Source organism: Arsukibacterium sp. (assembly GCF_036735525.1).
In the GTDB taxonomy this organism is placed as follows: domain Bacteria; phylum Pseudomonadota; class Gammaproteobacteria; order Enterobacterales; family Alteromonadaceae; genus Alishewanella.
The window spans coordinates 1-57,671 of record NZ_DAINOE010000008.1; the positions used below are offsets into that span (position 1 = coordinate 1).

The following is a 57,671-nucleotide window of genomic DNA, read 5'->3' on the forward strand; positions in this document are numbered from 1 at the left end:
ATCAAAAAGGCTGATAGCTGATTGTATAAATGGAAATTTTGTGGGGATCCCTCAGGACCGCCGCTTTATCACGGGCATTTGCGGCTAAGCCGTACACGGTTTCAGTTGGTACTGCGACCAACTTTCCTTGCTTTAACAATTGCATAGCCGTCTTGATATCATCGGCAATATCAGAGTTTAGCATTAAGGTATTTAGCACAGGGGCTCTCCGGCAAAAAGTAAAATAAACAGCGGCTTTAAGGGTTGCAAAACGGACAATAAGTTGGGTCAGCAAAGGGTTCAGCAGAGGCCTCATACTCGGTGTGACCACAGCAACTTCGCTAAGCCTATCAGAAGAGAGCAATAAACCATGTTGCTCTAAGGCGTCATACACAGCCGCAAAGCCCACTAATCCCTTCACCATTGCACTGCTGAAACTACAAATCCAGCCTTGGCCTTTGTCTTGCTTTTCAAGGTGAGCACGCAGTTGAGCTATTTGATCTGTTTCCAGGTGAAACAAGGGCACAAGGCCTGAGGCCCTGGCAATAATAAAGCGTTGCTTTACGCTATCATACAAACAGAGCAGCTCGTCATCCCAATTAAGTAATCCTGGTACTGGACCGCCGCCAAAACTTCCTTCACTGCCAATTCCCAAAGATAAACCGGTTAATTCACACGCCATTTTTTGCTTTGGTTTTAACACAAGCCAATGGACTTAAGGTTCGCGGGATCTCGCCTGAAAAGCTACCCAGGCTGTCTGTATCGAATAAATCTGTCAGCTGAACCATGATACCCACTTCAGCTAAAGCGGGCGCAACCAAAGGCACTTTATGATGTTTTGTTAAAAAAGCAGCATACTGCAAAGGTTTTGCCTCTTTTTCAGTATCAACTGACGTCAGTGCTGCGGCATTCATAATATTACCCTTGGTTTCATATCTGACAAGGTTAAGGCGCTATGACATCTTTCATTACAACCGTGCTTTGATTAGCTTAACCCCAGCACAGCGGCGCAATTGAAAAAAGTAGTCTCAGACTATTCCGTTTTATCTTTAAATTCACATAAATCTTCAATCAGACAAGAGCCACATTTGGGTTTACGGGCAACACAGGTATAGCGGCCATGTAAAATCAGCCAGTGGTGCACATCCAGTTTAAATTCGGCTGGTACTACTTTTAATAATTTTTGTTCTACCAGATCCACATTAGCACCCACTGCCAGCTTAGTCCGGTTGGATACCCGAAAGATATGAGTATCAACGGCGATAGTCGGCCAGCCAAAGGCGGTATTCAGTACCACGTTAGCGGTTTTACGGCCTACGCCGGGCAGGGCTTCAAGTGCTTCGCGATTTTCCGGCACTTCACCGCCGTGTTGCTCGACTAAGATGCGACAGGTTTTAATGACATTTTCCGCTTTGGTATTAAACAAGCCAATAGTTTTAATATAGTGCTTTACGCCGTCTACGCCTAAATCCAGCATGGCTTGTGGCGTGCGCGCGGCCGCAAACAGCAAGCGGGTGGCTTTATTGACACCCACATCGGTGGCTTGTGCCGATAACAATACGGCAATCAGCAGCTCAAATGGCGAGCTGTATTCCAGCTCAGTGGTCGGCTTAGGGTTTGCATCCCGCAAGCGGCTTAATATGGCGATACGTTTATGTTTATTCATAAATTCAATCTGTTACTGGGCGGCGCCGGTGACTCTGGCGCGGGTAATGCTGCCCGCTGCTACGGCTTCACGTTTTTTAATGGCCAGGTCAATGGCGTTTTTCAGGGCAATCAGTATCCCCATTCCAATAAAGGCGCCTGGCGGCAGCAAGGCTAGCAGAAAATGGCTGTCGACACTAAATAACTCGATACGCAACACACTGGCCCAACTGCCCAGCAGTAAATCGGCACCGTCAAATAGCGTACCCTGACCGAGGATTTCTCGCATAGCACCGAGCGCCATTAGTACCAGTAAAAAACCCAGCCCCATCATAAAGGCATCTATGGCAGAAGGTATAACCGGGTTTTTTGAGGCAAATGCCTCTGCGCGGCCGATAATGGCGCAGTTAGTGACGATTAACGGAATAAAAATGCCCAGTGATTGGTATAAACCAAAGGTAAAGGCGTGCATCAGTAATTGAATAACGGTAACGAAGCTGGCGATGATCATCACAAAAATCGGGATGCGAATTTCTGAGGGTACATGATTGCGGATCAATGACACTACTATATTTGAGCCCATTAACACTATTAAGGTGGCTACACCCAGGCCAATGGCATTGGTCAGCGTAGCCGTGACCGCTAATAATGGGCATAAGCCCAGTAACTGCACCAGCCCAGGGTTATTCTTCCATAGCCCCTGCAGCGTCAGCTCTTTTATTGAGTTCACAGTATATCTCCACAATTTGCCTTTGCATCAGCTAGCTCTGGCTGCAGCTGCACCAATCTGGCCGCACGATAAATGGCATTTATCACCGCCCGGGGTGTAATAGTGGCGCCGGTAAACTGGTCAAACTGACCGCCTTCTTTTTTTACTGCCCAGGCCGCTTTATTAGTTTCAGCTACCGCTTTACCACTAAAACCAAATATCCAGTTATCGCGGCGGCTGTCAATTTTATCACCCAGCCCGGGCGTTTCCTGGTGATTCAGCACCCTGCTGCCCAACACGGTGCCATCCGGGCTTACCGCAACGATAAGATCGATATTGCCACTATAGCCATCCGGGGCGGTGGTTTCGATGATATAGGCGCCAATCACACCCTGCTGACGCCAACGGTAAATCGCCTGTGGGCTGTTGCGGCCTAAAAATTCCGGGGCAGTGATTAAAATACAATCTTGCAGCAGCTCACGCTCAGCTGAGGCATCAGGCAGCACTTCATGCAAAATGGCCAGTTTATTGGCCAGAATTTGCTCAGCAATACGGGGTTGCGTCAGTTGTTGCACCGTGCCAAGAATAGCGACACAGAGCAGGGCGACAGCCGACAGTATCACGGCGTTTTTACTGACAAGTTTTACAAGCATGCATGTTACTCTGTTAGTCGCTGTTAGTCGTTATAAGTAGCAAATAGTTGCTAGGCTCTTTTACCTGAGCTGGCTTTATGGCCATAGGTTCGGGGCCGGGTATAGTAGTCAATTAACGGTACCGCCATATTAGCCAGCAAGATGGCAAAGGCAAAGGCATCAGGATAACCGCCGTATTTACGGATAACAAACACCAGCAGGCCAATCATCATGCCAAAATACAAACGGCCACGATTAGTCGTTGAGGCCGACACCGGATCGGTGGCAATAAAAAACGCCGCTAGCATAGTGGCGCCACTGAATAATTGAAACAGCGGGCTGACATTAGTGTCCGGTGCTGCCAGCCAGCTTACTGCACTGAGTAAAAACAAGCTGCCAATCACCGCAGCCGGGATACGCCAGCTAATCACTTTAAGCTTGATAAGCAAGAGCCCACCCAGTAAATAGGCGAGGTTTACCCACAACCAGCCGGCACCGGCAATGCCATAAAATATCGGCTTTTGCAGACTTTCACCTACCGTTAGTTTTGCCGTTAAATCGGTGCGTACGGTATCCAGTGGTGTCGCCATGCTAATGCCATCGACACCCATTTGTAACTGCGTCAGGCTAAAGCCACTGCAGCTGTACTGGGTGAATACCGCGCAGATGGCATCCAGCGGCGTTAAGCTGACACTTTGCAGTGACAGCGGGGGCAACCATTGCGTCATTTGCACCGGAAAAGAAATAAGCAGCACCACATAGGCAGCCATGGCCGGGTTAAACAGATTATGGCCAAGGCCGCCGTACAGTTGCTTCACAATTACAATAGCAAAGACGCTGCCGACAACCACCAGCCACCAGGGGGCGTAGGGCGGAATAGATATTGCCAGCAGTAAGCCGGTTACCAGAGCACTGTGATCCTGCAAGCGTGGTAAGACCGCTTTACCGCGCAGCCACAACACCGCCGCTTCGGCTAACCAGGCACTGCTAATGGCTAATACGAGTTGTAGCAAAACGCCATAGCCAAATAGCACGGCTTGTACTGCTATGCCGGGCAGGCAGGCCAGTACCACTAACCCCATTAGCTGTGCTGTAGTGCGTTGGTTATGATGATGCGGCGAGCTGGCAATTTTAAAACTCATTATGACGGGGTATCCGATTGTTTTTTAGCTTTAGCTCTGGCGATTGCCGCCAGCACGGCCGCTTTGCGCGGATCAACAGCTGCCGGTGCGGCAATATCCGTTGGTGTATCATCCGTTTGTGTATCATCCGTTGTCTCAGCGCTTGCTGCCGCCTGAGCTTTCGCCGCCGCTTTAGCACGCTGATAGGCCAGTGCTTGTTGTTTTTTGGCTTCGCGTTGTGCCTGAATGTCTGCCTGACTGGCCTCAGTTTGCACCGCCACCGCTAGCGGCTCAGCTGTGCTTTGCTCTGCCAGCTTAGCGGCTTCAGCGACCTTAGCCGGCTGCTCTGCTGCAGCCTGCTTCGCTTTAATTCTGGCCAGCGCCGCTGCTACAGCATCACTGGCGCCAGCTGCTTGCTGCTGTTGTTGGCGCGCCGCAGCCAATTGCTGATTACGTTCGGCTCTCAGTTGCTTTTCCTGCTCTAAGCGGGCATTACGTGCTTCAAAGCGCGCCTTGGCTTGCTCAGCTTTAATGGCATCATGTTGCTGCTCGCGGATCTCGGCTTTGGCTACCCGGTAATATTGTACCAATGGAATTTCACTGGGGCAGACATAAGCGCAGGCACCGCATTCTATACAATCAAACAGGTTATAGTCCTGTAGTTTTTCGCTATCCTTCGCTTTGCTGTACCACAACAGTTGTTGTGGTAATAAGCTGGCCGGACAGGCATCAGCACAAGCGCTACAGCGGATACAGTCCATCTCAGGCTTAGCCGCCGGTAGCTCGGCCGCGGTTGGCGCTAAAATACAGTTTGTGGTTTTCACTACTGGCACCCGTAAATCGGGCAGAGCGAAACCCATCATAGGCCCGCCCATGATTACCCGTTGTGCCGGTTCCGGGCTAAATCCGCAAGCGGCTAATAAATCTGCTACTGGGGTGCCTAATAAAGCCAGGACATTCTGGCTTTGCTGCAAGGTATCACCAGTGACAGTCACTACCCGTGAGATCAGTGGTTGATCATCCAGCACCGCCTGAGCGATCGCAAAAACGGTGCCGATATTTTGCATTACTATACCAATATCTATCGGCCGCCGCCCGGTGGGCACTTCTTTGTTTGTGAGCAGCTGAATAAGTTGTTTTTCGCCACCTGACGGATATTTAGTCGGTACCTGGCGTACCAGATAATCCTCACGTTGGCTGCAGGCTGCGATCAGTGCTGCAGTCGCCGCGGCTTTATCATCTTCAATACCAATCAAAACAGCTTTTGGATTCAGTAACCTGAATAAAATATCAATGCCTTTGACGATAGTCGTCGCGGCTTCCTGGATCAGCACATCATCGGCGCTGATATAAGGTTCGCACTCTACGGCATTAATGATCAGATAATCAATGGGCTGAGTCAGGCCCGCTTTCAAATGTGTAGGGAAACCAGCGCCACCCATACCAGCAATACCACTATCCTGAATACGCTCTAACAGCGTGTGCGGCTCAGTAGTGGCCAGATTGAGCGGATGGCGTTCACGCCATTGCTCGAGACCATCAGGTTGCAATATCAGCATAGGCTCTGCTATGGCAGAAGGATGCGGGCTGACATGCTCGGTTATAGCAGTGATAGTGCCAGACGTAGGGGCATGGACGGGCACGGCCATTGAATTATCTGCACTGGTCAGTGCCTGGCCTTTTAATACCTGCTGGCCAACGCTGACTAATAAGGTGCCCGGCACGCCTATGTGTTGGCGCAGCGGAATATACAACCGCTCTGGAAGCGGTAGCACGGCAATAGGCCGCGAGCTGGTGTGTTTTTTGTGGGTAGGAGGGTGAATACCGCCATGAAAGTCCCACAGCGTACCGGCTTTAATTTGCTGAAATAAACTGGGCACTGCCTTTACTCCACTATCTTAACGGCGATGGTATTAAGATCCCATTTCCAGCGCTCAGGGGTGGGCGCTAACGGAACCATATCAATACAATCTACCGGGCAGGGTTCAACGCACAGATCACAGCCGGTGCATTCATCAATGATCACCGTATGCATTAATTTTGATGCGCCGACAATGGCGTCCACCGGACAAGCCTGAATACATTTAGTACAGCCAATACATTCGTCTTCACGGATATAGGCCACTCTTTTAATTGCTACCTGTTGTGCTTCATTCAGCGGCTTGGCTTCTACCCCCATTAAATCGGCTAGTTTACGAATAGTGGCATCGCCCCCCGGCGGGCATTTATTGATATCATCGCCATCAGCAATGGCTTGTGCATAAGGTCGGCAGCCGGGATAGCCGCATTGTCCACACTGAGTTTGCGGCAGTATATCGTCAATCTGCTCGACCAGCGGATCCGATTCAACCTTAAAGCGAATCGCTGCATAGCCCAGTAAACCACCAAAGATCAACGCCAGTACGCCTAACGCCAGCAATGCCGTCAGTAAGCTCATAACTGGGTTACCAAGCCACTAAAGCCCATAAAGGCTAATGACATCAGGCCTGCGGTGATCATGGCAATGGCAGCACCTTTAAAAGGCAAAGGCACATCGGCAGCGGCCAGTCGTTCACGCATAGCGGCAAAAAGCACCAGCACTAACGAAAACCCTGCTGCAGCGCCAAAGCCATAGACCAAGGAGGAGATAAAATTATGACTGGCATTGACGTTAAGTAGGGCCACACCTAATACTGCACAGTTTGTGGTTATTAAAGGTAAGAAAATACCCAGTAACCGGTAGAGTGTTGGGCTGGTTTTGTGTACCACCATTTCAGTAAATTGTACCACGACCGCTATCACTAAAATAAAGCTTAAGGTTCTCAGATAGCTTAGCGCCATTGGCGCCAGAATATAGTTGTCGACCAGATAGCTCAGTACAGACGCCAATGTCAGTACAAAGGTGGTGGCCAGTGACATGCCAATAGCAGTCTCCAGTTTGGAAGACACGCCCATAAAGGGGCAGAGGCCAAGGAATTTTACTAATACAAAATTATTGACCAGCACAGTGCTAATCAATAACAACAAAAATTCGGTCATAGAGTCACTTTAACTAAAGTAGGGCCTTAACCAGCGCAAGGCCTCTATTATGCAGCCATGTAAAGTTGGATACAACCAAACAAAAAGTAAGGGTTTTTTAGCACAACCGCAGCCTGGGCTGCGGTTGTCATGCTTAGATTACACGGCCAGAGGCCTTGCTAATTAAATAGGTGTGGGTTTACCTATATAGTAACCCTGATTACCGTCAATAAATAATGATTCAAGCATATGCTTTTCTTCTTGCGTTTCAACGCTTTCGGCAAATACACCTACACCAATACGGTGTGCTAAATCTATCATTAGACGCATAAAGTATTGGTTGTTTTTATCATCATCAATATGGCGGGTATAGCTGCCATCCATCTTCACAAAGTCAGGTTTAAGTTCACGGAAGAATTTGAAGGAGGTAATACCGACACCAAATTTTTCAACGGTAATACGAGAGCCGGCACGGTGAACCATATCAATAAAACGTTTAGAGGTTTTAAGGTTTTGTTGTAAGCCGAATTCACTCACTTCAAAAATTAAACGCGACGCAATATGCGCATCTTTTAACAAACGTCTTTCCAGCCAGATAATAAACTGATCATCATGCACACAACGGGCTGATATGTTCAGACCAAAATATTGATCCTGTAAATTTTTGTTTTTTATGGTAGTCAATGCCGTTTCAATTATTAGCCTGTCAACAGCAATAATTTTATCCAGTTTTTCTGCCATAGCTAAAAAGGACGCAGTAGGCAGCACCTGATTCTCAACGGTTTTAAAACGCACTAATACTTCGGAGTAGGCTTTAGCTGAGCGGTTTGAAGGCTGGATAAGTTGTACTAATAAACTAATACGGTTATTGGTCAACACATCTTCAATCACATTGCGCCAGTTTTGGTTGCCATAGCTGCTGCTGGACATATCAAGGCCAGCGGATTCTTTTTGAATATGCCAGGCATTACTTTGTTTAGTTTGCGCTAAACTGATCGACGTATCGGCGATGGCTAATAATTCACCCAGTGCTTTGCCACTCTCATAGGTGGCTAGACCGGTATAGGCTACAGAATCAAGCTCAGATAATTTTTGATATTCGTTAAAGCGACTTTGCAGTTGCAGGGCAAAGTTTTCTGCTTCTTTTGACGTAATACGGGGTAACAGAATAGCAAAATCAGAACTATTTAACCTGAACACCCGGCTGGCGTTGTAGGTATCAGCCACTTTATTAATGATGGTCGATACTTCTTTAATATATTCGTCACCTTCCTGATAGCCACGGGTCTGATTCAGGCCTTGTAACTCAGTGCAGCGGGTAATAGCAAAAACCCCAAATTCATTTTGCTCTGACAATTTAAATTGTTCTTCATAAAACTGTACAAAACGATTGCGGTTAGGTAAGCCAGTGACAGGATCTTTGTAAGCTTCTTCAGCAATTTGTTGAGCACTGGAGGTCATGTCTTTAAATTGCTTTTGACTGAAACTGGCCAGTTTTTGCAGCGCCAGATTAATATCAGCAAACTCATCGGGCAGAGATTGCCAGTCAGGCTGCGTTTTTAAAGGATCTTTGATAAAGCTGTCAATCAATGAGTTGATTGATTCAGTTGTGCGGCGGTAACTACGACTAAGGCTACCACGGGCAAATAAAATAGGAATCCACCCAAGTAAAAAAGGCAGTAACACTAATACCAGTGCAAATTGTTGCAACAAGACTAAAGAAGATTGATGATTTAATTGGTAACTCAGTAGGATGTCTTGCTCAGTATTACGAATTGTCTCGGGTCTGAAACTACTACCCGCTTTTTCAAGTAGCCAGAACATTAGGGCAGCTTGACGTGGCGGGCTGTTTTGTTCATGTAACACAGTGCCATCAAGTTGACTTATACGAAGATTACTAAACTGAAAACTGCGGTCCAGTTGCCGGCTCAATATTTTCGGGTCTCCACTTAAGTGATGACTTATCACTTGCTCAATTGCAACTCGACTGTCCCGCTCACGATTATCGAGCAGTTTTTGCGTGTAAAACACCAGAGTGATAAGCAAAGTAATAACCAGAATTACTGCAGCGAGTAATTGGGCAAGAAGCAGGGATCGAAATATTCTCATAAGCGCTGACCACCAGACATAACCAGTTTCCTTGTCTTTATGCTTAATATAGTTTACCTATAGCATAATAAACGCTAATTAAATCAAATAAAACCTTAGAAATAAATAAATAACGCTAAATAAGCAGAAAAATACAAGATTTAGCTGTGGCTCCCCAGACTGGACTCGAACCAGTGACCTACGGATTAACAGTCCGCCGCTCTAACCAACTGAGCTACTAGGGAATAGAAAAGAAAAATACAGAAGTTACTTTGGCTCCCCAGACTGGACTCGAACCAGTGACCTACGGATTAACAGTCCGCCGCTCTAACCAACTGAGCTACTAGGGAACAGCATTCAACGGGGCGCAATACTAATGCCAGCCATGCACCCTGTCAACAGTTAAGCAGCGGGATTTTTAACTGTAGGGTTTAGTTGTCTAGACTTTAAACAAATGCCGCTCAGTTCTGCTGCACACAACAAATTTTACCGGCTTTGCAACAGGCTTATCCAGGCAAAGTTGGCAATGCTAATATAACGCTAAGTCAATGATTGTCAGGGTACGGTTAAGTTACCCACAGAAGCTGTGGATAAGTCTGTGAATTAGCGGTTGCAAGTAACGGCAAAGCCTTAATTTCATTGGTCTGGAACTGCGTCAATACATTAAATGAAAAAAATATTACTGTTATTATTCAGTGGGTTATATAATTTGGCTGTAAAAGCCGCTTTGTCGAATTTTACTAAAAGTGGCACATATTAAGCAGGGTGCGAATTGTGCACTAAAATGTGATTTTTTCTGCAAAGCGCTCTCAGCTGCAGGATTAACGGCTTTTTCCAGCGACTGCATAGTATGCCGCTGGCATTTTCTCTACAATAGCCAGCATGATGACATCACGGTTACCCTATGACTGCCGCTCACTCTGCCACTAACCCCCTGTTACAGGGCGACATAGAACCCACTTTACGCCAACTGACCTTGCCGGTGCTGGCAGGTATGCTGACACTGATGAGTTTTAATCTGGTTGATACGTTTTTTATCAGTATGTTGGGTACTCAACAATTGGCTGCAGTCAGCTTTACCTTTCCGGTGACCTTTAGTGTGATCAGTCTGGTCATTGGCTTAAGCATTGGTACTTCCGCGGTCATTGCCAGGGCGCTGGGCGCTGGTCGGCAACATGATGCCCGGCATGATGGCTTAACGGCAATCTGGCTGGGAACTTTGCTGGTCGCGCTGCTGGCGTTGTTGTGTTATCTGTTGCTCGACCCGATGTTTGTTTTGCTGGGTGCGGATGCGAACATACTGCATTATATCCGCCAGTATATGCTGATCTGGCTGGCAGGCTCAGTGCTATTAGCTATACCGATGCTGGGAAATGCTATTTTGCGGGCAGCGGGGGAGACCAAACTGCCAAGCATCATTATGGCCAGTGGCGGCCTGGTTAATGCCCTGTTAGACCCGCTGCTGATTTTTGGTTGGGGGCCCATTCCGGCCATGGGTATGCAGGGTGCTGCACTGGCCTCAGTCGTTGCATGGCTAAGCAGTTGTGGTTTAATTATTTACTTGTTGGTATGGCGTCGCCAGCTAGTGTCTTGCCGTTGGCTCAGTGTCACCGAGTTTGTTAATCGTAGTCGTAAAATTTTACGTATTGGTTTACCTGCCGCAGGGGCTAATATGCTGACGCCATTAGCGATGGCGGTGATCACGGCCATAATGGCGACCTATGGTGCTGAAGCTGTGGCGGCCTTTGGTGTGGGCATGCGTATTGAGAGTATTGTTTGTCTGGTGGTGTTGGCCTTATCGATGACACTGCCGCCTTTTATTAGCCAGAATATGGGGGCAGCCCAGCTTAGCCGTGTACAACAGGCCTATAAACTGTGTTGCCGTTTTGTCTTGCGATGGCAGTTACTGCTATATGTGCTACTGGCGATGCTGGCCTGGCCGCTGGCTGATATTTTTACTGATAACCCGCAAGTAGCCAGCTATATTCGCTGGTTTATCTGGGTTATGCCATTAGCATATGGGTTGCAAGGAGTGATTATATTAACCAATTCCTCCTTTAATGCCATGCATTTACCGGCCAAGGCAGTGTGGCTGAGTATTTTCAGGTTGTTTATCTGTTATGTGCCGCTGGCCTGGCTGGGAGGCGTGTTATTTGGTGTGATGGGCGTGTTTATCGGTTGTGTACTGGCGAATGTGCTGATTGCCAGCGTAGCTTATCGTTGGTTTAACAGGGTGATGCAGAGTCACATGGCGGCCCCCGCAGTCACAGAGCAGGAGAGCAGGTTAATATGAGCAGGGATTTTGAATTAGTATCTGACTATCAGCCTGCGGGCGATCAGCCTGAGGCCATAAGCAAGTTAGTGGACGGCTTGCAATCAGGCTTAGCCCATCAAACCTTATTAGGCGTCACTGGCTCGGGTAAAACCTTTACCATGGCAAATGTGATTGCCAGGGTAAACCGGCCGACCTTGATTATGGCACATAACAAAACGCTGGCGGCGCAGCTGTATGGCGAGATGAAGGCGTTTTTCCCGCAAAATGCGGTAGAGTATTTTGTCTCTTATTACGATTACTATCAGCCCGAAGCCTATGTGCCCTCGACCGATACCTTTATCGAGAAAGATGCCTCGGTCAATGAGCATATAGAGCAGATGCGTTTATCCGCCACTAAGGCGCTGATGGAGCGGCGCGATGTTATTATTATTGCCTCGGTCTCAGCTATATACGGCCTTGGCGATCCGGAATCGTACATGAAGATGCTGCTTCACCTGAAACAGGGTGATATTGTCGATCAGCGTTTTATCTTAAGGCGTTTAGCCGAACTGCAGTATCAGCGCAATGATATTGAGTTTCAGCGCGCCAGTTACCGGGTGCGCGGCGATGTGATTGATATCTTTCCTGCAGAATCAGATGACATCGCGGTACGGGTAGAATTGTTTGATGAGGAAATTGAACGCATCAGCCTGTTTGATCCCTTAACCGGTGCTGTGGAAAAAGTGGTAACCCGCTATACGATTTATCCTAAAACCCACTATGTGACGCCACGTGAAAAAATTCTGGCGGCAGTAGATAATATTAAAGTAGAGCTGGCCAGCCGGCGGGCAGATTTACTGGCCAACAACAAGCTGGTTGAAGAGCAGCGGCTGGCGCAACGCACTCAATTTGATATTGAGATGATGGTGGAGCTGGGTTATTGCTCTGGTATTGAAAATTATTCCCGCTATTTATCCGGCCGCGCTAATGGCGAGCCGCCACCGACGCTGATGGATTATTTTCCGGCGGATGGCCTGATGTTTATCGATGAATCGCATGTGACCATTTCACAAATTGGCGCTATGTATAAGGGCGATAGGGCACGCAAAGAAAACCTGGTGAATTATGGTTTTCGCTTGCCCTCGGCACTGGATAACCGGCCGCTTAAATTCGACGAATTTGAAGCCATTGCGCCGCAGCGAATATATGTGTCGGCTACGCCGGCAGATTATGAGCTAAGGCAATCTGATGGTGAAGTCGTCGAGCAGGTGGTGCGACCAACCGGCCTGGTCGATCCACAAATTGAAATACGGCCAGTGGCCAGCCAGGTTGATGATTTGATGTCAGAAGCGACGCTAAGAGCACAGCGTGGTGAGCGGGTGCTGGTGACTACCCTGACCAAAAAAATGGCTGAGGCGCTGACGGAGTACCTGCATGAGCATCATATTCGTGTGCGCTACCTGCATTCTGATATTGATACTGTTGAGCGGATGGAAATTATCCGTGATTTGCGCCTGGGGGTCTTTGATGTGCTGGTGGGTATAAACTTATTACGTGAAGGCCTGGATATCCCGGAAGTGTCTCTGGTGGCTATTCTGGATGCGGATAAAGAGGGCTTTTTGCGCTCTGAGCGCTCGCTTATTCAGACCATGGGACGGGCGGCTCGTAATTTAGCTGGCAGAGCCATCTTATATGCCGACAGGATCACCGGCTCGATGAAACGGGCAATAGATGAAACAGAGCGGCGGCGTAGTAAACAACAAGCCTTTAATGCATTGCATGGCATTACCCCTACAGCTATCAGAAAAAAAGTAGCGGATGTCATGGATTTAGGGCAACAACCTTTAGCGCCAGGGTTATCGGCGTATAAAGTTGCCTCTACTGCAGCCAGTTACAAAGCGCTGTCACCAGCGCAGTTAAGCAGCCAGATTAAACAATTGGAGCAGCAAATGCTGCAGCATGCTAAAGATTTAGAATTTGAACAAGCCGCGGCGCTGCGTGATCAGGTGATGGCATTAAAACAGCAGTTGCTGCAGTGACCAACTAGTTGAATAAACTCACAAAGCCTTACAATTTGTTACGAAGCTACGCCTGTAAGTTCAGTTATCATTCAGCTGGAGTTGTTAGCATGCAGCCACATCTTAGTCAGGTCATTTTATAAAGGAACATTATGAAACTTGCTACTTTAACCTCCTTGCTAGCTTTTTGCTCCGCCAGCGCTCTGGCCACCAGCTACCAGCATGAAACCAAAGTTGATTATCTGTGGGGTGACTTACTGAATACTGAATTTAATTCCAGCGTATTCAGCCAGCAATTTCATTTTACCCCGGTCAGTGTAAACAGTAATGCACCCTTTGCTGAAGCCGCCTTTATCAGCCGCACTAGCAGTGTCTTGCTGGGTTATCAACGCTCGCGCTTTGATTTTGGTGATGAGGGCAAAAGCACAGCCAGCAGTTGGGCGCTGGGTGGCGAATATCGCAGCCTGAACCATAATTTTTCATGTATCAGCCCTGGCCACAGAGGTGAATAACAGCAGTGATCGTCAGCTTGATACCAGCCTGGGTTATTACGTTGATCGCAATTGGTTAGTCACCTTTGATATTGAGCACACTCGTCCAGGTGATAGCGGTAGCAGTACTCAGTTTGGTGTGAGCAGTAAAACATTGCTGGCATTGGATACCGGTGATTACCTTAATATTGAAGCCAGTTATATTGACCTGCGTGGCACTAACAGCAGCCGTTTTGCCGTAGCAGGTGATTATTACTTTGGTAAAACCTTTGCACTGGGTATGGAATACCAGTGGTTATCTAAAGGTATATTCAGCACCGATGCCGATGCGGTAACTATGCGCAGCAGCTGGCATGTATCACCCAAGATGGCGTTAAATGCTGCTGTGACTTTTGACAGTCTGGATACCGGCGATGATCTGTTTCAACTGGGCCTTAACTTCCGCTTTTAAGCTGGCCTTGCATGTATAAAAAACCGCCTTTGCTGGCGGTTTTTTGTTAGATCAAACATAAGTTGCCTCTGGCTATTCTGTCAGGGGTAACACATCGACGGCCACTGTCAGTTGATGCTCACCATTACCCTGCAATAAGCCTTTTAACGGTACTACATCGGCATAATCACGACCAAAGGCTACTGTCAGATGTTGTTCATCGGCCAGCAGGTTATTAGTAGGGTCAAAATCAATCCAGCCCAATGTCGGGTCAAATACGGCAAACCAGGCATGGGAGGCATCGGCACCGACCAGCCTTAGCTGGCCTTCGGGTGGCCGGGTTTCCAGATAACCGCTGACATATCGGGCCGGAATACCCACTGTTCTGAGGCAGCTAATAGCCAGCTGGGCAAAGTCCTGGCAGACGCCGCGTTTGTGACTTATTACTTCGCTGAGTGGCGTCACCACAGTACTAAATTCGGGATCGTACTGAAACTCACTAAAAATATACTGATTTAATGCCTGCGTTAGTTGCAGGATATTTTGCCCCTGTTGCAACAGTGGGCTAATCAACGCTTTAGCTTGTGCCAGCAATGGGATCAACTGGCTGGCATTCAAACAAAGTCTGGCTTGCAGAGCGTTGACATCAAACTGGCTTGCCAGATAGTGTTGCAACTGATTCAGACTGGCGCCTTGCTGAATGTTTAACACATTGTGTCTTGGTTGCACACGAACAATGCTGCTGGCGGTAACCGCCAGTTGCTGATGTGGGCGTTGTAGATGGATAAAATGCTGAATGTTCCCAAAATAATCGACACGTTGTTGTAGTGCTGAAGGTTGTGGCTCAACCGTCAGCGCCGTTTGCAGTACCTGTTGATAGGGTAACTGGCGCGGTGTTATACAGGCCAGGTTGTAGCTATTGGCAACCGCTTGCGGGTAACAATATTGGGTGAGGTGGCGCAACTGGTATTTCATGTTAAAAACGCTGCCACTGATTATGTAAATCGACATGGCTGAAATACGACAAGGTAATACTGTCTGACAACTGGCGTAGCCGCAATTGTAATTGCAATAATAGCTGGCTTAACTCTGGTGTCGCTTGTTGGCGTTCATCAAACAGCAGTTGTGGATCAGTCTGCTGTAACAAGGCCTGCAATTCGCTGGCCAGCTGGCTTTCATTTCCCTGGCGCAGGGCAGTGTCATTAACTGAAAATTGCTGCGGCGGCAATTTTTTAACCTGATGCAGTAATACGCTACACTGGTAGGCTACCGAGCGTGGCGTACTGCCATCCAACAATAATAAGTCAACTATAGGTAACGGGTGCAAAACACTGTGATAGCGGCGGCGATAGGTCAGCATGGTATCGGCCATTCGTAACAGCGCCTCAAGCAAACTGGCACCGGGAGTGCACTGACAAAATATGGAGTGCAGTAAGCCACAGGTTTGTAACGCCCGTTCCAGGTGCTGGCCAGTATCCATAAAGCGTAAGCTGTGTGTGCGGCTCATGGTTTCGTTGTTAATGCCATAAATCGCCGTTTGCAGCAGGATAATCTCATCGAGTGTGCGCAAAAGCGCGGCCGGTTGCTGCCAGTCTGGCTGTGCTGGCCAGCTATAAACTGCATGTTGCAGTTTGTCTAGCACATACCAGGTATCCTCACCAAAGTATTCCCGAACAGACTGTGCATTAAACAGCAGATTTTTTAATATGGCGACCAGACCTTGCGGATTGTTAGCGCTAAACAGCGGTTCAAGTAATAACGTCACGCTGGCATCTGGCGCGGGCGGGGCACCATTGGCCAGTAGGCAGAATTGCAGTAATATCCTTGCATCCTGCTGGCCTTGAGCCTTATCGTCACTACTTAACAGAGGTAAGGCTGCACGGAGCGCCCGGCAAATTAAATTTAACCGCTCATTGTAACGGCCCAGCCAGAATAAATGATCGGCGACTCTGCTTGGCAAAAGTCCGGCCTGGCGGGATAGGATGATTTGCTTACTGGCGCTTGGTAATAAACTGTTACTCTGAGTTTTTTCGGCGAGAACCCAGACATCCTTGGCGTTAAATTGCTGATTAAACCCCTGACCTAAGGACGTTTGTAAGTTATGCGGATTAACATCGGTGCGTCCCAACGCACCTGGGAGTACTTCAATATGTTGGTGATGATCCCGCAAGCTAAATAACCGCATAGCAGCGGCCTGCGGTTGCAGCTGCTCAGTAACTGACCAACAGGGTAATTGGCTTAATGGCAAGATTTGCCTGGCGATATAAGCTTGTGGCTGCTGGCTGACTTGCTGCCATAAGGTGGTCAGTTCATTGCTGGTTAACCGGGCAGGAATAATCTGGTTATTGCTGATTAAATGCTGCAAACAATAGTGTTCTGGCTGCTGTTTTACTGTTGCCAGAGCTTCAGCCATGCCACACCATAAGGCATTGACTGTTGGCAGCTGTAATGGCTCGCCCAGTAAAAACTGACAGGCTTCTGCTATAAAAGGTAGCAGGGCGCCGGACTCAAGCAGTGCTGTACCCGGTGGGTTAGCACAAAACAGCTGTTGCTGACGAATACTTTGTAATAAGCCGGCACAGCCGCTGCTGGCTGCCGCTAATTCCAGTGGATCGCAGCTGTTGTCCTCAAGATAGCGCATTATACTGTGCACTGACTGCAAACCACTTAAGGTTTTCAACCATAATTTGCCATTTTTAAACATCAGATCTGCACCATGTACCAGCGCAATATCCAGATAATTGGCTAAAAAGGCATGCTCAAAATAGGCGGTGTCGCGCTGTTGATGAGTTAACAATGCAGCCAGTTGCTGTTGCTGACTGCCTTCTGCCGGCTGTTGCAGCAGTTGCTGTAACTGCCGGAAAAAGCCCGCCAGTTGGCTTTTTTTAACCTGATTATTTAATTCAGTGGTGGTGTTATTAAACGCCAGCCGATGCTCCAGTACATGGCCAAGTCCGGCGGGCATCTGGCTTAGATCATTGTATACACAGAACTGCCCGTTACTGTTACGGCCAATATCGCAGGCCAGCAGTGAAAGCCAGCCCTGATCATCAGTTAAGCCGGCGCAGGGCAGTAAAAAACTCGCATTCAGATAAATGACATCGGCCGGTATAATGCTATGCTGCAGTAATTGCTGCGGACCATATAAATCGGCCAGTATCGCATTTAGCAAGGTGTGGCGCTGCGCCAAACCGCTTTCCAGGCTTTGCCATTGCTTGCTGTCAATTAACCAGGGCAGTAAATCCAGTTGTCGTGCTGAGTTATGCCAGGGGTCGACCGCAGCACCATTCTCCCGCAGTTGATGCTGTAATTCGTTATGTAACTGGCTTAGTTGGCTATGGCTTTGCTGATGCCACCACTGCTCTATTGCCTGCCATTGCGGTAGCTTATGCCAGTGTTGCTGCTCGCTGTAATTTGGCTGCGCTACGGTCGTTGACATAGGGTTCCTGTGCTTTGGTTCATCAAGCTGAAAGCTGCTGTTGGCGCTGGCTATCGTCGGGGTCAACTATCACCTGATGCAGAGTAATAATACCGGCCTGGATCTGATCAATCAGCAAGTGCAGTTGTTCAGTGGAAAGTTCAGTCAGGGGTTGCTCTTTTAACATTGCCTGTAAGCTATGCAACTGTTGTAAAATCTTAGCTGCATGTGGCAGCCCCCGGCCAGAGGCCGCTACCCGGTTTAAACAATAAGCAATGGATCTGGGAAAATCTGCATAGGTTAACAGGTAATCTATGGCGTCTACATCACCGCTTTGCTCAGCTACATAATAATGATATGACTCTATGCCGCCCAGCGCATTAAGAATAGAGGTCCAGCGAAATTTAGGGCGTTTAATCTGGGTTGGTTGCAGTTGCTGCAGTACCAGTACGTCCATAATGCGGGTGGTCATATCTGCACGCTCCAGCAGGCGGCCACTGTTAAACAGGTCAAAAGCGTCACCACGTAACATTACACCGTCCAGCACGCCGACTACCATCTGACAGCGGCGGCTGACTTCGGTCATCAGGTTATAGCGGTGCTGCCGGCCTTGTAGCTGCTGACAATGTTGTTGCAAAAACAAATCCAGTTTATTCAGTTCTTCCCACATATCTCTGGGAATCAGCTGGCGCACGGTGCGGGCATTAAATTTTAACTGGCTGCAGGTATAACGAATAGAGACAGTGCTGTCTTTATTGCTGATTAAATGTGCCATCACGGCATTTTCAATACTGATTTGCTCTGGCTTGGCATCTGCTGGCAGTGGGTATGCCGCCAGCGCCTCTGTACTATTCAGTCCCATTACGTCCAACAGTACTGGCCAGCTGAATTTAGTATCTTTATGACTATCTATCAGCAGATGACTGGTGGCATTCACCAAGCGGGCGGTATTATCTAAACGCTCCAGATAGCGACCTAGCCAGAAAATATGATCTACGGATTTTAAAAGCATGTGTTATACCTCATCATTGATGATCCAGGTGTCCTTGCTGCCACCGCCCTGGGATGAATTAACCACTAATGAATCTTTCACCAGCGCCACCCGACTTAAGCCGCCTGTGGTGCAATATAGCTCTTTGCCTTGCAGTATAAAGGGGCGCAGGTCCAGATGGCGTGGCTCTAACACTCCACCGCACAAGGTTGGTGCGGTGGATAAATTCAGCGTCGGCTGTGCAATAAAGTTACGCGGGTTGGCGTTAATGGCCTCTGCCATTTGCTGCTGCTCGGCCAGGGTTGAGCGCGGCCCGATTAAAATGCCATAACCACCTGATTCGTTTGCCGGTTTTACTACCAGTTTATCCAGATTAGCCAGTACATAACTTTTTTGCTTAGCATCCAGGCATAAAAAGGTTTCTACATTATCTAACAGTGGCTTTTCGCCCAGATAATACTCAATAATTTGCGGCACAAAGGCGTAAATCACTTTATCGTCAGCTACCCCTGAACCAGGGGCATTCGCAATGGCCACATTGCCTTTACGCCAGGCTTCAATTAAGCCTGCGATGCCGAGCATTGAATCGGGCCGAAAGGCGAGGGGGTCAATAAACACATCATCCACCCGGCGGTAAATTACATCTACCCGCCGTTTACCGCGCAGGGTTTTTAGCCAGACGATGTCATCTTCGACATACAAATCATGGTTTTCTGCCAGCGCTATGCCCATTTGCTGAGCTAAAAACGTATGCTCAAAATAGGCGGAATTGTAGATGCCCGGTGTTAACAGCACGATACAAGGCACTTCACCCTCACGCGGTGACAGCGATGCCAGCATTTGCCAAAGTTGATGGGGATAGTCATCTACCGGGTAAATGGTCGAGTCGGCAAACAATTCCGGAAAAACCCGCTTCATTACAGTTCGGTTTTCCAGCATGTAAGATACGCCAGAGGGCACGCGTAAATTGTCCTCCAATACCAGAAACTTGCCACTGCCGTCACGCACTAAATCGGTGCCACATATATTAGCCCATGCTTTAAAACGGGGCGAAACGCCCTGGCAGGGCTGCAGATAATTACGTGATTGCAGCACCAGCTCGGCTGGCACTATGCCTTGTTTGAGGATTTTCTGCTCGTTGTACAAGTCATCAATAAACAGATTCAGTGCTTGCAGGCGCTGTTTCAGGCCATCACTGGTATGTTGCCATTCGCTGCTGGGAATGGTACGAGGCATCACATCTAACGGCCAGGCACGGTCGATGTTGTCGCCATCGGCATAGAGCGTAAAACAGACACCCATGTCGCTAATGGTCTGATTTATCTGAAGTTGTCTTTGAGTTAGTTCGCTTGGTCCGTGTTTATCAATAAAGCGCGCTATGGCAACGGCGGGGCGGCGAATACTGCCACTGTGACTGACCAGTTCGTCAAAACAATCTGCTGTAAGCGGATACCCCCCCTGGGTAAAACTCTTTAAACTCATCGGCAACTCCTTGCATTACACAGTATCAGTTATCGGAAAGAACCATTAACTTTAGCAAGGGTTATGCCATAGCGTTATTTCTAGCGTCTGGCTACACTACTCCTTATGTTCAGCAATTCATAGAAAACAAAAAGCCCCGCCGGTTTGCACCGGCGGGGCTTTTTTAACGCGCGCTTACTGCTTAGTTTTTAGCAGCGGCAGCTTTCTTTTCTTTTTCTTTCTGTATCACAGCTTCCGACACGTTAGACGGGCACGGTGCGTAGTGTGAGAACTCCATAGAGAACTGACCACGGCCAGAGGTCATAGTACGCAGAGTACTGATGTAACCGAACATCTCAGACAGTGGCACGTCGCCTTTGATTCGTACGCCAGTGACACCCGCTTCCTGGCCAGAGATCATGCCACGACGACGGTTTAAGTCACCGATAACATCACCTACGTGATCTTCAGGGGTGAACACGTCAACTTTCATGATTGGCTCAAGTAACTGCGCGCCGGCTTTAGGCATGGTTTGACGGAAAGCACCTTTAGCAGCGATTTCAAAGGCGATGGCTGATGAGTCAACGGCGTGGAAACCACCGTCGAAGACTTCAACTTCTACGTCTAACACCGGGAAGCCAGCCAGGGTACCGGTTGACATCATTGATGCGAAACCTTTCTCGATAGCAGGCATAAACTCTTTTGGTACGCTACCACCAACAACTGTTGATTTGAAGGTAAAGCCAGAGTTTTGCTCGCCCGGGCGAATGCGGTAGTCGATTTTACCGTATTGACCTGAACCACCAGATTGTTTCTTGTGGGTGTAGCTGTCTTCAACTTCACGGGTGATCGTTTCACGGTAAGCTACCTGTGGCTGGCCTACTACTAGCTCAACACCGTAAGTACGTTTTAAGATGTCTACTTTGATATCTAAGTGCAGTTCACCCATGCCTTTCAGGATCGTTTCGCCTGAATCAACATCAGTCTCTACGCGGAAAGTTGGATCTTCTGACACCATCTTACCGATGGCGATACCCATTTTCTCAACAGAACCTTTGTCTTTTGGCGTGACAGAGATAGAGATGACTGGCTCTGGGAAGATCATTGGTTCTAAAGTACATTCGTGTTTTGAATCACACAGCGTGTGGCCCGTTTGCGTGTTGTTCTTCAGACCTACTAAAGCGATGATGTCACCGGCCTGAGCAGTGGTCAGGTCAGTACGGTCGTTCGCGTTCATCTCAACCATCCGGCCGATACGTTCAGTTTTACCGGTGAAAGAGTTCAGTAAAGTATCACCCTTATTAAGAACACCAGAGTAAATACGGATAAAGGTCAGGGCGCCAAAACGGTCGTCCATGATTTTGAACGCTAAAGCGCGGAACGGCTCGTCAGCAGATACGATGGCGTACTGGCCATTTGGAGCACCTTCTTCGTCAGTCAGTGGCTGTGGGTTTACTTCAGTTGGTGATGGTAAATAATCAACAACGGCGTCCAGTACTAACTGCATACCTTTGTTTTTGAAGGCAGAACCACAGTAAGTTGGGAAGAATGCCAGCTCACGGGTACCTTTACGGATACAGGCTTTAATCTGTTCAACAGTCGGCTGTTCGCCTTCCATGTAAGCCATTAACAGGTCGTCATCTTGCTCAACAGCAGTTTCAACTAACTGTTCACGGTACATAGCAACATCGTCTGCCATATCCGCTGGGATATCCAATACTTCGTAGTTTTCTGGCTTGCCAGAATCATCCCACACGTAGGCTTTTTCAGTCAGCAGATCAACCACACCGACGAAAGTCTCTTCGCGGCCGATGGGTAAAGTCATGATCAGCGGCTGAGCGCCCAGGACGTTTTTAACTTGTTCTGTTACGCGGATGAAGTCAGCACCGATACGGTCTAACTTGTTAACGAAGATCAGACGCGATACTTTCGCATCGTTGGCATAACGCCAGTTAGTTTCTGACTGAGGTTCAACACCACCAGAACCACAGAACACACCGATACCACCATCTAATACTTTTAGAGAACGGTATACTTCAACAGTGAAATCAACGTGACCCGGGGTATCGATAACGTTGAAACGATGACCTTTCCAGAAACAGGTAACGGCTGCAGACTGGATTGTAATACCGCGCTCAGCTTCTTGCACCATGAAGTCAGTGGTCGATTCACCTTCGTGAACTTCACCTATCTTATGGATTTTACCGGTCAGTTTTAAGATACGTTCGGTAGTCGTGGTTTTGCCGGCATCAACGTGGGCGAAGATACCAATGTTTCTATATAAGGATAAATCAGCTGACATAGTAATCTCTATAAGCTAGGGTTTGAAAATAGTGCGACAATATACAGGATTTTTAAAAGCTTTGCCCGAAAAAAAAGTTGAAGCAGACTAATTTTTTATCCATGCTGTCAAAGCAAGCTTACAAGCAGACCATAGGCAGGGATTATTTATCAGAAACCGCATTGTCTTGCTCATCGCAAAAGTGATCAGCTTGCTGGTTGCTTTAGCTGTATTGGTGTTGAGCCCAGGCGTGCAGGGCGTGACTACACAAAGCATGACGGATAAAGGGTAAAAATTATTTTAATCTGTGATAGTAAAGGATGACAAAATATTACCGACGCCTCCAGTATGGTTATTTGCTAGTAACTCTGACAACTGGAAGCACGCTTGGAGCGGTATTTGTTTTAACGTTGAATTAACCCATTTCTACAATTTAACTATTGTCAGTAAATTGAAAACAGATTAGTTTATTCTGAGTTCATATCCGTTGTTTTTGCACGTGCAAGGGCACAGTGCGGAGTAGCATCAAATGCATATTATCTTGGGTGTGTTAGGCGCAGTGATCACCATTTTAATCTTAATTAACCGCTTATCTGAGGCTGGTATGGATATAGGTTGGTTAAATCCCTTCAGTTGGCATCGGCGTCGTAAGTATCGCATCCAGCATGATCTGAATCCGTTGTTTAAACTGGAATCGCCACTAGATGTAGCGGCCTTGCTGCTGCTGGGGGTGGCCAAAGTAGACGGTGATATCACCTTAAACCAGAAAAATGCCTTGTTAGGGCTTTTTCAGCAGGAATTCCGGTTATCAGCCTCTGAAGCCAAAGCCTTGTTGGCTTCCAGTGCCCATCTGATTGGCAATGGTCAGGAGTTTTTTACTGCGCCAGACAAGGTTATCAAGCCCTCATTTGATAAATTTACGGCTGATCAGGTGGCTTCATTAAATAAACTGCTGCAGCAGATTGCGACACTCGATGGCCCGGCCTCAACAGAGCAAGAGGCATATATCCGTCAGGTACAGTTGGCATTGCCACTATTTAGCACTGAGGCGAGATGGTAGTTGATTGCTTAAATAGCGCTCAGCTTGCAACGGCCAGTTGCTTGGTGTCACATTATACGATTTTTGGATAAATTACTGGGGATTCAACATGCTACAGATCCTAGCGGGCGGACTGGAGTCAGCCGCTGTCAGGCAACTGCTGCACGGCCATTTAGAAGACATGTATGCCACTTCACCGCCTGAAAGTGTGCATGCGCTGGACATCAGTAAATTACAAGCGCCGGACATTCGCTTTTGGAGTGCCTGGCAAGGAGATACCCTGGTGGGCTGTGTGGCACTGAAACAACATGATACGCATATGGCTGAAATCAAATCCATGCGCACTGCACCCGAGGCCCGGGGGCAGGGCGTCGGGCGCGCGTTATTGCAATTTATACTGGATGCTGCCCGCCAAAGTGGTATTACCCAGCTATATCTTGAAACCGGTTCTATGGATTTTTTCCTGCCAGCCCGCACCCTGTACCAAAGCGCGGGCTTTAACTACTGCGGTCCCTTCGCTGATTACCCGGAAGATCCTAATAGTCTCTTTATGACTAAAGTGCTGTGCTAAACCACTACTCTTAGGACATACGATAAAAGCCTGCTGCAGTTAGCCAGACGTTTTAACATAGAGTTTACTGAATATGACCAATAGCGCAGACCCTGTGCAGCGCCAACTTGATGCGTACAATGCCAAAGATTTAGCCGCTTTTATTGCTTGTTACCACAGCGATATTGCCATTTATCGTATGCCGGCCACTGCGCCAGCGCTTATCGGCCTTAACGCCCTGGCCGCTTTTTATCAGACAGAGCGTTTTACCGTCAACGCGCTGCGCGCTGAGGTTCTACAGCGTATGGTGGTGGGTAATAAGGTTATTGACCATGAAAGGGTATACGGCATGGCTGAACAACCTTATGAAGTGGCGGTAGTGTACGAAGTAATGGATGGCTTAATCATCAATGCCTGGTTTTACCAGGCGCAGTAGAGCGCCGCTAAAGCAGGTGCCTGACAGCACTACACAGTCGAGCCGCTGCAGCCAAACCCTTGGTGAAGCGCTGGATAAAGACCAGTATATGGCCTATTTAGCTATAAACGGCCAATTCTCCATTTTTGCCAAAAAGTGAACTTTCATCACAATTAGCCCAAAATGGCTTAATTCAAAATTAGATGTAAATCGCCAAAACCAGTTAACTAAGAGCTTTATGAGGTTCTTAGAAAAATACCGGACCGAGCTATTGATGGTCCGGCGTGCCTGAGCCCTGAAGCCCTGCTCCCTCAGTTGCGCCTCAGGACGACATAGTAGACCATTTGCGGATTCAGTGTCTCGCAGCGTCGGACGGTTTCGTAGGCGGGCACGCGGATCGAGGCGTGGGTGCGGTTCTCGTCGCGGTCGGTCAGGCGATAGCCGCCACTCCAATCGTTACCGGAAACATTCCGGAAGCTGGCACAAATCTCACTACGGTTCGCCCCTGCAATCTGGAGACCGGTACGCTGAATTTCTAACGTGACTCGGAGCGGCGGGGCTTCAAGGCTTACCGTCCGGCCCTTGTTGTGGTCTCCGAAGCGGAAGCTGTACTGATCCTGTGCCTGAGCTGTTGTCGCGATGGTGCTAAGTATTATAGCTCCGGCTAGAGTTGATGCAGTGGACAGCAGAGTTGGCTTGTTCTTGTTCATTCCCGGTTATCCTATGTTTAATTGACATTCATGGATTCACGTTGGCCTGAATGCGTAATTCATCGGTCTACGCTTTGATTGTATTTGAGTAAATTTAAGTATAGAAATATAGCAGCATTTTTCACCTTTCAAAAATTTAGTACTTGAAATTCACTCTCTCGTTTATGTTCAATTCTGTATTTTTATATAAATAATATCTATGCCGGTATGTCACTTGATGCAAAAAAATGGTGGATACTGCTATTGTCGGCGTGGAGGCGCTGATCCGCTGGCAACACCCGCAGCGGGGGTTGCTACTGCCAGGACATTTTGTGTCCGTTGCAGAAGACTGTGGCCTGATCCTGCCAATGGGTCGCTGGGTGTTGCGTGAAGCCTGTCTGCAAGCGGGCGCCTGGAAGAAGGCAGGGCTGCCGGCCATTACCGTGGCCGTCAACACCTCAGCGTTGGAATTTCGCTCTGAGGATTTTCTTAAAAATGTTTGTGCCACGCTTAAAACCACCGGTTTGGACCCGCACTGTCTGGAAATAGAACTTACCGAAAGCATTCTGATGCGGGATGTGGAGTCGACCAATGCGGTGCTGCACTCGCTGTCGGACATGGGCATCAGGCTGTCGATTGATGACTTTGGTACCGGTTATTCAAGTTTGAACTATCTGCGGCGGTTTCCGATCAACACCCTTAAAATCGACAAGTGTTTTGTCAACCAGCTCAGTGCCAATCCGGACGATGCTACCATAGTGCAGGCGGTCATCAGCATGGGCAAAAGCCTGCATCAACGGGTAATAGCAGAAGGTGTGGAAACACAAGCGCAATATGCATTCCTTCTGGCTGAGCATTGCGACGAAGGACAAGGCTATTACTTCGGTTATCCGATGGCGCCGCAGTCGCTGGCCTTGCTACTTAGCGCCGGGGGATCCCTGATCCCGCCGTCAGCTCAGGGGTAATCTACAGTGCTTATTGCCGGATAAAATTCAGTAAATCCTGGGTCAGCCGGTCTTTACACGTGACAAACAAACCATGTGGTGCGTATTCGTATTCTATAAGTGTCGCCTCACTGATGCCTTTGGCAGCCAGTCTGGACGAGCCGTCTATAGGCACAGTTTCATCTTCAGTGCCGTGAATAATCAGCGTAGGCACATTAAAATGCGTTAAATCAGCGCGAAAATCGGTGGTAGAGAAGGCTTTCAGGCATTCAAGGGTAGCCCTGATACTGCCTTGCATGGCAATGGCAGACATGTTGCGCAGCAATTCATAACTGACGGTATTGCCGGGCGTACCTACGCCAAAAAAAGTATCAAAAAAATCTGAAAAGAAGGCGGCACGATCAGCATTCAGCGCCCTGGCTGTATTGTTAAAGGCGTCTTGCTCTGTGCCCTTAGGGTTATCTGCCGTTTTTAGCCGAAAGGGCAGCACAGATGAAATTAATGCCGTCTTGGCGACATCTTTACCGGCATGACGCGACATATAGCGGGCCACCTTACCACCTCCCATCGAAAAACCAACAATAATAGCGTCCTTGCAGTTGGCGTACTCAATAACAGCCGCTAAATCATCGCTAAGGGTGTCGTAATCATAACCATTCCACGGCTGAGACGAGCGGCCAAAGCCACGGCGGTCGTAGCTGATAGCGCGGTAGCCGGCGTCGGCAATGGCCATGGCTTGCTCATCCCAGGAATCAGCCGACAGTGGCCAGCCATGAATAAAAATAACAGCCTGGCCGCTGCCCCAATCTTTGACATAAAGTTTAGTATTATCTTTGGTGTTAATAAAATTCATCAGGCTTTCCCGGTGTCAGCTGCACATAACTTAAGTAAGTTGCGCCTTAAGTGCGTAGTGACAGTATTAAAGGCAGAGGCAATAAGGCATAAACACATGGCGGTCAGCTAAAAGCCGGGCATGGTGTTATCCCTATATATTAACCAGTCGGCCGCGCAGCAACAGTGCGATACCGAACATATGGCATGTTCAATCTAATACCTACGGTAAAACGAGGGGGCCAGATAACAAAACAGGCCGCCGAAGCTGCCTGTCTGGATGGGTTAAACTGATGTTTACTCAGCGATGGACGCCCATAAATCATATTCGTCGGCTTCATCTACCACTGCATCGATAATGTCGCCGGGTTTGACGCTGGTTAAACCGTTTAAGTATACCGCGCCGTCGATTTCTGGTGCATCGGCATGGCTGCGGCCAATGGCGCCTTCGTCGTCAACTTCGTCAATTAACACTTTAATGGTTTTAGCAATTTTCGCCTGCAAGCGGGCGGCGCTGATGGCCTGCTGTTTTTGCATAAAGCGGTGATAGCGCTGTTCCATCATCTCATCAGCCACCGGATCGGGCAACTCGTTAGCTTTAGCACCGACAACCGGGCTGTATTTAAAGCAGCCGACGCGGTCCAGCTGGGCTTCATCCAGCCAGTCGAGCAACATCTGGAAGTCTTCTTCCGTTTCGCCCGGGAAGCCAACAATAAAGGTAGAGCGAATGGTCAGCTCAGGGCAGATTTCGCGCCATTTTTTAATGCGTTCTAATACCCGATCGGCCTGGCCCGGGCGTTTCATTAACTTTAGAATGCGCGGGCTGGCATGTTGAAACGGAATATCTAAATACGGCAACACCTTACCCTGGGCCATCAATGGAATAATGTCGTCAACATGCGGGTAGGGGTACACGTAGTGCAACCTTACCCAAATGCCCATCTCGCCTAAGGCTTCGCATAACGACTGCATGGAGGTTTTCACCGGTGCGCCATTCCAAAAGCCAGTGCGGTGTTTCACATCCACGCCGTAAGCACTGGTGTCTTGCGAGATAATCAGTAGCTCTTTCACGCCGGCATTTTTCAGGCGCTGCGCTTCATCCAGCACTTCACCGACCGGCCTGCTGACTAAATCTCCGCGCATTGATGGGATAATGCAGAAGGTACAACGGTGGTTACAACCTTCGGAAATTTTTAAATAGGCATAATGCTTGGGCGTTAACTTTACACCATGATCCGGCACCAGCATGGTAAAAGGGTCGTATTTGGGCTTAGGTACAAACTCGTGCACCTGCTTTAACACATTCTCATAAGAATGCGGGCCGGTAATGCCCAGCACATTGGGGTGCACCTGGCGAATTTCATCTTCGCGCGCGCCCAGGCAACCGGTTACTATCACTTTGCCGTTTTCAGCTAAGGCCTCACCTATGGTATCTAAGGATTCCTGAACTGCGCTGTCGATAAAGCCACAGGTGTTAACAATGACCAGCTGCGCATCATCGTAGCTGGGTACTATGTTATAGCCTTCGCTTTTTAACTGGGTCAGAATGCGCTCGGAATCGACCAGGTTTTTCGGGCAGCCCAGTGACACAAAACCGATGGTATTGCCTTTACCGGAAGTTGCGTTAGCCTGCGCTGCTAAGGCTTTGGCAGGGGTATCCAGCGTAGTGGTTTGGCTTGGGTCAAAGGTTTGTACTGTCATAGCATCTCTTAAAATGGGCTGAGCCTGAAAAAAGTCGGCGGATTATACCTGATACGCAGCAAAGTTACAGCGTTGGCAGGTTAAAAAACAAGCAATGTTGAAGTTTATGCGGAGTATAAACGCCACCGTATAGCAGGCTATAAAAAGTTACCTGAGTTGTATTTAGCAGATACAACGCCAGCTGAACGCTGGCGTTGTGACAAAAACTATTACGATTTGTAAGGCATGGCGCCCAAATAGTCTTTTTTACCCACATCGACGCCGTTGTGGCGCAAAATCGCGTAAGCAGTAGTAATATGAAAGTACAGGTTTGGCAGTACATGCTGCATTAAAAACTCATCACCGGTTAAATATTTGCCTTCCCAGCGCGGCTGGCTTACATGTTGGTTAGCCGCATTGCTAAAATCTGCTTCGTTAAAGCTGGCCAGGTAAGCCACAGTGTCATTAATGCGCTGTGTTAACTGCTCCAGGCTGGTTTCGTCATCAGCATGCTTAGGTGCACTGTCAACGGTGTTGGTCAGGCGAGCAGCACCCAGTTTTGCTGTATCGCAGGCAATTTGTACCTGACGGATTAGATTAAACTGATCCGGTGCCAATCTGGCATTTAACAGCACTGCCATATCGACTTTTTTGCTGGCGGCAAAGGCTGCGCCTTTCTCCAGTATATGCTGCAGGTTTTGCAGCATTTTTGTAGCTTGTACGACGCTTAATTGAAAAATCATGTTTTGGCCCTCTGGCTCAGTTGATAAAAGGTACTGCTTAGCGATACTTACGTTGTGCCTTGCGTTTGCGCTCGGCTTCACGCTCGGCTTTTTCTTTTGATTTGACGGCTTCTTCGGCCTTAGCGTCGATTTGCTCCTGGCTCACCATGTCCGGGGTTTCCAGTGTTACCGGGCCTAGATTACCGGCGCGCAGTTCAGTAATAAGGATACTGCCGGCTTTTTCTAAATCAACCACGCCACCTTTGCGCATACAGCCACGGCGCACGCCAATGGCATCAAGCAAGGCAACATCGTTTTCTGGCAGCTCATTAAGATCAAAGCGGCCCATTACAGCGTCCGGATACACTTTCAGTAAATAATCTGCTGCAAACATAGCGATATCGGCATAATCAAATACCGTATCTTTAATGGCTCCGGTGACGGCTAGCCGATACCCACAGGTGGGTGGGCTGAGTTTAGGCCATAAAAAGCCCGGCGTATCGGTTAAAATAACATTGTTTTCCAGTTTTATCCGTTGCTGTGTTTTGGTAACGCCTGCTTCGTTACCGGTTTTAGCGATGGTGCGCCCGGCTAAGGTATTAATCAGCGTTGATTTCCCGACATTAGGTATACCCATAATCATCGCACGGGCGGCCCTGACGTCCAGATTACGCTCGGGCAGCATCTCATTGCACAGTGTTAACAGCGCTTTGATTTGCTCAGGATGCTGCTGGCTTATCGGAATAGCCCGCACGCCGGATTGCTGTTCAAAATGTGCCACCCAGACCGCTGTTAACGCCGGATCGGCTAAATCGGCTTTATTCAGTACTTTTATACAAGGTGTGTTACCACGTAATTGCGGAACTAAAGGGTTTTCACTGGAAAAGGGGATGCGGGCATCCAGCATTTCAATGATGATGTCTACCTGCGGCATCACCTCAGCAATTTCTTTACGGGCTTTGTGCATATGGCCCGGAAACCAGTTTATAGACATGCGTTATCCTTGCCTTTACTTAAAATTGAGCTAGCAGCTGGCGCTGGTAGTGCGTGATATCAATGCTGATACCGGCATCGGCTATTTGCTGCTGTAAACGGTTATCCGCCTGGTTAAGCTCTGATAATACCAGGGTGTTGTCATCCAGCTGCCATATTAAACGTGAGCCGGCGTAGCTGTATGCCAATATTAATAAGGCAGTTGCATTATTGTTCGCTGCCGCTTGCTCTATGGCCTTTAGCTTGCGCTGAATGAGGTTTAATTCATGTTTTAAATCCCAGATATAGGCCACTTCGCTAAAGTAGGGATGCTGCTTTAAGCGCTTTAAGCTAAAGCCAACCACAATACAAGCGATAATGACCCCAGCCAGGTTAAAGTAAAAATTACTGCTTTGCCCGTCGGCAAACAAGCGGATCAATAGGGCTGAACTGCCCAGACTCAGCAGAATAAGCACAACGATACTGCACACAGAAATACGGTTTAATCGCTTACGGTAGCGTTTTTTATCGATAGGAAGTAGTTGCATAATGACATCGGTGCAGAGGCAAATAAGGTGGCTATGATAGCGTAAAAAACACAGTAGCGCATCGGATTAGCGCAGTGAGACGGTGTTTGGAACTGTCAGGAGATAAACATTTGCAGACTTAATAGGGTAAGGGGGGCCAGTAACACCGAATACACAGCCATACCGGGTAACTGTAAAATGCCCAGCGTACGAAAAAACTGCAGTAACAGATAAACCCCTAATAAAGGCGGCAGCACACTCAACCACAACTGATTGGCGGCAGCAGGCAAAAACCAACTTAACATAGCGCTACCGCAACTGGCTAACAGCAATAACAACAGCAGCAGCAAATAGTGGCGGGGTGTAAATTCTGGTGGCAGTTGTAAATTGTCCATGTAGCTCTGCTATATAGAACAGGTGTAAACATCTTAGCGTATACAGATGTTACTAACCCGTATGAAAATGTTTATATTTGTAACGGGTGCTAAGCGTAGGTCAGGTAAGCGATAAAAGCAAGCCTGACCACTTTATAATATGTGAGGGAGTTACTCAGGGTTGGATGGTGGTTCAAAGCGGCGAATTTGTAACACTATGCCAAGGTGGGGGTGATCCAGATAATGTAGCTCACCACTGATCACCCGGCGATTGTGTTTCACATAGATTGTCTTTAACTCAGGCCCCTGCTTAGCGGGATGGAGGCGTCTTAAATTAAATTCTGTGTTAACAAATAAGTAGTGATCCAAGTGCAATTTAAACAGGCCGTCCAGTTGCCAAACCTGATCGGGTAAATTGCTGATTAAATTCTGTTGCGGTTCTATCGCTAACGCTTGCTGCGCTAAGGGCGGTAAACCACTACCGGCTTCCAGTTGCTGTAACAGACTTTCAATACTACTGAACATATCTGCAGCGCTCTCGGTTGCTATGGCTTCTGGCTGCAACGGGCTTAGCGGTAACTCAGCCTCATACTGCGCTGCCAGCGGCTGGCCCCAATAATCAAATTGCTGACTGAAGTTGCGACCACTGAACCAGCGGCTGGGCAGGGCACGGCGCTCTGTAACAGGTGCCTGACGCCACAACGTATGCAGTAATAACTGATGTTGCCGCTGGCGCTGAATTTTTGTCGCCAGTTCGGTTAGCTGCAAGTCTTCAGAAGCCCCCAGATAAAGCCCAGACTGATGCACCCCGGCTCCTATTAGTTGCACTGGCAGTTGTTCAGGCATAGGTTGGCGGTTATCAAACTGCTGTGCGGGAAACAATTGTTGCCTTTGCCAGGCTAAAGCGGCAGCCTCGCCGATGCAAAGTTGCTGATATGCCGCCAGCTGCCGGCTGATGGCTGGCTGTGGCTCTGCGTTGAGTTGGCTGTCGCTATGTTGGCATTCGGGCAGATTAGCCAATAAGTGCTGAATATCAGGCTGTAGTTGGGCGCTACGTAGATCTGCGCTGCGGCCAAGCCGGATAGGCGTCACAGTTTCAGAAAACTGCTCTTTTAAGGCGCTTGGATTATCACGCTGAAACACGATAAGTTCAATTTCAAACCAGCGCTCCTGCGCGGTAAGCGACCAGCTAGCAACCACTAAACTGATTAATGAAATACTTCGCCATATCATCATAGTGCAACCTTGTTACTGGCAAATTCTGCCATCATATTTTCAATTAACTGCAGCCGGGCAGACGCAGACTCGCTGCTAATGTTGAAGCGCAGTTTTTGGCCGCCCTCCAGTTTAAAAACCCTTGATTGCGTTTGAATAAGCCTAATAATGTAGGCCGGATTAATGCTGGTGCGCTCGGCAAAGTCCACCACGCCACCTTTGGCACTGGCTTCCAAACGCTTAATGCCTAACTGTTGTGCCTGTTGTTTCAAGCGGGTTTGTCGCACCAGATTTTTCGCCGGCTCTGGCAGCAAACCAAAACGGTCTATCAATTCCACCTGGATCTCATCTAAATCAGTGTCATCCTCGGCACTGGCCAGTTTTTTATAAAAGGATAACCGCAGATTGACGTCAGGCATATAGTCAGCGGGTAACAAGGCCGGAATTTTCAAGTCTATATCGGTTTGTTCTCGCTGTAGCAGATCAAGGCTGGGTTCACGGCCTGATTTAAGCGCTTTCACGGCATCTTCCAGCATATCCATGTAAAGGGTAGAGCCGACGGTTTCAATCTGGCCACTTTGTTCATCGCCTAACAACTCGCCAGCACCGCGAATTTCTAAATCGTGCGTCGCCAGTGCAAAACCGGCTCCCAAATCTTCCAGTGAGGCAATGGCCTCCAGCCGTTTTTGCGCATCTCTAGTTAAACGTTTCGGCGGTGGTGTCATTAAATAGGCATAAGCCTGATGGTGTGAGCGGCCAACCCGGCCCCGCAGCTGGTGCAACTGTGCCAGACCAAAATGATCGGCTTTATTGATAATAATGGTATTGGCGGTCGGCACATCTATACCGGTTTCGATGATGGTTGAGCAGAGCAACAGGTTAAAGCGCTGATGGTAAAAGTCCGACATAATGCGCTCCAGATCGCGCTCGCGCAGTTGACCATGTGCTACGGCGATCAAAGCTTCAGGCAGCAGCTCAGCTAAGTCAGCGGCCATTTTATCAATAGTGGCGACATCATTATGTAAAAAATACACCTGGCCACCGCGTAAAATTTCACGCATTACCGCCTCGCGCAGCAGCGCAATATCAAATTCCCGGACAAAGGTTTTTACCGCTAAGCGCCGTGACGGCGGGGTAGCAATAATAGAGAGATCCCGCATACCTGACATCGACATATTTAAGGTGCGCGGTATAGGGGTTGCCGTCAGGGTTAAAATATCGATATTGGCGCGCAGCGCTTTAATTTTATCCTTTTGACGTACGCCAAAGCGATGTTCTTCATCAACGATCAGTAAGCCTAGGTCATGCAGTTTTATATTATCCTGCAGTAATTTATGAGTGCCGATTAAAATATCCACCCGGCCATTAGCAACATCTTCTAAAATGGCTTTTTGCTGCTTAGCACTGATAAAGCGCGATAACACTTCTACTCTCACCGGCCAGTTGGCAAAGCGATCCTTGAAGTTTTCATAATGTTGTTGAGCCAGCAAGGTCGTCGGCACCAAAATAGCTACCTGCTTACCATCGTTCACCGCCACAAAAGCTGCCCGCATCGCCACTTCGGTTTTCCCAAAACCCACATCGCCGCAAACCAGGCGGTCCATCGGTTGTGGCTGTTGCATATCATGCAGTACTGCATTGATGGCATCTTGCTGATCGGCAGTTTCTTCAAAGGGGAAACTGGCAGCAAAGGCCTGATATTGTTCTTCATCCAGGCTAAAGGCATAGCCTTGATAGGCAGCGCGTTTGGCGTAAATATCTAATAGCTCAGCGGCTACATCCCGTACTTTTTCAGCGGCTTTGCGCCGGGATTTTTCCCAGCTGTCATTGCCCAGTTTGTGTAGCGGCGCATGTTCGGCATCGCTGCCCGAGTAGCGGCTTAACAGATGCAGCGATGATACCGGCACATATAACTTGCTGCTGCCCGCATATTCAATGGTGACAAACTCAGCAGTTAAGCCGCCGGCGTCAAGCACCTGCAAGCCTTGATAGCGACCTACACCATGCTGCAAATGCACCACGGGCTGACCGATACTCAGTTCGGCCAGATTGCGGACTATGGTATCAGCCGACACTTGCTGGCTTTGTTTACGCCGTCGCCGTTGGCTGATTTTCTGGCCAAACAGCTCATTTTCGCTGATAAGCGCCAAAGGCGGTGTACTGGTGAGCAATACACCTTGTTCCAGCGCGCCCACCATAATGGCGATATCATGCTCACTTTGTTCAAATTGCCAAAAGCTTTGCACCTGCGGCAGGTGAATGGCATTTTTATGCAGCAATTGCAGTAGGCTTTCGCGGCGGCCTTCACTTTCAACAAAAAACAGCGCCCGTCCTTGTTGCTGTTTCATCTCAACTAAAAACTGTTGTAACGCCTGTAGCGGGTTTTTTAACTGATGATTTATCGCTAAATCTGGCAGCAAAGTGGCAGCGGCATTTGCCTGGCCACTTTTCACCGGCAAGCTGGCCTGGCTTAATTTTAAGCGGCTTTGCTGGTTTAGCTGGTTAAATAACTGATCAACCGCTAAGTACAATTCCGCCGGTGGCAATATAGGTTTGAGCGGGTCTACACAACGATCATGATAACGGCGTTGTAATTCATGCCAGAATTGCTCGGCACTATGCTCAATATCACCGTAAATCAGTGAATAAAAACCCTCAGGTAAGTAATCAAACAGGCTGGCGGTACTACTGGCAAACAGCGGCAAGTAATATTCGATACCGGCGGGTAATAAGCCCTGACTGACTTGCTGATATAACGATTCTTTTTCTGTGCGACTGGCAAAGCGTTCCCGGTATCTTTGTCGAAACCGCTCTATAGCTGCCTGATCGGTCGGAAACTCATGGGCGGGCAACAGCGAAATTTGCTTGATTTTGGCCAGACTTCTTTGGTTATCCGGATCAAAGGTACGAATACCATCAACTTCATCATCATTAAAGTCAATACGATAGGGCTCGCTGCTGCCCATCGGGAATAAATCTAATAAGGAACCGCGGCCAGAGAATTCACCGGGCGCCATCACCTGATCAACATGGCGATAGCCGACCTGCGTTAGCTGTTGCTTTAATGAACTGAGATCGCGTTGTTCTCCTTCGCTGATAAAAAAGCTGTTTTGCAGCAAATGGCCGGATTCACAAATTCGCAGCAGCAAGGTGCTGACCGGCACTATCACTAACGCATGCTGTAAGCGTGGTAACTGGTAAAGTGTGCGCAGACGCTGAGAAATAATGTCCTGATGCGGCGAAAACACGTCATAGGGCAGGGTTTCCCAGTCGGGTAAAATCAGTACCGGACAACGGGCATCCTGCCAGAAGACTTGCAGCTCTTGTTCCAGTCGCAGCGCAGTGGGGGTGTCTGGCACCACCAGTAAATAAACCCCGGCCTGCTGTTGTAATATTTCTGCCAGGGCCAATGGCAGCGCGGCGCCGGTTAACTGTCCCCAGGCCAGTCGATCGGCGGCTTGTCTAAAAAAAGGTAAGGATTGGATCACACTCATTACTACATTAAACCTTAATCAGCTGTTTGCCTGTCATCAGGTCAGCGCTTACGTCAAATTGGCCGGTGAAGATCTTAGTCATTCAATTATGCTGCTGTTGGCGTTCAGCGGCCTTAAGTTTTAGCTGGCGTGACTGCTGGTGCAGGCTGGCGCGGACAATCAGCTCGCGATCTTGTTCTCTTATCCGTTTAAATACAACCGTTATTTGCCAGCCAGCAGCGACTTGTTCAGCAGACAGCACCTGTCCATAACAAAATACGGCACCTTCATTTTCAGCTAAAAACAATTTTATCTGTAAGATGCTAAGTGGGTCATAGGCTTGTGGACTGATAAAACAACAGCCTGCACCACCGTAGCTTAATGTCAGCTGACGCTCGCTCTGATTATCTTGCTGTTGCAACACATAATGCAGCAGTAAGTCTATTTTCTGCGCTTGCTGTTGCAGGTATTTTGCCAGTTCTTCGGCCAGCTCACCCAGCCGGTTTAATGCGCGCAGCCCGGACATGTTCAGTTGGGTCACTTCGCCGGCCAGTAAAAAAGGGGCGGGGATCTGTGCCAGAAATTGTTGCTCATCAGGCAGCGGCTGCGCACAGTCACGGACATTAATGACAATAGGATGCGCTATGCTAAAATAATCGTGGTACTCAGCGGCTAAGGCCTGCAACTCAGCGTGCTTAAGCTCAGCATTCATTGAAGATGTCTCCTATTCCAGCTTGTCATTGCCGTTAATAGTCTCTATCATCGGCAGCACTTTAACTGCTAATTTACCACCTAACCGGGGCAAAGTCCTGAATATTAACATGCAATTACCGGTCAGTTTATGGATAGGCCTGCGCTACAGTCAGAGCCGCAGAGGTAACGCCTTTATCTCCTTTATCACTTTGTTTTCAGTTGCCGGTATTTTGCTGGGCGTGATGGCATTAACGGTGGTGAGTTCAGTGATGAATGGGTTTGAAGCTGAGTTAAAAAAACGCATTCTGGGGGTGATCCCGCATATTTTGGTGCAGCAAGCCGCAGGGCAGCCTGAGCCTGCACCCTGGCAGCAATGGTTAGAAAGCCAAGCTGCAGTAGCCGACATTAGCCCCTTTTTACAAACCGAAGCCTTAGTGCAATCACCGCGCCAGCTCACGGCCGTGTTGTTGCAGGGGCTCAATACCGAGCAATTGCCGTTGTTTATGCAGCAATCCCTGGTGGTGGGTAGTTGGCAGCAATTTGCAGAGGTGCGCTATGGCGTCATGCTCGGCAGTGCCCTGGCTGAGCAGCTTGAAGTGCATGTTGGACAACAACTGCGCTTAATGCTGGCTCAGGGCGGCAGTTTTACGCCGGTCGGCTGGTTACCCAGGCAACGGTTATTTACCGTTACCGGCATTCTGGATACCGGCTCGGAAGTTGATCAGCTGTTAGCGGTTACCCGACTGGAAGATTTACAACGCTTATTGCCTGAATCACAGCGCGAGGTGCAATGGCGGGTGAGTGTGACAGAGCCATTTAGCGCGCCTTTACTCGCTGCGGCGTTAAGCCAGCAAGACGGCGTGCAGCAAGTACAGGATTGGCGGCAAACCCATGGCAAATTGTTTGCTGCTGTGGCGATGGAAAAAGCCATGATGTCACTGATGTTATTACTCATTGTGGCGGTGGCGGCTTTTAACATAGTGTCAGCGTTGGTGATGATGGTGACTGAAAAACAAGCCGAAGTGGCAATTTTGAAAACCCTCGGCATGACAGATCGTGCCCTGTTTAACTTGTTTGCTTTTCAGGGCGTGCTCAATGGCATTATCGGCGCAGCGCTGGGCGTGCTGGCGGGGCTGCTGTTCAGTTGGCAGCTGAATAATTTGTTAGATTTTTTTGGCTGGCAAATTGCGCCGGGTATCAGGTTACCGGTGAAGTTTATCCCATTACATATCGTGATCATTTTTGGCTCAGCCATTGGTCTGACGCTATTGGCTGTGCTGTATCCGGCCTGGCGGGCAGTAAAAATTAACCCTGCGGATATTTTACGTGATGAATAAAGTGTTAGAAGCGTCGTTAATTTGCAAAAGTTACCGTGATGGCTTGCAGGAAACCAAAGTATTACACCAAGTCAGTTTGCAAGTTGCGCAAGGCGAAATGCTGGCCATTGTCGGTAGCTCCGGCTCTGGTAAAAGTACGCTGCTGCATATTTTAGGCACGCTTGATCAGGCTGATAGCGGTAGCCTGCTGCTGGCCGGTCATGAAGTATCACGTTTATCGGTAAACGCCAAAGCCCGGCTTCGCAACGAAAAACTGGGCTTTATTTATCAGTTTCACCATTTGCTGATGGATTTTACTGCAGAGGAAAACGTGGCAATGCCGCTGCTTATTCGTGGTGAGTCAAGAGCCCGGGCCCTTGAGCAGGCGCAGGCTTTGCTTGAGCGCGTTGGCTTGACACATCGCCTTAGCCACAAACCATCTGAGCTTAGTGGCGGTGAGCGGCAACGGGTAGCTATTGCCCGCGCTCTGGTCAGTAAGCCAGCCCTTGTTCTGGCTGACGAGCCGACCGGCAACCTGGATCATCATACGGCTGAAAGTATTTATCAGTTATTGCGCCAGCTAAACCGTGAGTTTAACACCAGTTTTGTGGTGGTGACCCATGATGCTGAGCTGGCAATGCGGCTGGACAAGCAATATCTGATGCGCGATGGCCAGCTTGAGGTGATGCATGGCTAGTCTGGCCTGGCAACTGGCGCGACGCTATCGTTCAACCCGCCACACCAGTGGTTTTATCCGTTTTATTTCTGCTTCATCAACTCTGGGCATTGGCTTGGGTGTGGCCGTGTTAATTCTGGCGCTATCGGTGATGAACGGCTTTGAACAAGCGCTGAAACAACGGCTGTTGTCGGTGATCCCCCATATAGAACTGGAATCAGTGCAGGGCCAGCTGGCTGACTGGCCAGATAAGTTGGCGAACCTATCCGCTGTGCCGGGCGTGACGGCGGGGGCGCCCTATATAAAAAGTAATGGCATGCTTCGCGCTGGTGCTGAAGTCAAAGCGGTACAGGTGCGTGGTATTGAGCCGTTGTTTGAGCAACAGATAAGCGATATTGGCCAATATCTGTATGCAGGTGAGCTTGATAGTTTGCAAGGAAATCAGGTGGTGTTGGGTCATGGTATTGCCCAAGCACTGGGCCTGAAGCTGGGGCAAACTATTCAATTGTTATTACCGCGCTTTAGTGATGATGGCCGCCTGGCCAGTCATCGCACTTTGAATTTACAGGTGAGCGGCATAGTGCAGATGGGCGGACAGCTGGATTACAGCCAAATCTGGGTCTCTATGCCCGCCTTAGCTGACTGGTTACAGCAACCAGCCTCGACGGTACATGGCCTGGCGTTTCGCATAGATGATATTTTTGCTGCCCCGCAATTAGCGCGTGAGCTGGGACGAGCGGTGCAGGATTATGTCTATGTATTGGACTGGTTTCGCGCCCAGGGCCATGTCTATCAGGACATTCAAATGGTCAGAACCATTTTATATCTGGTGCTGGGACTGGTGATTACGGTGGCTTGTTTTAATATTGTCGCCACCCTGATGATGGCGGTGCGTGAGAAAGAGTCGGATATCGCAATTTTGCTGACGATGGGCATGGCGCCGCGACAACTGGTGAAAACCTTCATGTATTTGGGCTGGCTTAATGGTTTATTGGGTAGCCTGGGCGGCACGCTTTGCGGGGTGTTACTGGCCTGGCAAATTGAACCGATCTTTGCTGCTGTCACTAAGCTGCTGGGCAAGTCATTGCTCGATCCCAGTATTTATTTCATTGATTATATACCCTCACTGCTGATGTGGCAGGATGTACTGCTTACCCTGATCATAGCACTTAGCTTAAGTTTTCTGGCAACTTTTTACCCGGCATGGCGGGCCAGTCAAATTGAACCGGCCATTGTGCTGGGACAGCGCTGAGTCCCGGGTTATTTTTCCGCGCGACGCTTAAACAGCTTTAAGCGTTGCGCTTTTCTAACCGACACTATCCACAACCAGTCTATGGCAAAATAGCCGGCAATGCCGGCGGCTATACCCATCAACAGACAACCGGTTAAAAAAGGTTTACCTATCGTATGGATACTGCTGGCCAGCCATTGCCAACTGGCTTCAAAAACAAAAGGCTCAACCGGCGTAGCTAACACTACAGTACCAATCAAATAGCTCAAATAGAACATCACCGGCATGGTTAGCGGATTAGAAATCCATACCAGAGCAACGGCTAATGGCAAATTAACCCTAAGCGGAATGGCAACGGCAGCAGAAGCTACCATCTGAAACGGCATTGGCATCCAGGCCCAAAATAAGCCCACCGCAAAAGCACCGCGTGCAGAACGGCGGTTTAAATGCCACAGGTTGCCGTCATGCAATAAAGTGCCAAATAAATTTAACAGCTTTTGTTGCTTGATTTTTTCCGGTGATGGTAAATATTTCTTAATAAAGTTCTTTGGCATTACAACCTATTCACAAAGAATAAACATGACTCAATTTTGTCTGGGTATCCTTGCTGGCTGTCTATTGTCGTTATTTTTATCGACTGTGCCAGCTATATTTCCACTTATTGCAATAATACTGCTTGTGCCATTAACCTGGCGTCGTTATCGCTGGCTGGCTGGCGCTGTAGTATATTTGCTGCTCTGGCACTGGCAGCTAACTGCTTTACAGTATGCCACATCACAGTTGTTGCAACAGCAGCAGTTGCAGCAACAGCTAGCGGCACCGCTAAGTGTAAGTGGCACTATAGAGCGAATTGTCTCGCAACAGCCCGAGTATAGCCAATTTATATTACGCTTAGATAGCGGACCTGCTGTGGGATATCGTTTGCGCTTAAGCTGGCAGCAAGCCCCGGCATTGCAAACAGGCCAATATTGGCGCTTAGCCATCAGTGTTAAACCGCTTCATAGCAGGCTTAACCCTGGCCTGCTCGACCCTCATAAACATGCCCTGGTACAGCATATTATTGGCAGTGGTTATGTTATCGCGTCCCAGCCCGCCGTCTTGATGGCGCAGCCTGTATCTTGGCGTGAGCAGCTGATGCAGACGATTAAAGACGATATTGCCGATTACCCCGCAGCACACCTACTATTGGCGCTTACTGTTGGCGAGCGTCAATTTACTTCGCAGCAATGGCACGGTATTCAGCATTCCGGCCTGGGACATTTGCTGACCATATCAGGTTTACACATAGGATTAATATTTGGTTGGGTGTTTTGGCTTAGTCATTGGCTCGGCCGCTGCTTGCCTGTGTATGATGGCAAGTACACAAGGTATAGCTACTGGCTGAGTTTGCTGTTGGCATTAGTGGCCGCCATAGCCTATGCCTGGCTGGCAGGCTTCGCTATCCCAACAGTCAGGGCCTTGCTGGCACTGGGGCTGGTGGTGTTGGTTAAGTTGCAGCGGCGTCAGATGAGCTATAGTCAAAGCTGGTTATTGCTGGTAGCCATCATGCTGTTGTGGCAGCCATTATGGTCGCTGAGCAGTGGCTTTTGGCTCTCAGTATCGGCGGTGGCGATTATTTTTGTGTTGCTCTGGCAAGACAGTGAGCGGCCGGGCAAGTCGCGCTTATGGCGCTTTTTCAGATTTCATCTGTATCTGTCTGGCCTGATGTCGCTAGTCAGCGCCAGCTTTTTTGGTGGTATTACGCCGTTAACCCTGGTATCTAATCTGCTGTTTGTGCCTTATTGTAGCGTGCTGGCCATACCCTTATTGTTAGTCACCACCTTGTACAGTTTATTGGGTTTGCCTGCAGCAGAGGGCTTATGGCAACTAACGTTTTGGCTGTTTCAGCCCTTAGCCTGGTATTTAGAATGGTGTGCCAGGCAACCGCTGTGGTGGGCCTGGCCGCAAGGGTCGCCCTTGCTGATTTGGTTACTATTAGCGATGTCAGTAGGCTGGCTTTTAAGCCGTCAGCACTTAGTCTTGGTGTTGCTGGTTTGTCTGCTGCTGCCGCCGGTGGCACGGATGATACAACCTGCACCCTGGCAGTTGCATTTGCTGGATAGTGGTCAGGCGGTATGGTTAGTGCTACAGCGCAAAGAGCAGGCACTGTTGTTTGGCTACAGTGAGCAACAGGCGCAAAGCAGTATCGAGCATTATCTGCTGCCTTTTTTACGTCAGCAAGGTATTGTGCAACTGCAATATACCTTATTGCCCGCTATTGAACCGCAGCAACAGAGCCTGCAATTACTGGCACCGTTAAGTGTAAACTTATACGGTGATGCCCGCTATATTCAGCCTTGCAGTCAGCTTAGTATGACTCTGGCTGATATTACGCTGAGTTTCCCGGCGGCAGCATTGTGGCCAGAGCAATGCATAGTGCAGTTAGAGATTGCCGGCTGGCGGTTACTATTGGCGCCGCAACTGAGTAAGAAACAAGAGCAGCAGTGGCTGGCATCCGGCTTGCTGCCGGCAGTGGATCTGTATTTGTTGGCGCAGCATGGCCGCGACACTGCCAATAGCCTGGATTTTTTGCAGCAACTGGCTCCCGCCATACTGCTTAATAGTAGTGGTTCGGGACGGCATCAGTATCCGGTACAGGCGGTACAGCAGCGCATCCTGTTACTGCAGCGACCGCTGCTGAATACCGAAGTAGAAGGCGCCATTAGTCTGACGTTTTATCCTGATAAGCTGCACATTAGTACCGCCCGCGGCCAGCAATGGCCAAACTGGCTATAAAAAACCTTATTGCTCATAAAAACCAGCAGCAAGTGCTGAAACCTGCTGCACAACAGGCTAGAATAGGCCAAATTGCCTTTGCCAGCGGTTGAATTTTTATGCTGAAGAGGCCTTAGTTATTAAGCAGGTATTGAGTTTGCAGACAACAATTGAGGCCAGTGGGCCAATTTATAAGCGGTTACTTGGTTATCTAAAACCCTACCGGCTTGGCTTTATCGCCGCCATTATTGGTATGGTTGGCTACGCTATGGTCGATGCGGCTTTTATTTCGATGATCCAACCGTTTATTGATATCGGTATTCAGGATAAGGATGCTGAGTTTTTAAAATATGCGCCACTGGTGGTAGTGCTGATGTTTGTGCTGCGTGGCGGCTTTCATTTTATCGCGACCTACTGCATCAGCTGGGTTGGTGGCCACATTGTAAAGGATATCCGCCAGCAATTATTTGGCCATTTGATGCGTTTGCCGGTCAGCTTTCATGATAATCACTCTACCGGGGAGCTGATTTCAAAAATTACCTATGATGCCGAGCAGGTGAAGCAGTCACTGACCAAAGCGTTAATCGTGCTGGTGCGCGAGGGGGCTTTTATCATCGGCTTGATTTTTGTCATGTTTTGGCACAGCTGGCAGCTATCATTGATTTTTTTCATGATAGCACCGTTAATCGCGCTGATAGTGCGTTTTGTTTCTAAACGTTTTCGACAGCTGAGCAAACGTATTCAGCAGGCGATGGGTGGTGTGACGACCTCATCCGAGCAAATGCTCAATGGCCATAAGGTGATCCTGGCTTTTGGTGGTCAGGCGGTGGAAGATCAGCGCTTTGCCAATGTAAACAATAATACCCGGACTCAGGGTATAAAAATGGATGCGGCTCAGGCGATAAGCTCGGGCATTATCCAGTTGATTGCCTCTTTTGCCCTGGCTTTTGTCATTTTTCTGGCCAGCTCACCCGAGATGCTGGATAGTCTGACCGCGGGTAGCTTTTCGACCATTGTCACCTGTATGGTGATGCTATTAAAACCATTAAAGCAGTTGACAACAGTTAACAGTGATTTTCAGCGCGGAATTTCTGCAGCCAGCAGTATTTTTAGCATTTTGGATCAGCTGCCCGAGCACGACGGCGGTACTCTTACCCTCGATAAAGCCAAAGGTGATATTCGTTTTGAGGCTGTCAGTTTTCATTACCCTGGGCATCAGCAACAAGTGCTGGCCGATGTCAGCTTTAGTGTTAAAGCCGGCCAGACCGTAGCGCTGGTTGGCCGCTCTGGCAGTGGTAAAACCACTATTTCCAGTTTGCTGCCGCGCTTTTATCAGGTTGAGCAAGGGCAAATTTTACTGGACGGCCAAGATATTCGCCATTACACCCTGGCCTCGTTACGCCAGCAAATTGCGCTGGTATCGCAGCATGTCACCCTATTTAACGATACCATTGCCAATAATATTTGCTATGGCTCAACGGCTGAGGTCGACCCGGCGCATTTACTGGATGTGGCAGAAAAAGCCCACGTACTGGAATTTGCGCAAAAGCTGCCACAGGGCCTTAATACTGTCGTGGGGGAGAATGGTGTCAGTTTATCGGGTGGTCAGCGTCAGCGTATTGCCATTGCCAGAGCCTTATTGCGCCAGGCGCCGATTTTAATTCTGGATGAAGCGACGTCGGCTCTTGATACGGAGTCCGAGCGGAAAATTCAATCTGCACTCACGGCCTTATTGCATGGCCGCACCAGCCTGGTGATTGCGCACCGCTTATCAACTATAGAAAACGCGGATCTGATTATCGTGATGGATCAGGGGCGCATTGTTGAGCAGGGCACTCATAGTGAGTTGTTAGCCAGTAATGGCGCCTATGCCCAGTTGCACAAGCTACAGTTTGGCAGTGACAGTTGAGCCGCATTGAACAACTGTGGTATGGCAAGAGCAAAGTAGCAGGGCTATTGCTGCCCTTAAGTGCCATATTCTGGTTGCTGAGCAGCCTACGCCGCTTTGCTTACCAACGCGGCTGGCTAAAGCAGCAGCGCCTTAACGCACCGGTGATTATTGTCGGCAATATCAGTGTCGGCGGCACCGGTAAAACGCCTTTTACCCTGTGGCTATGCCGCTATTTACAGCAGGCAGGTTTTCGCCCTGGCATTATCAGCCGTGGTTATGGTGCTAACATTAGCCAGCCGCTGCTGGTGGCTCCCGGTCATATAGCCAGTGAAGTGGGCGATGAGCCCTTATTGCTGGCGCAATTAAGCGGTTGTCCGGTAGTGGTGTGCCCGAACCGGCCGGCAGCGGGGCGTTTTTTATTAGCGCAAACCGACTGTAACATCATTATTTCTGATGATGGCTTACAACATTATGCGCTGGCGCGTGATCTGGAACTGGTGCTGGTTGATGGCTTGCGTGGCTTAGGCAATGGCTGGCTGCTGCCGGCAGGGCCGCTGCGGGAGACGGCTGCACGCTTAGCAGACGTTGATTTGGTGATTGCTAACAGTCAGATGCAGCCTTTTGCGGATGGCGTTATGCTATTAAAGGCTGCAGCAGCTCAGGCGCTAGATGGTAGTGGTCGGGTGTTAAGCCCGCAACCGGTGACCTTGCTGGCGGGTATTGGCAACCCTAAACGCTTTGTTAAAACCGCAGAGGCAGCCGGTTTTGAGGTTAAGGCTTGTCGGTTTTTTGCTGATCACCATGCGTTTTCCCCAGCAGATTTAGCCGATATCAGCGGGCCTATCTTAATGACTGAAAAAGACGCGGTAAAATGCCGGGCCTTTGCCACTGCACAGTGTTTTAGTCTTGGTGTGTCAGCTGAGCCCGATCAGGCGGTATTGACCAAGCTGAACACACTGCTAGCGGCTTTAACCGCTAAAACTAACCGCTAAGGCTAACCACTTCGTTTATAATCAGGTTGCTAAACCCGGTTGATACTCACATTGATACAGACTGTAAGGATAAAAAATGGCACTTAAATTGGCTTTGCTCGACATCCTCGCCTGCCCGCTGTGCAAGGGCAAGTTAAAATATGATAAAGAGGGTGAGCGTCTGTTGTGCTTATTTGACCGGCTGGCCTACCCGGTGAAACAGCATATACCGGTGCTTATCGCTGAGGAAGCCAGTGAGCTTGACAGTGAAGAGTGTGCCAAATGGCGTTCCTAGTTGTTATACCCGCCCGTTATGCCAGCAGTCGCTTACCAGGTAAGCCGTTAGCCGATATTGGCGGTGTCAGCATGGTAGAGCGGGTATACCGTCAGGCCCTGGCCAGCGGTGCCAGTCGGGTGGTGGTCGCTACCGATGATGCACGGGTGGCGGCTGTGGTGGAACAGTTTGGTGGCGAAGTCTGTATGACAAAGCCTGAGCATCAATCAGGCACTGAGCGTTTGGCGGAGGTGGTCACTAAGCTACAACTAACTACTGATACCATAGTGGTTAATGTACAGGGGGATGAGCCCTTTATTCCGCCTTTAGTTATTCAGCAGGTAGCTCAAAATCTGGCGTCGCAACAACGGGCACAAATGGCCACCTTGGCGGTGCCGCTCAATGATGCCAGCGAAATTGCCAACCCTAATATTGTTAAAGTGGTTTGCGATAAAGCCGGCTATGCCTTGTATTTTAGTCGCAGCGTGATCCCGTTTGACCGGGATGGCCGGGTACAACACGAACTGTCCAGTCATTACCGGCGCCATATCGGTATTTATGCTTATCGGGCCGGCTTTATCCAGCGCTATGTCGCCTGGCCTGCGTCTGCGTTAGAGCAAATTGAAAGCCTGGAGCAATTGCGTGTGTTGTGGCAGGGTGAGGCTATTCATGTCGATACGGCATTGGAAATCCCACCAGTTGGGGTGGATACTGCGGCTGATCTAGAGCATGCCCGCCGTTATGCCGCCAGCCTGAACAAATGAGTATGCCCTTCACTCTGGTTGACCAGCAAGCGGACTTTGTTGTACTGAGCAAAGCCGCGGGGGTGAGTTTTCACTCGGAAGACGGCCCCGGCTTGGTTGTACTGGCAGCCCAGCAGCTGGGTTTTGCTTTATACCCGGTGCATCGGCTGGATAAGGTGACTTCAGGTTTGATTATACTGGCCCGAAGTAGCGAAGCGGCTGCGGCGTTAAGTCGCTTATTTAGCAAGCATGCCATAGAAAAATATTACCTGGCATTATCGCTGAGCAAGCCTTCGAAAAAGCAAGGCTGGGTAAAGGGCGATATGCAGGCTGCACGTCGTGGCAGCTGGAAGTTATTGCCCAGCCTGCAGCAACCTGCGGTCAGTTATTTTGTCAGCCAGGGTTTTACTGAGTTGCCGTTTCGGGCTTTTCTGATCAAACCCTTTACCGGTAAGACTCATCAGATCCGGGTGGCGCTAAAAAGTCTCGGCGCGGCGATTCTGGGCGATACCTTGTATGGTGCGGCCCGCGCCGACCGTGTGTATTTACATGCTTTTGCGCTCCGTTTTTGCCTCAATGGTAAGGTGTATCAGTATCTGCAATGGCCGGCAGAGGGCAGTTGTTTTCAACAATTATTACAACAGCCACTGAGCGCCTGGGCAGAGCCCTGGCAACTCGACTGGCCAGTCTATAAACAACCTGAAGCCGTTAAGTGAGCCGTTAAGTGGCTAATTAAATAGCTAGAAAAGTGAAGAATATGTCTGATTATGATTTACGTTTTGCCGGTATTGCCCGTTTATATGGCATGAAGGCTTTGGCGCAGTTCCGGCAATCTCATGTTTGTGTGATTGGCATCGGCGGCGTGGGCAGCTGGGTAGCGGAAGCGCTGGCGCGCTCTGGTATTGGCCAGCTAACCTTGATTGACTTGGACGATGTTTGTATCAGTAATATCAACCGGCAACTGCATGCACTGACGGACACCATAGGCCAGGATAAAGTGGCTGTAATGGCATCGCGCATTCAGGCAATAAACCCTGAATGCCAGGTGCATCAGATAGCCGATTTTATTGCGATTGACAATCTGGCGCAGTTTATTACGCCGGATTTGGATTATGTGGTGGATGCCATAGATTCGATTAAAGCTAAAGTGGCGTTACTGGCATTTTGTAAACGGCATAAAATTAAAGTCATCAGCACCGGTGGTGCCGGTGGTCAAACGGACCCCACCCAAATACAGATAGCAGATTTAACTCAGACCGTTAACGATCCATTGTTAGCCAAAGTACGCAATTGTTTACGGCGGGATTATAACTTTAGTCGTAATCCTAAACGTCGTTTTGGCATTGACTGTGTTTATTCAACCGAACAATTGAAATATCCACAGCCGGATGGCTCTGTCTGCCAGCAAAAACCCGCTGTATCAGCAGAAGATGAAGCACCTGGCAGCATGCGGCTGGATTGTAGCGGCGGTTTTGGTGCGACCATGGTGGTCACCGCCAGCTTTGGTCTGGCGGCGGCATCAAGGGTATTGCTCAAGCTGCAGCAAAAAGCGCTGCAGGCTAATGACAGCAGCTGTTGATTTTTTGCACCATAGCCGCCAAGCCATTGCCGCGAGATTGACTTAAATAGGGTTTGAGTTGCAACTTATCAAAGGCTTGTGTTAAGTCGAACTTTTTAAGTTGCTGGTTATTCATACCATTTACCAGGCATAACATAATTGCCATCAAGCCTTTGACAATTCGCGCTTCGCTGTCCAGAACAAATAAATGCTGATCGGCCGGTTTATTGTAATAATGCAACAACCAGGCTCGGCTTTCACAGCCTTTCACCAGCAACTGCTGTTGTTTCATTTTTTCTGGTATCGCCGGTATTTTTTTACCCAATTGCATTAAAATGCGGTATTTAGATTGCCAGTCTTTAGCTTGTTGCAGCGCAGGTAAATCTACCTGTTGTATTTGGCTAAGCCCGAGTTCTGTTTCTGCTAATAATTGTTCTAATGTCATGCAGTTAAAATCTCCACTGCCTGCTTAAGAGCCTGCAGGCTGCTAGCCACATCGGCTGAAGTATTGTAGGGCGCAAAAGAAAAGCGAACGGCTCCGGGCAGCGCCAACTGGTCAAAAAATGGCATAGCGCAATGCTTTCCACCGCGCACGGCAACATATTGCTGATCAAGCAGGCTGGCCACATCAGACGGATGTTCAGCCTGTACATTTAAAGACACTATGCCTGCATTATGCACAGGGCTGGACAAAATATCCAGCCCTGGAATTTTTTTAAGACCCTGATAAAACTCATTTAATAGATCTTGCTTATGTAAAATAATGTTATTTTTGTTATAGCTTTGTATAAACTTAAGTGCGCTAGCCAGACCGATAGCCCCGGCAATAGGCGGGGTACCGGCTTCCAGCCGGAACGGCAGCTGGTTAAAACTGGTATGGCTGAAACTGACTTCGGCAATCATTTCGCCGCCACCAAGTAAGGGTGTTAATTGCTCCAGCGCCGCTTGTTTCCCGTACAAAATGCCGATACCGGTCGGGCCATAGCATTTATGGCCAGAGAAAACGTAAAAGTCGCAGTCCAGTTGCTGCACATCTGCGCCCAGATGCACGATACCCTGAGCGCCATCGACCACAGTGAGGGCACCGACGGCTTTCGCTTGCTGCAGCATCTGCGGCAACGGGGTGATATGGCCCAGTACATTTGATACCTGAGTTAAACTGACCAGTTTCGGTTTAAGCGTCAACAACTGCTGATAAGCCTGCTGATCCAGATGATGCTCCTTGGTTAGAGGGATCACATCTATAATCACGCCATGGCGCTGACAATGTAACTGCCAGGGCACAATATTGGCATGATGCTCCAGCGCACTAAGCAATATGCGGTCACCGGCTTTTAAATAACCATGCATCAGGCCAAAAGCGATTTGATTCAGCGCCGCCGTGCTGCCACTACAAAAAATCACTTCTGTCGGCTGGCGGGCATTAATGCATTGGGCTATGTCGGCGCGGGCCTGTTCAAATAACACCGTAGCCTGTTGGCTTAATCTATGGGCGCCTCGGTGGACATTGCTGTTGGCTGCCTGATAAAAATGGCTAATGGCATCCAGTACCGGCTGCGGTTTATGCGTGGTGGCGGCATTATCCAGGTAAATCCAGTCGGGCTGCTGCTGAAAAAACGGAAACTGCTGTCGAAACTGCTGTGGGTTAAAGGCAAGCATAGGATCCCTGCTGTCTGATCATAAAAAAAAGCGGCTAATTAGCCGCTTTAGTCAGGTTAAACCCGCTTAACGCTGATCAACCTTAATAAAGTCACGTGCATTATAACCGGTATACAGCTGACGTGGCCGGCCGATTTTGTGGCCTTTTTCACTGAGCATTTCATCCCAGTGAGAAATCCAGCCGACGGTGCGCGACATGGCGAAAATCACCGTAAACATACTAGTCGGAATACCAATGGCTTTTAAGATAATACCACTGTAAAAATCGACGTTCGGATACAGTTTTTTCTCAATGAAGTAGGGGTCTTCCAGCGCAATACGCTCCAGCTCCATCGCCACATCTAACAGTGGGTCTTTCACGTTCAGCTCTTTTAGCACTTCATGGCAGGTTTCACGCATCACTTTAGCCCTTGGGTCAAAGTTTTTATAAACGCGGTGGCCAAAGCCCATTAAGCGGAAACTGTCATTTTTATCTTTGGCGCGTGCCACAAACTCCGGAATGCGATCAACAGAACCAATCTGCTGTAACATTTTCAGACAAGCTTCGTTGGCGCCGCCATGTGCCGGGCCCCACAGTGAAGCCACACCCGCCGCGATACAGGCATAAGGGTTTGCACCAGATGAACCGGCTAAGCGTACGGTAGAGGTTGAGGCGTTTTGTTCATGATCCGCATGCAACATAAAGATTTTATCCATGGCCTTGGCCAGGATAGGGCTAACTTTATAATCTTCAGCAGGTACAGAGAACATCATGTGCAGGAAGTTTTCTGAATAGCTTAATTCGTTGCGCGGATACACAAAAGGCTGACCTACCGTATATTTGTAGGCCATGGCGGATATCGTCGGTAGCTTAGCAATCAAGCGATGAGCACTGCGTTTACGCTGCTGTGGATCGTTGATATCTAAATCTGAGTGGTAAAAAGACGACAGGGCGCCAACCACACCACACAACATCGCCATCGGGTGAGCATCCACCCGGAAACCCTGGAAGAAGGAGGCAATTTTTTCATGTACCATGGTATGACGGGTAATGGTAGTGACGAAATGCTCATAGTCTTCAGCTTTGGGCAGCTCGCCTTCAAGCAGCAGGTAGCATAACTCTAAATAGTCAGAATGTTCTGCCAGTTGCTCAATAGGATAACCACGATGCAGTAATACACCATTGTCGCCGTCGATATAAGTAATTTTAGATTCACAGGAGCCCGTTGACATAAAACCCGGATCAAAGGTGAAGTATCCCTGTTGACCGAGCGTACGAACGTCAATTACGTCAGTGCCTGCCGAGCCAGAGTAGATTGGTAACTCGAAAGATTTCCCATCAATCTGCACAACAGCCTTTCTATCTGCCATTGGATTTCTCCTATTGTTATAGTATCGGGTAAAGGGGTGTTACGGCTATTCTACCCGCAAACCGCCCCCTTAAGTCAATTTTAATGCGTTATTGCTTAATAAGTATTCGACTCTAGTCGTATTGCTGCAATAGTACTTCTGTGTAATGTTTCATCTACGGAATTTTCCGGGTAAAACTAAACAAAAATTGTAATAACACATCATGAAATATATACTATTGCCGGCGTAAAAACAGTTCACTAATCAGTCAGGTTTTGTTGTAACCGCTGTTGAACCAGCTTAAGTGATAACCAGTACATGACTAGGGAGTTGACGCTGTATTTAGCGCCACCAAAACAGCGACAATAATGACAACCAAGCTCAGTTTGGGCATTAATGGGCAAGATACTGTGAAAAAGCAAAGACCAGTAAATCTAGATTTATCAACAATCTCTCTACCTGCGACCGCTAAAGCGTCTATTCTGCACCGGGTAACCGGCGTAGCTATGTTTTTTGCCTTAGTGTTTGTGATCTGGGCATGGGCCTATTCACTGCAAGATGAACAAAGCTTTGAATACGTAAAAGGGCTGATGCAGTCGCCTTTGGCAAGTTTTATTGCCTGGGGCACGATCACGGTACTTATTTATCACCTTATCGGTGGTATCCGCCATTTAATTATGGACCTGGGGCATTGGGAGGAGCTGGATTCCGGTAACCTCAGCGCCAAAATTACTATAGGTCTGTGGATTGTATTAGCGATTTTAGCAGGAGTTTGGATATGGTTCTGAATCAGGCAAGCCTGAAGCGCGATGGCGTTCAGGATTATGTATCTTTGCGGGCCAGTGCAATCGTACTTGCTAGCTACACCTTATTCATTTTAGGTTTTTTCCTATTCTTTTTCGACGGCACTTTTAACGCTTGGCACGGCTTATTCGATAACCTGTTGGTTAAAGTCTTTACCTTGCTGGCGTTGATCTCCATAGCCATTCACACCCGTATCGGGTTGTGGCAGGTACTGACTGACTATATCAAGTGCGCCAAGTTGCGTGCGGTATTGCAGTTTGTGCTGTCTGTTATTGCCTTCAGCTATGTTGCCGTTGGTCTCTTTGTGTTGTGGGGTGCCTAAGTGAATATTCCTGTAAGAGAATTTGATGCCATTGTTATTGGTGCCGGCGGCGCGGGTATGCGTGCCGCCTTGCAAATTACCCAGTCTGGCTTAAGTTGTGCATTATTGTCCAAAGTCTTTCCAACCCGTTCGCACACGGTTTCAGCGCAGGGTGGTATTACCGTGGCGCTGGGCAATTCCCATGAAGATAATTGGGAATGGCATATGTTTGATACCGTAAAAGGTTCAGACTATATCGGTGATCAGGACGCGATTGAATACATGTGTAAAACCGGCCCGAAAGCCATTACCGAGCTGGAAAACATGGGTTTACCTTTCTCTCGCTTTGAAAACGGTCGCGTGTATCAACGACCTTTTGGTGGCCAGTCGAAAAACTTTGGTGGTGAGCAGGCTGCGCGTACTGCGGCGGCTGCCGACCGTACCGGCCATGCCTTACTGCATTTGCTGTATCAGCAAAACGTTAAAAACCGCACTCAGGTCTTTTCTGAGTGGTATGCGCTGGATCTGGTGAAAAACCAGGATGGCGCTGTAGTAGGTTGTACCGCTATCGACATTGAAACCGGCGAGATTGTCTATTTCAAAGCCAAAGCCACCGTGCTGGCGACGGGTGGTGCCGGCCGTATTTATGCCTCAACCACCAATGCGCATATTAATACCGGTGACGGTGTAGGTATGGCATTGCGTGCCGGTGTGCCGCTGCAGGATATGGAAATGTGGCAATTCCACCCCACCGGTATTGCTGGTGCGGGTACGCTGGTGACGGAAGGCTGCCGCGGTGAAGGTGGTTACCTGTTAAATAAAGATGGCGAGCGCTTTATGGAGCGTTATGCGCCCAATGCCAAAGACCTGGCAGGCCGTGATGTAGTAGCACGCTCAATGATGACTGAGATTCGCGAAGGTCGTGGTTGTGATGGTCCATGGGGTCCGCACATTAAACTTAAGTTAGACCATTTAGGTGCTGAAGTACTGGAAAGCCGTTTGCCGGGTATCTGTGAATTATCACGTACCTTTGCCCACGTTGACCCGGTAAAAGAACCTATTCCGGTAATTCCTACTTGCCACTACATGATGGGCGGCATTCCGACCAATGTGAATGGTCAAGTCATTCATCCTAAAGCCGATGGCTCAGAATCTATCGTTGCCGGTCTATTTGCCTGTGGCGAAATTGCCTGTGTATCAGTGCACGGTGCTAACCGTTTAGGTGGTAACTCACTGTTGGACTTAGTAGTGTTTGGCCGCGCAACTGGCTTACACTTAGGTGAAGCACTGGCCGCGACACCTGAAGGCCGTGCGGCTTCTCAATCTGACCTTGATGCCGCCTTAGCCCGAACCCGTCGCTGGGAAGACAGCAAAGTAGGCCAGGGTGAAGATCCGGTGCAAATCAAGAAAGACTTACAACAATGTATGCAGCTTAACTTCTCGGTATTCCGTGAAGGCCAGGCGATGGCTGAAGGTTTGCAACAATTAAAAGAAATTCGCGAGCGCTTACAGTTTGCCCGTTTAGATGATAAGAGTTCAGATTTTAATACTATGCGTATTGAGTGTCTGGAGTTGGACAATCTGATGGAAACCGCTTTTTCTACTGCGGTGGCGGCAAACTTCCGTACTGAAAGTCGTGGCGCGCATGCCCGCTTTGACTTCCCGGATCGTGATGATGATAACTGGTTGTGTCATAGTGTTTATACGCCAGACACAGAATCTATGTTTAAGCGTAAAGTGAATCTGGAACCACAGTTCCGTGACGCTTTCCCGCCTAAAGCACGTACTTACTAAGAGGGCTCAGCGATGAACAAGTTGGTGTTTTCAGTCTATCGTTATAACCCTGATGTCGATAATGCACCACGCATGCAGGATTATACGCTGGATAACCCGGAAGGCCGGGACATGATGGTGCTGGATGCACTGTTAAAGTTAAAAGAGCAGGATCCGAGCCTGTCTTTCCGTCGCAGCTGTCGTGAAGGTGTTTGCGGCTCTGATGGCCTGAATATGAATGGTAAAAACGGCCTGGCCTGTATTACTCCTTTATCTGCCGTGGGTTTAAAAGGCGGAAAAATCGTCGTTCGTCCATTGCCTGGTTTACCGGTAGTGCGTGATCTGGTGGTTGATATGAGCCAGTTTTACACCCAGTATGAAAAGGTTAAACCTTACCTTATTAATGACAGTAAGTTGCCACCTGCCGGAGAGTTTTTGCAATCTCCGGAAGAGCCTGCCAAGCTTGATGGCTTATACGAGTGTATACTCTGTGCTTGCTGTTCAACATCTTGTCCGTCTTTTTGGTGGAATCCGGATAAATTTATTGGTCCGGCAGGTTTATTACACGCCTACCGCTTTTTAGCCGACAGCCGAGATACTGCAACAGAGCAGCGTTTAAATGATTTAGATGATGCTTTTAGTGTGTTCCGTTGTCACGGTATTATGAATTGCGTCAGTGTGTGTCCAAAAGGTCTGAATCCGACCAAGGCAATTGGTCAGATTAAATCGATGTTATTAAACCGGGCGCTGTAAGGCGCCCTTTGCCGGTATATATTAAAAAACTGCCGATTTCGCAGGCGAGAAGGCAGTTTTTTTGCTACTTTTTTCCAGGTGCGCAGAAATAAGGGAAACTAAATGCACGAAGGTGTAATGAAGGCGTGGTTAGAGTCTTCACATCTTGGCGGTGGCAACATGGCCTATGTGGATGAACTCTATGAATCCTACTTAGCAGAACCTACCAGTGTTGGTGACGAATGGCGTGAATTTTTTGCAAACTTGCCAAAAATTGATGGCGTTGATCTTGAAATCCGTCACTCTGAGGTTCGACAGCAATTTACTGAACTGGCCAAAAATAAACACCGTGAAGTGGTGGTGGTTAACAATGGCGGCAGTGATACCCGTCAGGTTAAAGTGCTGCAGTTGATTAACTCTTATCGTTTTCGTGGTCATCAGCATGCTAATCTTGATCCATTAAATTTGTGGAAGCAACCGAGAGTTCGCGATCTCGAATTATCATTTCATGATTTATCTGAAGCTGATTACGATACTGAGTTCAATGTTGGATCATTCGCTTCTGGTCAGGAAACGATGAAACTGGGTGATTTGCATAAAGCACTGGAGCGCACCTATTGCGGTTCCATCGGTGCTGAGTATATGCATATTGTCTCTACTGATGAAAAACGCTGGATCCAGCAACGTTTAGAAAGCATTCAATCCAGCCCCGCCTTTGATAAAGCCGGTAAGCTACAGATCTTAAAAGGCCTGGTTGCTGCTGATGGCCTGGAAAAATACCTTGGTTCTAAATTTCCCGGCGCAAAACGTTTTGGCCTGGAAGGTGGTGACGCCTTAATCCCTATGCTAAAGGCAATGATACACCGTGCCGGTGAGCAGGGAGCAAAAGACTCTGTTATTGGTATGGCTCACCGTGGCCGCTTAAATACCCTGATTAACGTACTGGGTAAAAATCCGTCAACCTTATTTGATGAGTTTGCCGGTAAATATGAAGTAGTGGGTGCCGGTGACGTAAAATACCATATGGGTTTTTCGTCAGACTTTGAAACTAAAGGTGGCAATGTCCACTTAGCCTTGGCTTTTAACCCGTCGCATCTGGAAATTGTAAACCCTGTTGTTATCGGCTCGGTGCGTGCCCGCTTAGATCGCCGTGGCTGCACGGATGGTTCGCTAGCCTTGCCTATTACCATTCATGGTGATTCGGCCTTTGCCGGACAGGGTGTGGTCGCTGAAACCTTTAATATTTCTCAAACCCGTGCCTTTAAAGTTGGCGGTACTGTGCGGGTGGTAATCAATAACCAGGTGGGTTTTACTACGTCAAACCCGGAGGATACCCGCTCCACCCCATACTGTACTGATATTGCCAAAATGGTGCAGGCACCTATTTTCCACGTTAATGGAGATGATCCGGAAGCGGTGGTCTTGGTGGCGCAGCTGGCGGTGGATTATCGCAATACCTTTAAACGCGATGTGGTTATTGATTTATTCTGCTACCGCCGTAATGGTCATAACGAAGCGGATGAGCCTAATGCGACTCAGCCGTTAATGTACCAGAAAATTAAAAAACACCCGACACCACGCGAAATCTATGCGGCTAAATTAATTGAGCAGGGCGTATTCACGGACGATGACGTAAAAACCCTGATCAGTGACTACCGCGATGCGCTGGATAAAGGCGATTGTGTGGTTGAAGAATGGCGCCCTATGACAGAAACTTCTGTCGACTGGCGGCCCTTTATCGGCCATGACTGGGATGCGACCTACGATGCCAGCATGACAGTTGAGCGTTTAGTGGCGCTGGGTGAAAAAGCCATTAGTTTACCTGAAGGCTATGCCTTGCAACGTCAGGTAGGCCGGGTTTATGAAGACCGCGCCTTGATGCTCAAAGGCGACAAGAAGATTGACTGGGGCTTTGCTGAAATTCTGGCTTATGCTTCAACGGTGAGTGAAGGCAATCGTATTCGTATCGTTGGTCAGGACTCTGGCCGCGGCACCTTCTTCCATCGTCATGCCGTGCTGCACAATCAAGATGACGGCAGCACCTATATTCCGCTGCAAAAAATTGCTGATGATCAAGGGCCATTTCAGGTATTTGACTCAGCGTTATCAGAAGAAGCGGCTATGGCCTTTGAATACGGCTATGCTACGGCAGAGCCAAGGGCCCTGGTCATTTGGGAAGGCCAGTTTGGTGACTTCGCCAACGGTGCTCAGGTGGTGATTGATCAGTTTTTAAGTTCTGGCGAGCAGAAATGGGGCCGCTTATGTGGTCTGACCTTATTGTTACCACACGGTTATGAAGGTCAGGGGCCGGAGCACTCTTCCGCCCGCTTAGAGCGTTTCTTACAGCTGTGTGCTGATCACAATATGCAAGTCTGTGTACCGACAACGCCTGCTCAGGTGTTTAATATGCTACGCCGGCAAATGGTGCGGCCAATGCGCCGGCCATTGATTGTGATGTCGCCCAAGTCATTGTTACGTCATCCGCTGGCTACCTCAACGCTGGAAGAACTAGCCTCTGGTACATTCCAGAACGTGATTGCTGAGGTAGATACGCTGGATGCAGAAGCCGTAAAACGCGTGGTGTTCTGTAGTGGTAAGGTGTATTACGAGCTACTGGAAGAGCGTCGCAAGCGTGAACAGACTGATGTGGCTATTATTCGCGTTGAACAGTTATATCCGTTCCCGCATGATGAACTGGCTGAAGTCATGTCTGCTTATCAGCATGTCACTGATTTTGTCTGGTGTCAGGAAGAACCGCAGAACCAAGGCGCCTGGTACTGCAGCCAGCACCATTTCCGTGCTGCCATTCCAAAAGCAGGTTATCTCAGTTATGCCGGCCGTGAAGCCTCATCGTCTCCGGCAGTCGGCTACTTGTCAGTGCATAATAAGCAACAACAAGCGCTGGTGAATGACGCTCTGACTATTAAATAATGCATTTGCCGGCCCGCATGCTGGGCCGGTTGAACGAAATAAGACCAACCGGTAAAAGGTGAAAAAGTGGAAATTAAAGTACCCGTACTT

General features: G+C 48.7%; 53 protein-coding genes and 2 tRNA genes (1 of these 55 running past the window's edge). 24 read left to right on the plus strand and 31 right to left on the minus strand.

Annotated elements, in window-relative coordinates:
• Position 1: 1 nt before the first annotated feature.
• The 12 genes from V7D78_RS02715 to V7D78_RS02770 all read right to left on the minus strand — a co-directional run bounded on the left by V7D78_RS02715 (position 2) and on the right by V7D78_RS02770 (position 9,520).
• The gene (locus V7D78_RS02715) at positions 2-661 is read right to left on the minus strand and encodes a Sua5/YciO/YrdC/YwlC family protein (protein ID WP_333606892.1); all 660 of its coding nucleotides are present in this window, start codon (positions 659-661) and stop codon (positions 2-4) included.
• Positions 651-893 carry a hypothetical protein gene (locus V7D78_RS02720; protein ID WP_333606893.1) on the minus strand — a complete coding sequence of 81 codons (243 nt, stop codon included), beginning with the start codon at positions 891-893 and terminating at the stop codon, positions 651-653. Before V7D78_RS02720 ends, V7D78_RS02715 begins: the two co-directional genes overlap by 11 nt.
• Positions 894-1,012: 119 nt before the next feature.
• A complete protein-coding gene (gene nth, locus V7D78_RS02725) occupies positions 1,013-1,645 on the minus strand; it encodes an endonuclease III (protein ID WP_333606894.1) in 633 nt (210 codons plus the stop codon).
• Between the two features lie 12 nt (positions 1,646-1,657).
• On the minus strand, positions 1,658-2,353 hold the full coding sequence (locus V7D78_RS02730; protein ID WP_333606895.1) for an electron transport complex subunit E: 696 nt from the start codon (positions 2,351-2,353) through the stop codon (positions 1,658-1,660).
• Entirely contained in the window at positions 2,350-2,985 is a 636-nt protein-coding gene (gene rsxG / locus V7D78_RS02735; protein ID WP_333606896.1) for an electron transport complex subunit RsxG, read from the minus strand. Before rsxG ends, V7D78_RS02730 begins: the two co-directional genes overlap by 4 nt.
• A gap of 50 nt (positions 2,986-3,035) precedes the next feature.
• Positions 3,036-4,106 (minus strand): electron transport complex subunit RsxD, encoded by a 1,071-nt coding sequence (rsxD, locus tag V7D78_RS02740; protein WP_333606897.1) that lies wholly within the window; start codon positions 4,104-4,106, stop codon positions 3,036-3,038.
• Positions 4,106-5,965 (minus strand): electron transport complex subunit RsxC, encoded by a 1,860-nt coding sequence (gene rsxC, locus V7D78_RS02745; RefSeq protein WP_333606898.1) that lies wholly within the window; start codon positions 5,963-5,965, stop codon positions 4,106-4,108. Before rsxC ends, rsxD begins: the two co-directional genes overlap by 1 nt.
• Positions 5,966-5,970: 5 nt before the next feature.
• Complete coding sequence (gene rsxB, locus V7D78_RS02750; protein ID WP_333606899.1) at positions 5,971-6,522, minus strand: electron transport complex subunit RsxB; 552 nt, start codon at positions 6,520-6,522, stop codon at positions 5,971-5,973.
• Complete coding sequence (gene rsxA, locus V7D78_RS02755) at positions 6,519-7,103, minus strand: electron transport complex subunit RsxA (protein WP_333606900.1); 585 nt, start codon at positions 7,101-7,103, stop codon at positions 6,519-6,521. The genes rsxB and rsxA overlap by 4 nt, the downstream gene beginning before the upstream one ends.
• A gap of 162 nt (positions 7,104-7,265) precedes the next feature.
• Positions 7,266-9,191: an EAL domain-containing protein gene (locus V7D78_RS02760; protein WP_333606901.1), complete on the minus strand. Its 1,926-nt coding sequence runs from the start codon at positions 9,189-9,191 to the stop codon at positions 7,266-7,268.
• Between the two features lie 147 nt (positions 9,192-9,338).
• Positions 9,339-9,415 (minus strand) — tRNA-Asn (locus V7D78_RS02765).
• Between the two features lie 28 nt (positions 9,416-9,443).
• Positions 9,444-9,520: transfer RNA gene (locus V7D78_RS02770), tRNA-Asn, on the minus strand.
• 554 nt (positions 9,521-10,074) lie between these two features.
• On the opposite strand from V7D78_RS02770, the gene V7D78_RS02775 reads away from it, so the two are divergent.
• From V7D78_RS02775 to V7D78_RS02790, 4 genes are all read left to right on the plus strand, one after another.
• Positions 10,075-11,463, plus strand: coding sequence for an MATE family efflux transporter (locus V7D78_RS02775; protein ID WP_333606902.1), 1,389 nt, complete (start codon positions 10,075-10,077; stop codon positions 11,461-11,463).
• Complete coding sequence (gene uvrB / locus V7D78_RS02780) at positions 11,460-13,463, plus strand: excinuclease ABC subunit UvrB (RefSeq protein ID WP_333606903.1); 2,004 nt, start codon at positions 11,460-11,462, stop codon at positions 13,461-13,463. The genes V7D78_RS02775 and uvrB overlap by 4 nt, the downstream gene beginning before the upstream one ends.
• A gap of 131 nt (positions 13,464-13,594) precedes the next feature.
• Complete coding sequence (locus V7D78_RS02785; RefSeq protein WP_333606904.1) at positions 13,595-13,954, plus strand: putative porin; 360 nt, start codon at positions 13,595-13,597, stop codon at positions 13,952-13,954.
• On the plus strand, positions 13,947-14,384 hold the full coding sequence (locus tag V7D78_RS02790; RefSeq protein WP_333606905.1) for a putative porin: 438 nt from the start codon (positions 13,947-13,949) through the stop codon (positions 14,382-14,384). The genes V7D78_RS02785 and V7D78_RS02790 overlap by 8 nt, the downstream gene beginning before the upstream one ends.
• 72 nt (positions 14,385-14,456) lie before the next feature.
• Here V7D78_RS02790 and V7D78_RS02795 read toward each other — a convergent pair whose 3' ends face one another.
• From V7D78_RS02795 to fusA, 5 genes are all read right to left on the minus strand, one after another.
• On the minus strand, positions 14,457-15,338 hold the full coding sequence (locus V7D78_RS02795; protein ID WP_333606906.1) for a transglutaminase family protein: 882 nt from the start codon (positions 15,336-15,338) through the stop codon (positions 14,457-14,459).
• Between the two features lies 1 nt (position 15,339).
• Entirely contained in the window at positions 15,340-17,802 is a 2,463-nt protein-coding gene (locus V7D78_RS02800; RefSeq protein ID WP_333606907.1) for a circularly permuted type 2 ATP-grasp protein, read from the minus strand.
• Positions 17,803-17,824: 22 nt separating this feature from the next.
• Entirely contained in the window at positions 17,825-18,793 is a 969-nt protein-coding gene (locus tag V7D78_RS02805) for an alpha-E domain-containing protein (RefSeq protein WP_333606908.1), read from the minus strand.
• Positions 18,794-18,796: 3 nt separating this feature from the next.
• Positions 18,797-20,254, minus strand: a complete 1,458-nt coding sequence (locus V7D78_RS02810; protein ID WP_333606909.1) for a circularly permuted type 2 ATP-grasp protein — start codon at positions 20,252-20,254, stop codon at positions 18,797-18,799.
• 181 nt (positions 20,255-20,435) lie between these two features.
• Entirely contained in the window at positions 20,436-22,535 is a 2,100-nt protein-coding gene (gene fusA / locus V7D78_RS02815; RefSeq protein WP_333606910.1) for an elongation factor G, read from the minus strand.
• A 508-nt stretch (positions 22,536-23,043) separates the two neighbouring features.
• Here fusA and V7D78_RS02820 point away from each other — a divergent pair.
• From V7D78_RS02820 to V7D78_RS02830, 3 genes are all read left to right on the plus strand, one after another.
• Positions 23,044-23,574 carry a TerB family tellurite resistance protein gene (locus V7D78_RS02820; protein WP_333606911.1) on the plus strand — a complete coding sequence of 177 codons (531 nt, stop codon included), beginning with the start codon at positions 23,044-23,046 and terminating at the stop codon, positions 23,572-23,574.
• Positions 23,575-23,662: 88 nt separating this feature from the next.
• Positions 23,663-24,124, plus strand: a complete 462-nt coding sequence (locus tag V7D78_RS02825; RefSeq protein WP_333606912.1) for a GNAT family N-acetyltransferase — start codon at positions 23,663-23,665, stop codon at positions 24,122-24,124.
• A 73-nt stretch (positions 24,125-24,197) separates the two neighbouring features.
• Positions 24,198-24,539: a nuclear transport factor 2 family protein gene (locus V7D78_RS02830; RefSeq protein WP_333606913.1), complete on the plus strand. Its 342-nt coding sequence runs from the start codon at positions 24,198-24,200 to the stop codon at positions 24,537-24,539.
• A gap of 290 nt (positions 24,540-24,829) precedes the next feature.
• On the opposite strand, the gene V7D78_RS02835 is transcribed toward V7D78_RS02830, so the two are convergent.
• Positions 24,830-25,228, minus strand: a complete 399-nt coding sequence (locus tag V7D78_RS02835) for a hypothetical protein (RefSeq protein ID WP_333606914.1) — start codon at positions 25,226-25,228, stop codon at positions 24,830-24,832.
• Positions 25,229-25,455: 227 nt separating this feature from the next.
• Here V7D78_RS02835 and V7D78_RS02840 point away from each other — a divergent pair, with 227 nt between their 5' ends.
• On the plus strand, positions 25,456-26,172 hold the full coding sequence (locus V7D78_RS02840; RefSeq protein WP_333606915.1) for a putative bifunctional diguanylate cyclase/phosphodiesterase: 717 nt from the start codon (positions 25,456-25,458) through the stop codon (positions 26,170-26,172).
• Between the two features lie 10 nt (positions 26,173-26,182).
• On the opposite strand, the gene V7D78_RS02845 is transcribed toward V7D78_RS02840, so the two are convergent.
• The 9 genes from V7D78_RS02845 to V7D78_RS02885 form a co-directional block, all read right to left on the minus strand.
• Positions 26,183-27,004: an alpha/beta fold hydrolase gene (locus V7D78_RS02845; protein ID WP_333606916.1), complete on the minus strand. Its 822-nt coding sequence runs from the start codon at positions 27,002-27,004 to the stop codon at positions 26,183-26,185.
• A gap of 275 nt (positions 27,005-27,279) precedes the next feature.
• Positions 27,280-28,683, minus strand: coding sequence for a 30S ribosomal protein S12 methylthiotransferase RimO (rimO, locus tag V7D78_RS02850; RefSeq protein ID WP_333606917.1), 1,404 nt, complete (start codon positions 28,681-28,683; stop codon positions 27,280-27,282).
• 209 nt (positions 28,684-28,892) lie between these two features.
• Complete coding sequence (locus V7D78_RS02855; RefSeq protein ID WP_333606918.1) at positions 28,893-29,405, minus strand: DUF1993 domain-containing protein; 513 nt, start codon at positions 29,403-29,405, stop codon at positions 28,893-28,895.
• Between the two features lie 37 nt (positions 29,406-29,442).
• The gene (ylqF, locus tag V7D78_RS02860) at positions 29,443-30,378 is read right to left on the minus strand and encodes a ribosome biogenesis GTPase YlqF (protein WP_333606919.1); all 936 of its coding nucleotides are present in this window, start codon (positions 30,376-30,378) and stop codon (positions 29,443-29,445) included.
• A 19-nt stretch (positions 30,379-30,397) separates the two neighbouring features.
• Positions 30,398-30,904 (minus strand): DUF3087 family protein, encoded by a 507-nt coding sequence (locus V7D78_RS02865; RefSeq protein WP_333606920.1) that lies wholly within the window; start codon positions 30,902-30,904, stop codon positions 30,398-30,400.
• A gap of 95 nt (positions 30,905-30,999) precedes the next feature.
• Positions 31,000-31,278: a hypothetical protein gene (locus V7D78_RS02870; protein ID WP_333606921.1), complete on the minus strand. Its 279-nt coding sequence runs from the start codon at positions 31,276-31,278 to the stop codon at positions 31,000-31,002.
• Between the two features lie 150 nt (positions 31,279-31,428).
• Positions 31,429-32,493: a CsiV family protein gene (locus V7D78_RS02875; protein ID WP_333606922.1), complete on the minus strand. Its 1,065-nt coding sequence runs from the start codon at positions 32,491-32,493 to the stop codon at positions 31,429-31,431.
• On the minus strand, positions 32,490-35,966 hold the full coding sequence (gene mfd, locus V7D78_RS02880; protein ID WP_333606923.1) for a transcription-repair coupling factor: 3,477 nt from the start codon (positions 35,964-35,966) through the stop codon (positions 32,490-32,492). The genes V7D78_RS02875 and mfd overlap by 4 nt, the downstream gene beginning before the upstream one ends.
• Positions 35,967-36,048: 82 nt before the next feature.
• The gene (locus tag V7D78_RS02885) at positions 36,049-36,657 is read right to left on the minus strand and encodes a PilZ domain-containing protein (protein ID WP_333606924.1); all 609 of its coding nucleotides are present in this window, start codon (positions 36,655-36,657) and stop codon (positions 36,049-36,051) included.
• Between the two features lie 109 nt (positions 36,658-36,766).
• Here V7D78_RS02885 and V7D78_RS02890 point away from each other — a divergent pair, with 109 nt between their 5' ends.
• From V7D78_RS02890 to V7D78_RS02900, 3 genes are read left to right on the plus strand one after another with little or no spacing between them, the layout of a single operon-like run.
• Positions 36,767-37,975: a lipoprotein-releasing ABC transporter permease subunit gene (locus V7D78_RS02890; RefSeq protein WP_333606925.1), complete on the plus strand. Its 1,209-nt coding sequence runs from the start codon at positions 36,767-36,769 to the stop codon at positions 37,973-37,975.
• On the plus strand, positions 37,968-38,651 hold the full coding sequence (gene lolD / locus V7D78_RS02895; RefSeq protein WP_333606926.1) for a lipoprotein-releasing ABC transporter ATP-binding protein LolD: 684 nt from the start codon (positions 37,968-37,970) through the stop codon (positions 38,649-38,651). The genes V7D78_RS02890 and lolD overlap by 8 nt, the downstream gene beginning before the upstream one ends.
• Positions 38,644-39,882, plus strand: a complete 1,239-nt coding sequence (locus V7D78_RS02900) for a lipoprotein-releasing ABC transporter permease subunit (RefSeq protein WP_333606927.1) — start codon at positions 38,644-38,646, stop codon at positions 39,880-39,882. The genes lolD and V7D78_RS02900 overlap by 8 nt, the downstream gene beginning before the upstream one ends.
• Before the next feature lie 8 nt (positions 39,883-39,890).
• Here V7D78_RS02900 and V7D78_RS02905 read toward each other — a convergent pair whose 3' ends face one another.
• Complete coding sequence (locus V7D78_RS02905; protein WP_333606928.1) at positions 39,891-40,415, minus strand: DUF2062 domain-containing protein; 525 nt, start codon at positions 40,413-40,415, stop codon at positions 39,891-39,893.
• Between the two features lie 25 nt (positions 40,416-40,440).
• Between V7D78_RS02905 and V7D78_RS02910 the strand changes: the two genes are divergently transcribed.
• The 7 genes from V7D78_RS02910 to tcdA all read left to right on the plus strand — a co-directional run bounded on the left by V7D78_RS02910 (position 40,441) and on the right by tcdA (position 48,073).
• Positions 40,441-42,636 (plus strand): ComEC/Rec2 family competence protein, encoded by a 2,196-nt coding sequence (locus V7D78_RS02910; RefSeq protein ID WP_333606929.1) that lies wholly within the window; start codon positions 40,441-40,443, stop codon positions 42,634-42,636.
• A 136-nt stretch (positions 42,637-42,772) separates the two neighbouring features.
• Positions 42,773-44,524, plus strand: coding sequence for a lipid A export permease/ATP-binding protein MsbA (msbA, locus tag V7D78_RS02915; RefSeq protein ID WP_333606930.1), 1,752 nt, complete (start codon positions 42,773-42,775; stop codon positions 44,522-44,524).
• A complete protein-coding gene (lpxK, locus tag V7D78_RS02920) occupies positions 44,521-45,498 on the plus strand; it encodes a tetraacyldisaccharide 4'-kinase (protein WP_333606931.1) in 978 nt (325 codons plus the stop codon). The genes msbA and lpxK overlap by 4 nt, the downstream gene beginning before the upstream one ends.
• 76 nt (positions 45,499-45,574) lie before the next feature.
• Positions 45,575-45,772: a Trm112 family protein gene (locus tag V7D78_RS02925; RefSeq protein WP_333606932.1), complete on the plus strand. Its 198-nt coding sequence runs from the start codon at positions 45,575-45,577 to the stop codon at positions 45,770-45,772.
• On the plus strand, positions 45,760-46,515 hold the full coding sequence (gene kdsB, locus V7D78_RS02930; RefSeq protein WP_333606933.1) for a 3-deoxy-manno-octulosonate cytidylyltransferase: 756 nt from the start codon (positions 45,760-45,762) through the stop codon (positions 46,513-46,515). The genes V7D78_RS02925 and kdsB overlap by 13 nt, the downstream gene beginning before the upstream one ends.
• Positions 46,512-47,210 carry a TIGR01621 family pseudouridine synthase gene (locus tag V7D78_RS02935; protein ID WP_333606934.1) on the plus strand — a complete coding sequence of 233 codons (699 nt, stop codon included), beginning with the start codon at positions 46,512-46,514 and terminating at the stop codon, positions 47,208-47,210. Before kdsB ends, V7D78_RS02935 begins: the two co-directional genes overlap by 4 nt.
• Before the next feature lie 41 nt (positions 47,211-47,251).
• The gene (gene tcdA, locus V7D78_RS02940; protein WP_333606935.1) at positions 47,252-48,073 is read left to right on the plus strand and encodes a tRNA cyclic N6-threonylcarbamoyladenosine(37) synthase TcdA; all 822 of its coding nucleotides are present in this window, start codon (positions 47,252-47,254) and stop codon (positions 48,071-48,073) included.
• On the opposite strand, the gene V7D78_RS02945 is transcribed toward tcdA, so the two are convergent.
• From V7D78_RS02945 to gltA, 3 genes are all read right to left on the minus strand, one after another.
• Entirely contained in the window at positions 48,054-48,497 is a 444-nt protein-coding gene (locus tag V7D78_RS02945; protein WP_333606936.1) for a SufE family protein, read from the minus strand. The genes tcdA and V7D78_RS02945 overlap by 20 nt on opposite strands.
• On the minus strand, positions 48,494-49,711 hold the full coding sequence (locus tag V7D78_RS02950; RefSeq protein WP_333606937.1) for an aminotransferase class V-fold PLP-dependent enzyme: 1,218 nt from the start codon (positions 49,709-49,711) through the stop codon (positions 48,494-48,496). Before V7D78_RS02950 ends, V7D78_RS02945 begins: the two co-directional genes overlap by 4 nt.
• Before the next feature lie 66 nt (positions 49,712-49,777).
• The gene (gltA, locus tag V7D78_RS02955; RefSeq protein ID WP_333606938.1) at positions 49,778-51,061 is read right to left on the minus strand and encodes a citrate synthase; all 1,284 of its coding nucleotides are present in this window, start codon (positions 51,059-51,061) and stop codon (positions 49,778-49,780) included.
• Between the two features lie 347 nt (positions 51,062-51,408).
• Here gltA and sdhC point away from each other — a divergent pair, with 347 nt between their 5' ends.
• From sdhC to odhB, 6 genes are all read left to right on the plus strand, one after another.
• Positions 51,409-51,828 (plus strand): succinate dehydrogenase, cytochrome b556 subunit, encoded by a 420-nt coding sequence (gene sdhC / locus V7D78_RS02960; protein ID WP_333606939.1) that lies wholly within the window; start codon positions 51,409-51,411, stop codon positions 51,826-51,828.
• Positions 51,819-52,166: a succinate dehydrogenase, hydrophobic membrane anchor protein gene (sdhD, locus tag V7D78_RS02965; protein WP_333606940.1), complete on the plus strand. Its 348-nt coding sequence runs from the start codon at positions 51,819-51,821 to the stop codon at positions 52,164-52,166. Before sdhC ends, sdhD begins: the two co-directional genes overlap by 10 nt.
• Positions 52,167-53,939 carry a succinate dehydrogenase flavoprotein subunit gene (gene sdhA / locus V7D78_RS02970; RefSeq protein WP_333606941.1) on the plus strand — a complete coding sequence of 591 codons (1,773 nt, stop codon included), beginning with the start codon at positions 52,167-52,169 and terminating at the stop codon, positions 53,937-53,939. It begins immediately after the preceding gene.
• Between the two features lie 12 nt (positions 53,940-53,951).
• On the plus strand, positions 53,952-54,671 hold the full coding sequence (locus tag V7D78_RS02975) for a succinate dehydrogenase iron-sulfur subunit (protein ID WP_333606942.1): 720 nt from the start codon (positions 53,952-53,954) through the stop codon (positions 54,669-54,671).
• Between the two features lie 102 nt (positions 54,672-54,773).
• The gene (locus tag V7D78_RS02980) at positions 54,774-57,581 is read left to right on the plus strand and encodes a 2-oxoglutarate dehydrogenase E1 component (protein ID WP_333606943.1); all 2,808 of its coding nucleotides are present in this window, start codon (positions 54,774-54,776) and stop codon (positions 57,579-57,581) included.
• A gap of 66 nt (positions 57,582-57,647) precedes the next feature.
• Positions 57,648-57,671 carry the beginning of a 2-oxoglutarate dehydrogenase complex dihydrolipoyllysine-residue succinyltransferase gene (odhB, locus tag V7D78_RS02985; RefSeq protein ID WP_333606944.1) on the plus strand. The gene runs 1,176 nt beyond the window's last position, so 24 of the gene's 1,200 nt are visible here — the first part of the coding sequence; it begins with the start codon at positions 57,648-57,650; its stop codon lies off the right edge, out of view.

Coding starts and splice junctions, on each gene's coding strand:
- V7D78_RS02900 (WP_333606927.1), top strand. CDS start 38,644: ATGGCTAGTCTGGCCTGGCAACTGGCGCGACGCTATCGTTCAACCCGC.
- V7D78_RS02845 (WP_333606916.1), bottom strand. CDS start 27,004: ATGAATTTTATTAACACCAAAGATAATACTAAACTTTATGTCAAAGAT.
- rsxA (WP_333606900.1), bottom strand. CDS start 7,103: ATGACCGAATTTTTGTTGTTATTGATTAGCACTGTGCTGGTCAATAAT.
- rsxD (WP_333606897.1), bottom strand. CDS start 4,106: ATGAGTTTTAAAATTGCCAGCTCGCCGCATCATCATAACCAACGCACT.
- V7D78_RS02840 (WP_333606915.1), top strand. CDS start 25,456: ATGGTGGATACTGCTATTGTCGGCGTGGAGGCGCTGATCCGCTGGCAA.
- tcdA (WP_333606935.1), top strand. CDS start 47,252: ATGTCTGATTATGATTTACGTTTTGCCGGTATTGCCCGTTTATATGGC.
- V7D78_RS02875 (WP_333606922.1), bottom strand. CDS start 32,493: ATGATGATATGGCGAAGTATTTCATTAATCAGTTTAGTGGTTGCTAGC.
- uvrB (WP_333606903.1), top strand. CDS start 11,460: ATGAGCAGGGATTTTGAATTAGTATCTGACTATCAGCCTGCGGGCGAT.
- V7D78_RS02935 (WP_333606934.1), top strand. CDS start 46,512: ATGAGTATGCCCTTCACTCTGGTTGACCAGCAAGCGGACTTTGTTGTA.
- V7D78_RS02835 (WP_333606914.1), bottom strand. CDS start 25,228: ATGAACAAGAACAAGCCAACTCTGCTGTCCACTGCATCAACTCTAGCC.
- rimO (WP_333606917.1), bottom strand. CDS start 28,683: ATGACAGTACAAACCTTTGACCCAAGCCAAACCACTACGCTGGATACC.
- V7D78_RS02885 (WP_333606924.1), bottom strand. CDS start 36,657: ATGAATGCTGAGCTTAAGCACGCTGAGTTGCAGGCCTTAGCCGCTGAG.
- V7D78_RS02950 (WP_333606937.1), bottom strand. CDS start 49,711: ATGCTTGCCTTTAACCCACAGCAGTTTCGACAGCAGTTTCCGTTTTTT.
- V7D78_RS02975 (WP_333606942.1), top strand. CDS start 53,952: ATGAACAAGTTGGTGTTTTCAGTCTATCGTTATAACCCTGATGTCGAT.
- V7D78_RS02805 (WP_333606908.1), bottom strand. CDS start 18,793: ATGCTTTTAAAATCCGTAGATCATATTTTCTGGCTAGGTCGCTATCTG.
- rsxB (WP_333606899.1), bottom strand. CDS start 6,522: ATGAGCTTACTGACGGCATTGCTGGCGTTAGGCGTACTGGCGTTGATC.
- V7D78_RS02830 (WP_333606913.1), top strand. CDS start 24,198: ATGACCAATAGCGCAGACCCTGTGCAGCGCCAACTTGATGCGTACAAT.
- sdhC (WP_333606939.1), top strand. CDS start 51,409: ATGACAACCAAGCTCAGTTTGGGCATTAATGGGCAAGATACTGTGAAA.
- V7D78_RS02905 (WP_333606928.1), bottom strand. CDS start 40,415: ATGCCAAAGAACTTTATTAAGAAATATTTACCATCACCGGAAAAAATC.
- mfd (WP_333606923.1), bottom strand. CDS start 35,966: ATGAGTGTGATCCAATCCTTACCTTTTTTTAGACAAGCCGCCGATCGA.
- V7D78_RS02910 (WP_333606929.1), top strand. CDS start 40,441: ATGACTCAATTTTGTCTGGGTATCCTTGCTGGCTGTCTATTGTCGTTA.
- lolD (WP_333606926.1), top strand. CDS start 37,968: ATGAATAAAGTGTTAGAAGCGTCGTTAATTTGCAAAAGTTACCGTGAT.
- rsxG (WP_333606896.1), bottom strand. CDS start 2,985: ATGCTTGTAAAACTTGTCAGTAAAAACGCCGTGATACTGTCGGCTGTC.
- V7D78_RS02715 (WP_333606892.1), bottom strand. CDS start 661: ATGGCGTGTGAATTAACCGGTTTATCTTTGGGAATTGGCAGTGAAGGA.
- gltA (WP_333606938.1), bottom strand. CDS start 51,061: ATGGCAGATAGAAAGGCTGTTGTGCAGATTGATGGGAAATCTTTCGAG.
- V7D78_RS02760 (WP_333606901.1), bottom strand. CDS start 9,191: ATGAGAATATTTCGATCCCTGCTTCTTGCCCAATTACTCGCTGCAGTA.
- V7D78_RS02720 (WP_333606893.1), bottom strand. CDS start 893: ATGAATGCCGCAGCACTGACGTCAGTTGATACTGAAAAAGAGGCAAAA.
- V7D78_RS02890 (WP_333606925.1), top strand. CDS start 36,767: ATGCAATTACCGGTCAGTTTATGGATAGGCCTGCGCTACAGTCAGAGC.
- V7D78_RS02820 (WP_333606911.1), top strand. CDS start 23,044: ATGCATATTATCTTGGGTGTGTTAGGCGCAGTGATCACCATTTTAATC.
- V7D78_RS02870 (WP_333606921.1), bottom strand. CDS start 31,278: ATGGACAATTTACAACTGCCACCAGAATTTACACCCCGCCACTATTTG.
- V7D78_RS02925 (WP_333606932.1), top strand. CDS start 45,575: ATGGCACTTAAATTGGCTTTGCTCGACATCCTCGCCTGCCCGCTGTGC.
- nth (WP_333606894.1), bottom strand. CDS start 1,645: ATGAATAAACATAAACGTATCGCCATATTAAGCCGCTTGCGGGATGCA.
- V7D78_RS02810 (WP_333606909.1), bottom strand. CDS start 20,254: ATGAGTTTAAAGAGTTTTACCCAGGGGGGGTATCCGCTTACAGCAGAT.
- V7D78_RS02865 (WP_333606920.1), bottom strand. CDS start 30,904: ATGCAACTACTTCCTATCGATAAAAAACGCTACCGTAAGCGATTAAAC.
- V7D78_RS02800 (WP_333606907.1), bottom strand. CDS start 17,802: ATGTCAACGACCGTAGCGCAGCCAAATTACAGCGAGCAGCAACACTGG.
- V7D78_RS02775 (WP_333606902.1), top strand. CDS start 10,075: ATGACTGCCGCTCACTCTGCCACTAACCCCCTGTTACAGGGCGACATA.
- V7D78_RS02980 (WP_333606943.1), top strand. CDS start 54,774: ATGCACGAAGGTGTAATGAAGGCGTGGTTAGAGTCTTCACATCTTGGC.
- kdsB (WP_333606933.1), top strand. CDS start 45,760: ATGGCGTTCCTAGTTGTTATACCCGCCCGTTATGCCAGCAGTCGCTTA.
- ylqF (WP_333606919.1), bottom strand. CDS start 30,378: ATGTCTATAAACTGGTTTCCGGGCCATATGCACAAAGCCCGTAAAGAA.
- fusA (WP_333606910.1), bottom strand. CDS start 22,535: ATGTCAGCTGATTTATCCTTATATAGAAACATTGGTATCTTCGCCCAC.
- V7D78_RS02855 (WP_333606918.1), bottom strand. CDS start 29,405: ATGATTTTTCAATTAAGCGTCGTACAAGCTACAAAAATGCTGCAAAAC.
- V7D78_RS02945 (WP_333606936.1), bottom strand. CDS start 48,497: ATGACATTAGAACAATTATTAGCAGAAACAGAACTCGGGCTTAGCCAA.
- V7D78_RS02795 (WP_333606906.1), bottom strand. CDS start 15,338: ATGAAATACCAGTTGCGCCACCTCACCCAATATTGTTACCCGCAAGCG.
- V7D78_RS02825 (WP_333606912.1), top strand. CDS start 23,663: ATGCTACAGATCCTAGCGGGCGGACTGGAGTCAGCCGCTGTCAGGCAA.
- sdhD (WP_333606940.1), top strand. CDS start 51,819: ATGGTTCTGAATCAGGCAAGCCTGAAGCGCGATGGCGTTCAGGATTAT.
- V7D78_RS02785 (WP_333606904.1), top strand. CDS start 13,595: ATGAAACTTGCTACTTTAACCTCCTTGCTAGCTTTTTGCTCCGCCAGC.